The organism is Pseudoalteromonas sp. 5Ae-yellow (assembly GCF_014077565.1).
In the GTDB taxonomy this organism is placed as follows: Bacteria; Pseudomonadota; Gammaproteobacteria; order Enterobacterales; family Alteromonadaceae; genus Pseudoalteromonas.
Genome location: NZ_JACGWD010000005.1, coordinates 1 through 57,671 on the forward strand (window position 1 = coordinate 1; position 57,671 = coordinate 57,671).

45 protein-coding genes (1 of these 45 running past the window's edge) are annotated in these 57,671 nt (G+C 39.5%); 19 read left to right on the forward strand and 26 right to left on the reverse strand.

Features of this window, described 5'->3' with window-relative positions; genetic code table 11:
* Both H4J63_RS02290 and H4J63_RS02295 read left to right on the forward strand, forming a co-directional pair.
* On the forward strand, positions 1 to 953 hold a 953-nt coding region (locus tag H4J63_RS02290), incomplete at its 5' end, for an OprD family porin (protein WP_259365566.1).
* Positions 954 to 1,060: 107 nt separating this feature from the next.
* Positions 1,061 to 1,930 carry an alpha/beta fold hydrolase gene (locus H4J63_RS02295; protein ID WP_182194287.1) on the forward strand — a complete coding sequence of 290 codons (870 nt, stop codon included), beginning with the start codon at positions 1,061 to 1,063 and terminating at the stop codon, positions 1,928 to 1,930.
* 68 nt (positions 1,931 to 1,998) lie between these two features.
* Here H4J63_RS02295 and H4J63_RS02300 read toward each other — a convergent pair whose 3' ends face one another.
* Entirely contained in the window at positions 1,999 to 2,388 is a 390-nt protein-coding gene (locus H4J63_RS02300) for a DUF2750 domain-containing protein (RefSeq protein ID WP_138585855.1), read from the reverse strand.
* Positions 2,389 to 2,612: 224 nt separating this feature from the next.
* On the opposite strand from H4J63_RS02300, the gene H4J63_RS02305 reads away from it, so the two are divergent.
* From H4J63_RS02305 to H4J63_RS02350, 10 genes are all read left to right on the forward strand, one after another.
* Positions 2,613 to 3,656 carry an alkene reductase gene (locus H4J63_RS02305; protein ID WP_182194290.1) on the forward strand — a complete coding sequence of 348 codons (1,044 nt, stop codon included), beginning with the start codon at positions 2,613 to 2,615 and terminating at the stop codon, positions 3,654 to 3,656.
* A 202-nt stretch (positions 3,657 to 3,858) separates the two neighbouring features.
* Positions 3,859 to 6,228: a TonB-dependent receptor domain-containing protein gene (locus H4J63_RS02310; protein WP_182194293.1), complete on the forward strand. Its 2,370-nt coding sequence runs from the start codon at positions 3,859 to 3,861 to the stop codon at positions 6,226 to 6,228.
* 74 nt (positions 6,229 to 6,302) lie between these two features.
* Positions 6,303 to 7,430, forward strand: a complete 1,128-nt coding sequence (locus H4J63_RS02315) for an alkaline phosphatase family protein (RefSeq protein WP_182194296.1) — start codon at positions 6,303 to 6,305, stop codon at positions 7,428 to 7,430.
* Positions 7,427 to 8,488 (forward strand): alkaline phosphatase D family protein, encoded by a 1,062-nt coding sequence (locus H4J63_RS02320; protein ID WP_182194299.1) that lies wholly within the window; start codon positions 7,427 to 7,429, stop codon positions 8,486 to 8,488. Before H4J63_RS02315 ends, H4J63_RS02320 begins: the two co-directional genes overlap by 4 nt.
* 160 nt (positions 8,489 to 8,648) lie before the next feature.
* Positions 8,649 to 11,948: an exodeoxyribonuclease V subunit gamma gene (gene recC, locus H4J63_RS02325; protein WP_182194302.1), complete on the forward strand. Its 3,300-nt coding sequence runs from the start codon at positions 8,649 to 8,651 to the stop codon at positions 11,946 to 11,948.
* A complete protein-coding gene (recB, locus tag H4J63_RS02330; protein WP_182194305.1) occupies positions 11,935 to 15,513 on the forward strand; it encodes an exodeoxyribonuclease V subunit beta in 3,579 nt (1,192 codons plus the stop codon). The genes recC and recB overlap by 14 nt, the downstream gene beginning before the upstream one ends.
* Entirely contained in the window at positions 15,510 to 17,558 is a 2,049-nt protein-coding gene (gene recD, locus H4J63_RS02335; protein ID WP_182194308.1) for an exodeoxyribonuclease V subunit alpha, read from the forward strand. Before recB ends, recD begins: the two co-directional genes overlap by 4 nt.
* Before the next feature lie 479 nt (positions 17,559 to 18,037).
* On the forward strand, positions 18,038 to 19,363 hold the full coding sequence (locus H4J63_RS02340; RefSeq protein WP_024596440.1) for a PAS domain-containing methyl-accepting chemotaxis protein: 1,326 nt from the start codon (positions 18,038 to 18,040) through the stop codon (positions 19,361 to 19,363).
* Positions 19,364 to 19,649: 286 nt separating this feature from the next.
* On the forward strand, positions 19,650 to 20,720 hold the full coding sequence (locus H4J63_RS02345) for a hypothetical protein (RefSeq protein ID WP_182194311.1): 1,071 nt from the start codon (positions 19,650 to 19,652) through the stop codon (positions 20,718 to 20,720).
* Positions 20,721 to 20,937: 217 nt separating this feature from the next.
* Positions 20,938 to 21,999, forward strand: a complete 1,062-nt coding sequence (locus H4J63_RS02350; protein ID WP_024606032.1) for a hypothetical protein — start codon at positions 20,938 to 20,940, stop codon at positions 21,997 to 21,999.
* 91 nt (positions 22,000 to 22,090) lie between these two features.
* Here the strand turns inward: H4J63_RS02350 and ttcA are convergent, their stop codons facing one another.
* The 11 genes from ttcA to ccoN form a co-directional block, all read right to left on the reverse strand.
* Complete coding sequence (gene ttcA / locus H4J63_RS02355) at positions 22,091 to 23,005, reverse strand: tRNA 2-thiocytidine(32) synthetase TtcA (protein WP_024606033.1); 915 nt, start codon at positions 23,003 to 23,005, stop codon at positions 22,091 to 22,093.
* 172 nt (positions 23,006 to 23,177) lie between these two features.
* Entirely contained in the window at positions 23,178 to 24,104 is a 927-nt protein-coding gene (uspE, locus tag H4J63_RS02360; protein ID WP_024606034.1) for a universal stress protein UspE, read from the reverse strand.
* A 94-nt stretch (positions 24,105 to 24,198) separates the two neighbouring features.
* Positions 24,199 to 24,945, reverse strand: a complete 747-nt coding sequence (locus tag H4J63_RS02365; RefSeq protein ID WP_024596435.1) for an FNR family transcription factor — start codon at positions 24,943 to 24,945, stop codon at positions 24,199 to 24,201.
* Between the two features lie 41 nt (positions 24,946 to 24,986).
* Complete coding sequence (locus tag H4J63_RS02370; protein ID WP_024596434.1) at positions 24,987 to 25,658, reverse strand: sulfite exporter TauE/SafE family protein; 672 nt, start codon at positions 25,656 to 25,658, stop codon at positions 24,987 to 24,989.
* Positions 25,651 to 25,818 (reverse strand): cbb3-type cytochrome oxidase assembly protein CcoS, encoded by a 168-nt coding sequence (gene ccoS / locus H4J63_RS02375; protein WP_002963071.1) that lies wholly within the window; start codon positions 25,816 to 25,818, stop codon positions 25,651 to 25,653. The genes H4J63_RS02370 and ccoS overlap by 8 nt, the downstream gene beginning before the upstream one ends.
* Complete coding sequence (locus tag H4J63_RS02380) at positions 25,815 to 28,190, reverse strand: heavy metal translocating P-type ATPase (RefSeq protein ID WP_182194314.1); 2,376 nt, start codon at positions 28,188 to 28,190, stop codon at positions 25,815 to 25,817. The genes ccoS and H4J63_RS02380 overlap by 4 nt, the downstream gene beginning before the upstream one ends.
* 7 nt (positions 28,191 to 28,197) lie before the next feature.
* The gene (locus H4J63_RS02385) at positions 28,198 to 28,689 is read right to left on the reverse strand and encodes a FixH family protein (RefSeq protein ID WP_076923819.1); all 492 of its coding nucleotides are present in this window, start codon (positions 28,687 to 28,689) and stop codon (positions 28,198 to 28,200) included.
* A 148-nt stretch (positions 28,690 to 28,837) separates the two neighbouring features.
* On the reverse strand, positions 28,838 to 29,872 hold the full coding sequence (locus H4J63_RS02390) for a c-type cytochrome (protein WP_182194317.1): 1,035 nt from the start codon (positions 29,870 to 29,872) through the stop codon (positions 28,838 to 28,840).
* Positions 29,869 to 30,054 (reverse strand): cbb3-type cytochrome c oxidase subunit 3, encoded by a 186-nt coding sequence (locus tag H4J63_RS02395; RefSeq protein WP_010554061.1) that lies wholly within the window; start codon positions 30,052 to 30,054, stop codon positions 29,869 to 29,871. The genes H4J63_RS02390 and H4J63_RS02395 overlap by 4 nt, the downstream gene beginning before the upstream one ends.
* Before the next feature lie 5 nt (positions 30,055 to 30,059).
* Positions 30,060 to 30,734 (reverse strand): cytochrome-c oxidase, cbb3-type subunit II, encoded by a 675-nt coding sequence (gene ccoO / locus H4J63_RS02400; RefSeq protein ID WP_024599141.1) that lies wholly within the window; start codon positions 30,732 to 30,734, stop codon positions 30,060 to 30,062.
* Positions 30,735 to 30,746: 12 nt separating this feature from the next.
* Positions 30,747 to 32,180: a cytochrome-c oxidase, cbb3-type subunit I gene (gene ccoN, locus H4J63_RS02405; RefSeq protein ID WP_007585649.1), complete on the reverse strand. Its 1,434-nt coding sequence runs from the start codon at positions 32,178 to 32,180 to the stop codon at positions 30,747 to 30,749.
* Positions 32,181 to 32,519: 339 nt separating this feature from the next.
* Here ccoN and H4J63_RS02410 point away from each other — a divergent pair, with 339 nt between their 5' ends.
* The 3 genes from H4J63_RS02410 to H4J63_RS02420 all read left to right on the forward strand — a co-directional run bounded on the left by H4J63_RS02410 (position 32,520) and on the right by H4J63_RS02420 (position 37,468).
* The gene (locus H4J63_RS02410; protein WP_182194319.1) at positions 32,520 to 32,945 is read left to right on the forward strand and encodes a hypothetical protein; all 426 of its coding nucleotides are present in this window, start codon (positions 32,520 to 32,522) and stop codon (positions 32,943 to 32,945) included.
* Positions 32,946 to 33,566: 621 nt separating this feature from the next.
* Complete coding sequence (locus H4J63_RS02415; RefSeq protein ID WP_182194322.1) at positions 33,567 to 36,011, forward strand: TonB-dependent siderophore receptor; 2,445 nt, start codon at positions 33,567 to 33,569, stop codon at positions 36,009 to 36,011.
* 104 nt (positions 36,012 to 36,115) lie between these two features.
* On the forward strand, positions 36,116 to 37,468 hold the full coding sequence (locus H4J63_RS02420; RefSeq protein ID WP_024599138.1) for a hypothetical protein: 1,353 nt from the start codon (positions 36,116 to 36,118) through the stop codon (positions 37,466 to 37,468).
* Between the two features lie 46 nt (positions 37,469 to 37,514).
* Here the strand turns inward: H4J63_RS02420 and H4J63_RS02425 are convergent, their stop codons facing one another.
* The 8 genes from H4J63_RS02425 to H4J63_RS02460 all read right to left on the reverse strand — a co-directional run bounded on the left by H4J63_RS02425 (position 37,515) and on the right by H4J63_RS02460 (position 46,406).
* On the reverse strand, positions 37,515 to 37,769 hold the full coding sequence (locus tag H4J63_RS02425) for a hypothetical protein (RefSeq protein ID WP_010554066.1): 255 nt from the start codon (positions 37,767 to 37,769) through the stop codon (positions 37,515 to 37,517).
* A gap of 19 nt (positions 37,770 to 37,788) precedes the next feature.
* A complete protein-coding gene (locus H4J63_RS02430) occupies positions 37,789 to 38,625 on the reverse strand; it encodes a peptidoglycan binding protein CsiV (protein WP_182194325.1) in 837 nt (278 codons plus the stop codon).
* Positions 38,625 to 42,098: a transcription-repair coupling factor gene (gene mfd / locus H4J63_RS02435; RefSeq protein WP_182194327.1), complete on the reverse strand. Its 3,474-nt coding sequence runs from the start codon at positions 42,096 to 42,098 to the stop codon at positions 38,625 to 38,627. Before mfd ends, H4J63_RS02430 begins: the two co-directional genes overlap by 1 nt.
* 59 nt (positions 42,099 to 42,157) lie before the next feature.
* Positions 42,158 to 43,051 (reverse strand): carbon-nitrogen hydrolase, encoded by an 894-nt coding sequence (locus H4J63_RS02440; protein WP_182194330.1) that lies wholly within the window; start codon positions 43,049 to 43,051, stop codon positions 42,158 to 42,160.
* Positions 43,048 to 44,103: an agmatine/peptidylarginine deiminase gene (locus tag H4J63_RS02445; protein ID WP_182194333.1), complete on the reverse strand. Its 1,056-nt coding sequence runs from the start codon at positions 44,101 to 44,103 to the stop codon at positions 43,048 to 43,050. Before H4J63_RS02445 ends, H4J63_RS02440 begins: the two co-directional genes overlap by 4 nt.
* A gap of 57 nt (positions 44,104 to 44,160) precedes the next feature.
* Positions 44,161 to 44,769 (reverse strand): PilZ domain-containing protein, encoded by a 609-nt coding sequence (locus H4J63_RS02450; protein WP_182194336.1) that lies wholly within the window; start codon positions 44,767 to 44,769, stop codon positions 44,161 to 44,163.
* A 219-nt stretch (positions 44,770 to 44,988) separates the two neighbouring features.
* The gene (locus tag H4J63_RS02455; RefSeq protein WP_182194339.1) at positions 44,989 to 45,756 is read right to left on the reverse strand and encodes a haloacid dehalogenase type II; all 768 of its coding nucleotides are present in this window, start codon (positions 45,754 to 45,756) and stop codon (positions 44,989 to 44,991) included.
* On the reverse strand, positions 45,756 to 46,406 hold the full coding sequence (locus H4J63_RS02460) for a peroxiredoxin-like family protein (RefSeq protein WP_024597236.1): 651 nt from the start codon (positions 46,404 to 46,406) through the stop codon (positions 45,756 to 45,758). The genes H4J63_RS02455 and H4J63_RS02460 overlap by 1 nt, the downstream gene beginning before the upstream one ends.
* A 122-nt stretch (positions 46,407 to 46,528) precedes the next feature.
* Between H4J63_RS02460 and H4J63_RS02465 the strand changes: the two genes are divergently transcribed.
* Positions 46,529 to 47,416 (forward strand): LysR family transcriptional regulator, encoded by an 888-nt coding sequence (locus tag H4J63_RS02465; protein WP_182194341.1) that lies wholly within the window; start codon positions 46,529 to 46,531, stop codon positions 47,414 to 47,416.
* On the opposite strand, the gene H4J63_RS02470 is transcribed toward H4J63_RS02465, so the two are convergent.
* A complete protein-coding gene (locus tag H4J63_RS02470; RefSeq protein WP_165723945.1) occupies positions 47,396 to 47,911 on the reverse strand; it encodes a DUF2937 family protein in 516 nt (171 codons plus the stop codon). The genes H4J63_RS02465 and H4J63_RS02470 overlap by 21 nt on opposite strands.
* Positions 47,912 to 48,184: 273 nt before the next feature.
* Between H4J63_RS02470 and H4J63_RS02475 the strand changes: the two genes are divergently transcribed.
* Genes H4J63_RS02475 through H4J63_RS02485 form a run of 3 tightly spaced genes read left to right on the forward strand, consistent with a single transcriptional unit; the run spans position 48,185 to position 52,872 of the window.
* On the forward strand, positions 48,185 to 48,751 hold the full coding sequence (locus H4J63_RS02475; protein WP_024597233.1) for an RNA polymerase sigma factor: 567 nt from the start codon (positions 48,185 to 48,187) through the stop codon (positions 48,749 to 48,751).
* Positions 48,748 to 49,827, forward strand: coding sequence for a FecR family protein (locus H4J63_RS02480; protein ID WP_024603563.1), 1,080 nt, complete (start codon positions 48,748 to 48,750; stop codon positions 49,825 to 49,827). Before H4J63_RS02475 ends, H4J63_RS02480 begins: the two co-directional genes overlap by 4 nt.
* 9 nt (positions 49,828 to 49,836) lie before the next feature.
* The gene (locus H4J63_RS02485; protein ID WP_182194344.1) at positions 49,837 to 52,872 is read left to right on the forward strand and encodes a TonB-dependent siderophore receptor; all 3,036 of its coding nucleotides are present in this window, start codon (positions 49,837 to 49,839) and stop codon (positions 52,870 to 52,872) included.
* A gap of 372 nt (positions 52,873 to 53,244) precedes the next feature.
* Here the strand turns inward: H4J63_RS02485 and H4J63_RS02490 are convergent, their stop codons facing one another.
* From H4J63_RS02490 to H4J63_RS02510, 5 genes are all read right to left on the reverse strand, one after another.
* On the reverse strand, positions 53,245 to 53,688 hold the full coding sequence (locus tag H4J63_RS02490) for a PA2169 family four-helix-bundle protein (protein WP_182194347.1): 444 nt from the start codon (positions 53,686 to 53,688) through the stop codon (positions 53,245 to 53,247).
* 177 nt (positions 53,689 to 53,865) lie between these two features.
* A complete protein-coding gene (locus H4J63_RS02495; protein ID WP_076923831.1) occupies positions 53,866 to 54,804 on the reverse strand; it encodes a LysR family transcriptional regulator in 939 nt (312 codons plus the stop codon).
* Positions 54,805 to 54,823: 19 nt separating this feature from the next.
* Positions 54,824 to 56,542 (reverse strand): bifunctional isocitrate dehydrogenase kinase/phosphatase, encoded by a 1,719-nt coding sequence (gene aceK, locus H4J63_RS02500; RefSeq protein ID WP_182194349.1) that lies wholly within the window; start codon positions 56,540 to 56,542, stop codon positions 54,824 to 54,826.
* 103 nt (positions 56,543 to 56,645) lie between these two features.
* Entirely contained in the window at positions 56,646 to 57,125 is a 480-nt protein-coding gene (locus tag H4J63_RS02505; protein ID WP_182194352.1) for a DUF4124 domain-containing protein, read from the reverse strand.
* 86 nt (positions 57,126 to 57,211) lie between these two features.
* Positions 57,212 to 57,671 carry the final stretch of a DUF3413 domain-containing protein gene (locus tag H4J63_RS02510; protein ID WP_182194355.1) on the reverse strand. Its footprint extends 1,037 nt past the window's final position, so 460 of the gene's 1,497 nt are visible here — the last part of the coding sequence; its start codon lies beyond the right edge, outside the window; the stop codon is at positions 57,212 to 57,214.

Sequence of the window (57,671 nt, forward strand, 5' to 3'; positions counted from 1 at the left end):
ATTCCATGTCCCGTCTGTTAACATTAATCTTGGCATGTAGGTTCGGTGTAAAGTTTTCTGGCGAATTCAATTATACCTTATCTTCATGCTGTTTGTTTTTCATACCACAAAGATCAACACGCCCTAAATTATACGGTTACGTTTACGATAAATGGAGCCGTCGACACGATGATAGATGGGAAGACTTTTCTACCGATCAATCGGCAACTGGTGCTATTAGCGTAATTTGGGGCGTAGGTGCTACGCATAAAAAAGACAATCTAATATTAGAGGCTGAATATTTAAATTCGCACAATTATTTAAGTAAAATCGGGTTAAAAATCAGTTACGACATTAAGCTTGAGCAAAGTAAGTTAACCCTTTCAACTGGCATATTTACCTCACAAGATGATGGTGATTTATTTGTAACAGGCGCAGAGGGTGGTGATTTAGATGATGAAGATGCACCTGGTGCATTAACAGGTTTAACCAAAAGTGAAAACGATGGGTTTGCCTATTACCTAGATGCCGATTGGAAAAAAGATATTTGGAGTGTAGGTGCGGCATTTACTAAAGTAAGTGATGCTTGGATTGAAGATAATTTCAGTGGCGACCATGGTACAAACCCATTTCCAACTCGCTCATTAATTGGTGCCGATTTAACAAACCAAAATGAAACATCATGGCAAGCTCGTTTAGGAATTGATTTGAAAGCAGTATCGCCTGGCTTAACAACTAAATTTTACTACACAGACGGCAGCGATGCTGAAAATTCTGCATTGGGTAAGTTAGGTGGTACAGCCGACGAAAAATATTGGGCTGTAGATACTCGCTATAAAGTTGAGAAAATAAAAGGCTTAAGCTTACGTTGGTTATTTGTAGATTATACAACCGAAAAATCAGGCAGTGTTGATGGTGTTAAAGGCGACAGAGCCGACCACCGAGTTTATGTAGATTACACTATTAAATTTTAACATGACTTTTAATAAGCCAATGCAAATTTTATGCATTGGTTTTGTTTCCTTTTTTCATTATCTTTATGATAAAACTAACAAATCAATAATAAAAATTAAGCTAATATATGTTTTCTCTTCAACAGTGGCAATCACAGGGTCAATTTACTCAAATTAGTGGCCATCAAATTTTTACTAAAACAGCTGGTGATATAACTAAGCCTGCGCTGCTTTTAATACATGGCTTTCCAAGTGCTAGTTGGGACTGGGAAGGTATGTGGCAAACCCTTAGTGAACATTATTTTGTAATTACACTCGATATGCTAGGTTTTGGTTTGTCAGATAAACCTAAAAATGCAGGCTATAAAATTACTGAACAAGCCGACTTATATACTCAATTTTTAAAAACGTTAAATATTAATGATATACATATTTTAGCTCATGACTATGGCGATACTGTGGCTCAAGAGTTATTAGCAAGGCAAGTCGTTAGCCAAAGTGACTTTAAAATAAACAGTGTGTGCTTTTTAAATGGTGGGTTATTTCCTGAGGTGCATAAACCCTTATTTATACAAAAGCTTTTACTTTCAAAGCTAGGTTGGATAGTGCCAAAATTAATGAATAAACAAAAATTTGCCAATAATCTACTTACTATTTTTGGTAAAAGTACACCGCCTTCAAAACAAGTGGTAGACACACTTTGGGAGCTGCTAATTTATAAAGATGGCTTAGCCATAATGCCCAAACTTATTAGTTATATAAAGCAGAGGCAGCAAAACCGAGCACGCTGGGTTGGTGCCACCATAAATAGCAATATACCACTTACGTTTATAGCAGGCGCAGAAGACCCCATCTCTGGTAAGCATATGATTGAGCATTATAAAAAGCTTATTCCCAATGCGCGCGTACAAGAGTTTGTAGAGCTTGGGCATTATCCGCAAGTAGAAAATCCAGATGCAATTACACAGGCTTATTTGAATTTTAGATATTGCCAATAAAAACGCGGCTACTAAATTGAGTGCCGCGTTTATAAATTTTAGAACTCTGAGTATTTAGGCTTTGAACCTTAATATTTTTGCTTTGGCGCTTTTAATTGTTTTTCAAACTCATCTGAAAACAATATCGTGCCATCATCTTCCTCTGTAGGGAAGGCAGCAATAAGTAAGTCATCTTCCTCAAGACCCGGTGTCCAGCGACTAAACCAGTCAGCAAGTGGGATTGCTTTAGCGCTGCAGCCAGCCCATTCGCCAGTTGCCCATGCTTCTGCAAATTCACGAGTTGGCCAAACTGGCACACAGTCGTCATCTTCGTTGGCAAGCATAACGCAGCCATCATCATCGTTTAAAATCCATACTTGCTTGAACTGTTGTACGGTTTCGAACATATAGGCTAGGCGTTTTTTTGCTCCAAGCCCTAAAATTACTGCTTGTTCTTCGCTTAAATTTGGCGTTGTCATAATTAGCTCACTCTTAATTACTATATCTAAATTATATGCACACAAGTATATCGAGTTATATGACAGAGTGTTGAAAAGTTGCTATTTAATTTCAGCAATGCAGATCTAATTTGTATATTGAACAGTATAAGTCAAAACTAATTTGAGCGATCATTCAAAATAAGCTTGAATGTTTGTAAAAAGGCCACATTGTAGTAAGCATATACTTAATGAAGGATTGAAAAATGACTACTGATCTACTTGCTCCGTTTAAACTAAATAATACGATTGAGCTTAAAAACCGCGTACTTATGGCACCATTAACGCGTTGTATGGCTGACGATAACTTAGTGCCAACACAAGATATGGTTGAATATTATGCTCGCCGTGCCGAAACCGGTTTAATTATTAGCGAAGCAACTATTATTCGTCCAGATGCGCAAGGTTACCCAAATACACCGGGTTTATTTACCAGTGAGCAAATTCAAGGTTGGAAAAAAGTAACAGACGCAGTGCACGCTAATGGCGGCAAAATGTTTGCACAGCTTTGGCATGTTGGCCGTGTTGCACATCCTCACTTTTTTGATGGCGATGTACTGGCACCATCGGCAATTGGCGTTGAAGGCTCTGTACCTCGTATGCGTGAGCTTACTTACATTACGCCAAAAGCAGCCACAACCGATGATATTAAAGGTCTAGTAGCTGATTACGCAAAAGCGGCAGAAAATGCGATTGAAGCGGGTTTTGACGGGGTAGAAATTCACAGTGCTAACGGGTATTTGATTGACCAGTTTTTACATTACGCTGCAAATACACGCAGCGACGAATACGGTCAAACGCCTGAAAATATGTCGCGTTTTGCACTAGAAGTAACCGATGCAGTTATCGCCGCTGTAAGTAATGAGCGTACTGCTTTACGTGTTACACCGGGTGCTTATTTTAATATGAGCGAAGATAACCGTGATAAAGCGGTATTTGATTACTTATTACCAGAGCTTGAGAAGAGAGATTTAGCATACTTACACGGCGGTATTTTTGACGACAGTACAGCGTTTGAGTCGCTTGAAGGTAAAACGACGTCTGAATTTTTACGTGCAGGCTACAAAGGTACATTAGTAGGCGTAGGCAGCTATACTTTTGAGTCAGCAAAAGAAGCAATTAACGATGCTAAGTTTGATTTAATCGCGATTGGTCGCCCACTTATCGCAAACCCAGATTACATTAGCAAAATTGCAAACGGTGAAGAGTTAGTACCTTACAGCGATGAAATGCTAGCTGAATTAAAATAAATTACTATTTGTAATAAGTTCTAGAAAATAATTAAGGCACCCAAAGCTAAACCTTTGGGTGTCTTTTTTTGTACATATTCTCGCCATAAATCTTCCATATTTGTTTAACCTTTATGTAAATAAAGTTCATCCTCGTTGTCATATTTAAAATTCATACTGTGCTCGTTTTCATATTACATAATTAAAACTAAACGGGACAACAATGTACGCTTTAAAAAACAAATCGCTATTGAGCATGGCTATTGCCATGACTGTATCAACATCTACTTATGCTAACGACAGCACCATAGAAGAAGTAACCGTTGTAGCTAAACCAACGAGCTACGCTAACAATGTTATTGAGCCTGCAATGCTTGAGCAGCAAAGTTCGGTATCGAGCATATTATCGGTTATTGATAACTTACCAGGTATTAGCATAAACGAAGGTGATGCATTTGGTGGCGACGATTGGTCTACTACAATCACTATGCGTGGTTTTAGTATTGACTCAAACCAACAACAATTAGGTATGACTGTTGATGGTATTCCCAATGGTGGTTCTAATTATGGTGGCGGTGCTAAAGCTAATCGTTACTTGGAGAGCGAAAATTTAGCAACGGTAGAGGTTGGTCAAGGGACGTCTGACATTAAATCGGCTTCACTAGAAGCGCTTGGCGGTACATTTAATTTTGTAAGTAAAGCACCAAGTTTAGATAAAAGCACCACTTTTGCTTATACCTCAGGCAGTCACGATGCCACACGCTATTACGTTAAGCACGAAACAGGTACGATTTTTAATAACACACAAGCGTATGTAAGTTACTCGCAAACCGATACAAGCCGCTGGATTGGTTCAGGCAGTAATGGGGGCAAAGACAACCAACACGCAGAGCTTAAGTTTGTATCTAATTTTGACGATTTAACACTTACTGGTCGTTTATCTTACGATGATGTAAGCGAGACAAACTATAACAGCGTAAGCCTTGAGCAGTTTGAACAAACACCCGATTGGGATCAGCTAACATGGAATTGGACAGGAGTTCCGCATTTTGACCAAATGTTTGCAGAAGGTTGGGGAACGCTTCGTGAAAATACCTTAGGCTATTTAAAATTTGAATACGCTATTTCGCCAACTTCATTATTAACTGTTAGCCCTTATTATCATAAAAATTCAGGTCGCGGCGATTGGATCCCACCTTATTTAACAACGCCGGTTGATGAAAATGGCAACCCAACAACCGAGGGTGGCACTAATGCAGGCTCTTATGGTTTTGCTGATAGTGAAGGCAACCCGCTTGCACCCAATGCCGATTGTACGCAAAGTTTGAGCTGGCCATGGGAGTCGGGTCCTGGTTTAAATCCTGCGTGTTACGATGCAACAGCAACGCCTGTTATGTCTTACCGCCACACGCATTACAACAAAGATCGTTTAGGTGTAACGGCAAATTACCAAGCTACATTTGGTGATCACGATATCGAAGCGGGCTTTTGGTATGAGCAAAGCGAACGTGATGAATCGCGTGATTGGCACAAAGTAATTGATGCGCGTATTTATCATCACTTTGATAGCACGCCTTACTGGACACAATACAAAAACACTTTTGATACCGATACATTCAAATGGTACCTACAAGACTCGATTAATTTTGGCGACTTAACATTAAATATTGGTGCAAAACAATATTTAGTTGAATTACAAAAATACGACCACTTTGCTAACGAAAGATCAGATAAAGTAGATAGCGACTCAGACGTGTTATTTAGTGGTGGTGTATTGTATCAGCTAAATAACAGCACAGAATTATTTGCTAGTTACAGCGAGAATTTTTCAGCAATAAAAGACGGTGTACTTGAGCGAGATAGCTCAACACTTATAAACATAGAGCCAGAAACTGCCGACAACATCGACTTTGGTGTACGTTACCAAGCCGACAGATTAACCCTTACAGCAACGGCTTACAGTGTTAAGTTTGATAACCGCATTACCTTTATTGCCCCTGGTAGTGGCACAGATGGGATTGATTACACCATTGGTACAAATGGCTCGTACGTAAATGTAGGGGGTATTGACTCAAATGGGCTTGAGCTTGCAGCAAGCTATATGTTAACACCAAGCTGGAGCGTGTACTCGTCGTATACTAATAGCAGTTCTGAGTATTCATCCGATGATCCAAATGCATACGATTCACAGGGTGTAATATTAAGAGATGAAAGTGGTAATGAGGTAGCACCGAGCTTTAGAAAAGGCGACAGCATAATAGATTCATCAGAAGATTTATTTGTGGTATCTACCGATTACTTTAGCGATGGCTTTCGTGTTGGTTTATCGGCTAAATACACTGGTGAGCGCTTAGGTGCATGGCAAGACGAAGATACTCGCACGCGTAATAAAGTAGACGGCTACACCGTACTTGATTTTAATGCAGGTTATTCAACTGACGTAGATGCAGGCCCGTTTAAAGCCATTGACGTATCGTTTGTTGTTTATAACGTTACTGACAAAAGCTACTTAGCAGGTGGTACTGGTAACGGCGCTACTTATTACATTGGCGCGCCACGCACCGCAGCAGTTACATTTACCGCTGACTTTTAATTAAGTTTTAGTAATTGAATTAAAATAAAGCCCATCATTGATGGGCTTTATTATATGAAAGGGCGCAAAACGCGATGAAAACGATTTTAAAAGTAACACTATTTAGCTTAAGTGTATTAGCGAGTAACTTTGCAGCAGCAGCGCAAAATGTAGTGCTGGTAACGCTTGATGGAGTACGCTGGCAAGAAGTATTTAATGGGGCTGATAATAGCTTAATTAATAATACTGATTTTGTTAAAAAGCCAGAGCAATTAAAGACCCAGTTTTGGGCAAAAACAGCAAATGAGCGCCAGCAATTACTAATGCCTTTTTTAACGCAAGTAGTGGCTAAACAAGGCGTAATTATTGGCGATAGAGCTAACGGCTCTACTATGTCGGTAAGTAACCCGTGGTATTTTTCATACCCTGGTTACAACGAAATACTCACCGGTGAAGTTGACGAAAGTATAAATAGTAACAACAAAGTGCTCAACCCAAATAAAACTATTTTAGAGCGTTTAGATAAGTTACCTGAGTTTAAAGGTAGCACAGCCTTATTTGGTAGTTGGGATGTATTCCCATACATTGTAAATACTAAGCGCAGTAACGTGTATGTAAATGCAGGTTTTATGTCAATTGAAGAGAGTTTATTCACCGATGCGCCGCTGTTAAATGCGCTACAAAGTGAAATCCCCAGTCCTTGGTATAACGTACGACTAGACAGTTTTACATATCGCTTTGCTAAAGCGTATATGTTGGCTAAAAAGCCTAAGTTGTTAGTGATAAGTTTAGGCGAAACCGATGACTTTGCGCATGATGGTCATTACGATCAATACCTTAAATCGGCAAGGCAAAGTGACGCTTTTATAAAAGACTTATGGGCAACTATTCAAACTACAGCGGGTTATAAAAATAACACCACACTAATTATTACTACTGATCACGGCCGTGGCAATAATGCCAATGATTGGCAACATCACAGCTCTAAACGTGCACTTGCTGAGCTAGAGTTAGGTGAAAATACCTACCCAGAAGGAATTGTCGGCTCTGAACATATTTGGCTTGCAGCCATTGGCCCCGCAATAAAAGGTAGTGGCTTAATTAAAACTAAAAATGAGCTTAAACAAGCGCAAATAGCGGCGACCGTTTTAAAGGCGCTTGGGCAGAATCCAAATGAAATAAATTCAAATATGGCGCCTGCTATTAGCGAGATTTTAAAATGAAGAACCTATTAAAACCATTAACCCTATTTGCCTTGGTGTTGAGTTTGGTTATTAGTACAGGTGTTACTGCCGCGCCATCTAAAATTCTATTTGGTTCGTGTGGGCATCAAGATAAAAAGATACCCATATTTAATGCAATTAACAAAGAGAAAGGCGATTTGTTTATATTTTTGGGTGACAATATTTACGGCGATACCAACGATATGGATGTACTTGCCGATAAGTACCAACGTTTAGGGGCAAAGCCTGGTTTTAAAACGTTAAAAGCGCAAACGCCTATCATTGCTATGTGGGATGACCACGATTATGGCCAAAACGATGCAGGTAAAGAGTATCCGCATAAAGAGCAATCACGCCAAATTATGCTTAATTTTTGGGATGAACCTGTAAACTCAGCGCGTCGCACTCGTCCTGATGGAATTTATACCTCGTACATGTATGGTGAAAATGAGCAAACCATACAAGTAATAATGCCTGATTTACGTTGGAACCGTGATGCGCTAAACCATGTAGGTGAGCTTGAATACTACACTAAGCGCAAACTTAATAACCAAGGCCCGTATAGTCCTAGTGAAGTGAAGGGCGCATCAATGCTAGGTGAAGCCCAGTGGCAATGGCTTGAACAAGAGCTTAAAAAGCCTGCTGCAATAAAATTGATTGCCTCAAGCTTACAGCTTTTACCCGATTTTACAGGTTGGGAGTCATGGGCAAACTTTCCTGAAGATAGAAACCGTTTATTTGCATTGATTAAAAAGCATAAGGTAAATGGGGTAGTGATCATCAGCGGCGATACGCACTGGGGTGAAATATCAAAGTATCAGCAAAACCTTGATTACCCATTAATTGAGATGACCAGCTCTGGCTTAACTGAAAAGTGGAAAGATGTAAGCCCTAACAAACACCGAGTAGGGAATTTTACTCATAACGTAAATTATGGTGATTTAAGCATAGACTGGCAGCAAATTGACCCCACTATTTCACTTAAATTAAAAGGCATTGATGGCGAAGTAATAATGCAAAGTGACTTTAGTTTATCAAGTATTAGCCCTTATAAATAAACTCACTACTACGCACAGTATATAAAATAGATGCTGTGCGTATAAAATCTGTAAGTTAGTTCTTAACTCTCTGATTTATTAAAGCCAATTACCCGTTTGCGCTACCCCTAATATTGAAAATATCTTACACTGGTTTTATCTCAAGCAAGGTCAGTGTTATATGCTAAATATTATTCAATCAAACCGGATGGAAGCCCTGCAAGCGCAGTTCCACCAGCTGTTAAAAGTAAACCCATTGCAAAGCCCGTTCGACAAAGAAGTAGTGCTAGTGCAATCGCCGGGTATGTCGCAGTGGTTAAAAATAGGTTTAAGCGAAAACTTAGGGGTTGCAGCGCAGGTCGATTTTCCGCTGCCATCGAGCTTTATTTGGCAGTTGTATCAGCAATTGCTGCCAAATGTCCCTAAAGAGTCGGCGTTTAATAAACCTAATCTTGCTTGGAAACTGTTTGCAATTTTACCAAACTGTATTGACGAGCCATTATATTTATCGCTAAAAACCTATTTAGAGGGCGATGTTGACGGGCAAAAAACCTTTGCGTTATGCGAAAAAATAGCCGATGTGTACGACCAATATTTAATGTACCGACCGCACTGGATAGCCACATGGGATAGCGGCAAAGATGAGCTTGATGACGTAGATGTAACCATTGCCCCATGGCAGCCTGACTTATGGCGACGCATTGTAAAACTAAGCCAAGAACTTGGGCAAAGCCAATTTCATCGCGCTAATATGCAAGGGCAGTTACTTGCAGCACTTGAGACTATGGACAATAGCATACTGCCACAACGCATTAGCTTATTTGGTATATCGGCGATTGCCAGCTCCCAGCTAGACGTATTTGAAGCGCTGAGTAAAAAAACAGAGGTTATATTATTCTTTTTTAACCCGAGTGAGCATTACTGGGGCGATATTATAGATGAAAAAACAGCAGCTAAAATAAGCGCTAAATACGCTAAAATGCCGCTGGTGGAAGCGCAACAAAAAAAACACACCAACCCAGATGAAGAATACTACTTTATAGGTAATCCGTTGTTATCGTCGTGGGGTAAATTAGGTCGCGACTATTTTGAGCAACTCGTACAGCTAGATGCTCGTTGGATTGATGGCTTTATTGATGTGTTTGACGACACCTTACTAGGGCAAGTACAAAGCGAGATTTATCAGCTTGCATTTAAAGGCGAATCACTGACCGATAATAAAGAGTGGTTTATAAACGACGAAGGTAAGTTACCAATCAGCGCAACCGACACCAGCATTACGCTCAGCGATTGCCATACACCGCTCAGAGAAGTTGAGCGCTTGCACGACTACTTACTTAACTTATTTAATCAAAACCCAACGCTTACCCCCAAAGACATAATTGTCATGATGCCCGATGTAGGCACTTACAGCCCCTACATTGAAGCCGTATTTGGCGGGGCACAAGGCAGCCGCTTTATTCCTTATGCATTGGCCGATTTAGCCATAGAGCAAGAAAAGCCCGTCCTTAGCTCATTTACGAGTTTAGCTAACTTACCGTTTTCGCGCTTTGGTGTGTCGGATATTCTCGATTTATTACAAGTGACGCAAATAGCCGAAAAATTTGGGCTTGAAGCGCACGAATACGAGCAAATTCAATACTGGCTTGAACGTGTAGGCGTTAAATGGGGTATAAACGCAGCGCATAAAAGCAGCTTTGATTTACCCGCTATCGATTTAAATACCTGGCAACATGGGCTCAACCGTTTACTGCTTGGTATAGCCATGCGCGACGAACAATGCCCGTTTAACGGTATTTACAGCGCTGATGAAGTAGAAGGCATGGCGCTTGATACACTCAACAAGCTCGTGCACTTTATTGATGTACTGCAAAGCTTTAAAGAGCAGCTAACGCCTGATGACACGCTCACTAATAAAGCGCATATTTTAAGCGAGCTATTAAACGCCATATACGAAAGTGAAAGCGACGACAGCTGGGATTTATTAGTACTTCAAAACGTGCTCGAAGAGTTACAAAAACACCACGACAACGGCGATTACAGTAAAGCGGTTTCGCAGCGTATTGTTAGTTACTTAGTTAAACAAGGCATTCAAGAAAAAGGCGTAGGGCAGCGGTTTTTGGTTGGGCAAGTAAACTTTTGTACGCTTATGCCCATGCGCGCCGTGCCATTTAAAGTAGTGTGTATGCTGGGCTTAAACGATGCCGACTACCCGCGTAACGTACAACCCATTGGTTTTGACTTGGTGCCTTATTCTAAAAAGCAAAAAGGTGACCGATCACGTAAATTAGATGACCGCTACTTATTTTTAGAAGCACTACTGAGTGCCCGCGACAACTTATACATGAGTTACATTGGTCGCTCGTGTTTTGATAACCAACCGCGCATGCCATCAACGCTTGTAAGTGAGCTTTTAGAATATATTGGGCGTAGTTTTGTATTAAGCGAAAAGAGTGAAAAAACGCTGCCCGCATGTCTAATTAATCAGCAGCATTTACAGCCCTTTAATAGCCATTACTATTTAGCCGATGAGCAAGCAAATACTGTGCTGAGCAACCACAGTTACAATCCAATTTGGCTGCCAAGTGAGTCAATTAAACCAGAGCCAGTTATTGCGCTTGATGTGACTGTGCCAGATCAGCTAGATCTTGATGTGTTTATTAGAAGTGTGTGCAGCGCACAAGAGAGCTTTTATCAACAAACATTGGGCTTACGCCTGCCACAATTTAACGAAGTAGCAAAAGACGAAGAACCCTTTAGCCTAGATGCGCTGCGCCGTTATTTTTACCTTGATGAAATACTTAAAGCCAATATAAACGAGCAACCCCTAAGTACCGAGCAAATACTGCAGCGGGGTGAGTTACCTCAAGCCAATGTAGGCAGCCTCATATTTGAGAGTATGGAGCACCGAGTTGACGCGCTTGCAGGGCAAGTAAGAGAGCACATTAAAGGCGGAAAAAGTGAGCCGATAGAAGTTTTGCTTACCATTGAAGGCACCAAAGTAGAGGGCTGGCTCAATCATGTTTATTTGCAAAAACAAGTGTTTTACCGCAGTGCGAGTATTAAAGCGAAAGATTTAATTAAAGGCTTTATTTATCACCTCGCAGCGCAAAGTATGGATCAACAAGTAGAAACATTGTTACTTGGACTCGATAAGCAAATTACCTTTGCGCCAATTAATAAAGCTGATGCCGATGCATTGTTACTTGATTGGTTTGAATTATACAAAGCGCTGCGCGCAGAGCCTGTGCCATTTTTTCCGGTAAGTGGTTATGAATACGTTAAAAGCGGCGGCGATATAACAAAAGCAATGAGCAAATTTAGCCCGCAATACATAGGGCGAGGCGAGGGCGAAAACCCGTATATTCGCTTAACGGTGCAATCGCTAAACGACTGCCAAGAAGAATTTATAAAATGGAGTGATAAATTGCTCACGCCTTTATTTGAACACGCAAAGGAGAGTGACCATGCAAGCGCTTAATCCTCTTACTATGCCGCTCATTGGTCAAAGTTTAATAGAAGCCAGTGCGGGTACTGGTAAAACTTATACAATTACGGGGCTGTATTTACGTTACTTACTAGGTATGCAAATAGAAGGTGAGTTAAATACGCCGCTCAGTGTTGAGCAAATTTTGGTAGTAACCTTTACCGACGCTGCCACTCAAGAAATTAAAGACCGCGTACGTAGCCGAATTATTGCTGCGCGCGACGCATTGCTTGGGCAAGACCCAAACGACGAACTCATTGAAGGCGTAATTGCCAAAATTGATGATAAGCACCGCGCGTTTGATTTGCTCGATGCAGCTGCTAAATCAATGGACGAAGCCGCTATTTTTACTATTCATGGCTTTTGTCAGCGGATGCTAAAACAACATGCGTTTGAGTCGGGAGTGGCGTTTAATCTCGAATTTATTTTAGATGAGCGCGACATATTACTTGAAACTATTAAAGATTTTTGGCGTGCGTTTGTATACCCACTTAATAAAGAACGCACCGATGCTATTTTAGATGTATTTGCCGCACCAGAGTCTTTATTCGCTCAAGTGGCGAGTATTTTAAACAAAGCTAATGCGCACATTACGCCACAAATAAATTTAGACGATGTGTGGAAAGCCCGTGACGAGTACATAACCCGTGTGCCTGCATTTAAAAAAGCGGTGTTAGAGCAAGAGTTTATCGGTGCTATTAAAGGCTCGGGTTTAAGCGGGTCTAAAACGCCAGCACGAAAAGGCAGCCTTGGTGCGCTTGAAGCATTTTGTTTAGGCGGCGATTTGTTTTTTGAATTTGGCACTAACAAGTATTCGTTTGAAGTGTGGAGTACAGAAAACCTAAGCGATGCAGGCAATTATAAAAAAAATCAGCCATTATTTGTGCATCCATTACTGAGTCAATTTGACGAGCTTGCCGCACTTAATAACAGCATAAACCAAGGGCTCAAAATAGCGGTTGTACAACATGCAGCGCGCTGGGTAAAAGCCGCAATAGTTAAGCGCAAGCAAGAGCAAAGCGTGATCACCCCAGATGATTTACTGACCAATTTACACAGTGCGCTTAATAACGAGCAAGGCGACGTACTGGCGCAAAAAATTGCGCAGTTGTTTCCGGTTGCTATGATTGATGAATTCCAAGATACCGATCCGATTCAGTACGGTATTTTTAGTAAAATTTATGGGCAACAAAATACCACACTTGCCATGATAGGCGACCCCAAGCAGGCTATTTATGGCTTTAGGGGCGCAGATATTTTTACGTATATTGGCGCAAAAGAAGCTGTACAGACTGATCAGCAATTTACGCTGGGTACTAACTTTCGCTCAAGCACCGATATAGTAAATAGTGTTAATAGTTTATTTGGCAAACACGCTAACAGCTTTATTTATAACGACGCCATACCGTTTAACGCAGTGGCTGCTAAAGGTAAAAAAGCGGAAGACTCTTTTTTAATTGATGGCAAACCCGCGACCGCATTCGAATTTAATGTATTTGTGGATGAAGCCGCCGATGAAAAAAACAAACCAACCAACAAAGGTGTAGGGCAAGCACATTTAGCCGCTCACTTTGCTAATAAAATAGTGACCCTGCTTGAAAAAGCAAAACAGGGGGATGCGTGTATTGGCAGTAATCCTGTAAGTGCTGCCGATATTTGTATATTAGTGCGCGACCGTGTTGAAGCGCAAATAATGAAAAAAGCGCTAAGCGAAGCCAAAATAGCGAGTGTGTATTTATCGCGCGAGAGCGTTTTTAGCCAAGAGCTTAGCCATCACCTGCTTAACTTTTTAACGGCGCTGCATGGGCAATATGACGAGTCACTGCTGCGCGGTGTTTTAGCTGGTCCGCTATTTTGTCTAAGTTATAACGAAATACATGCACTCGCCGATGATGAAAATAAATGGCAAGACTACTTAAACTTTTTTGCACAACTTAGTCATATTTGGAACAAGCAAGGCGCTATGGCAATGCTTGAGCGTTTAATGAGCCATAATCAGCTTAGCGCTAGATGGCAAGGTTTAGGGTATAACGTTGAGCGTTGGCTGACTGACTTTAGGCATTTGGGCGAAATACTTCAACAAAAACAAATAGAGCTTGAAGGCACGCTGCGTTTACTGCGCTGGTTTGCACAAAAGGTAAGCCAACAAGATGGTGAAACAGTACAAGTACGCCTAGAAAGTGACGCCAACTTAGTTAAAATTGTTACTATGCATGCCTCAAAAGGGCTAGAATACCCACTGGTATTTATGCCATTTGCCAGTGGCTATCGCGAAACTAAAGAAGCGCTTTATCACAATAATGGCAAGCTGATTTACGATTTAAGTAAAGACGAAGATGCCCTGCAAAAAGCAGAGCAAGAGCGTCTAGCTGAAGATTTACGCCTGCTGTATGTAGCACTTACTCGCGCCGTGCACTTTTGTGCGCTGGGTGTTTATAATATTGGGCAAGGGCAAAGTAGCCGCTTAGCTATGCAAAGTAGTGCACTAGGGCATGTGTTATTTGCAGGGCTTGAACTTGCCAGTAGCCAAACATGGCGTACGCATTTAAGTGAGTTTTGCGACGCTAATAGCGCGATGAGCTATCAGCAATTTACCTCACACACATTATTAGAGCAGGGAACACTTAGTTTTAATAATAGTAAAATTGCGCAGCAAACATTAAGTGTTAATAAAGTAACGGCAACTATTGAGCGTAACTGGCGAGCAACCAGCTTTAGCGCGTTGAGCTTTAAAAAGCACAGCGACCAATTAGCCCCAGGGCGAAGCGATGAAGATCATGAAAAAGACGAGTTTGCAGTGCAAGAGGACGAACTGCCATCACCTTATAGTTTTCCTAAAGGGCCAAAGCCCGGTAGTTGTTTGCACGAAATATTTGAACAAATAGATTTTACTAGCCCAATAGTCCACCCAACTAATACTGAGCAAAACTTATCGGAAGTTGTTAAGCGCTGCCTTGAAAAATACCACATAGGTGAGCAATGGCGAGAAGTGGCTGAAAAGTGGGTGCTCGATGTTCTTGCGTGCCCCCTAGATAACAGCTCTCTAGATAAGAGCCTTCTTTCATTGGGTGTACTTACACCAAGCGACTGCCTAGTCGAAATGGAGTTTAATTTACCACTTGAGAGCTTAAGTGCACCTAAGCTAAACGAAATGTTGGTTAAACATTTTGGTTTTACGCAAAGTAAGCTTGAATTTTCACAAGTAAAAGGCTTGTTAAAAGGCTTTGTCGATTTAATATTTTGCTACCAAGGCAAATATTATATTTTAGATTATAAGTCTAATTATTTAGGCAGTACGCCAGCTGATTACGAAGGCGATATGCTTGAGCAAGCGATGAGCAGTCATCAGTATCATTTACAGTATTTAATCTACACGGTAGCGCTGCATCGTTTATTAAAACAACGTATAGCTGATTACTCGATAGAAACCCATTTAGGCGGCGTGTATTACACGTTTTTACGTGGAATGCCGACAGGGCAAGGCGTGTACTTTAAAAAGCTAACTGAAGAACAAGTGATTATTTTAGATGGCTTATTTAGCCAAGGAGCTATGCTATGAGCGATTTAAATGAGCAACCTGGCTTGTTTGACGATATAGACGAGACACTTAATAATGAAGCCGCAGAGCCTCTTACTTCAAAAAATGTAGCACAAGATGCCCCATTAGAGGACATTGTGTTAAATAATACGATTACCGAAGTCCCGTTACTTGAGTATTTATTAGCGCAAAACCGACTGCGTGTAGTTGATGTGAAGCTCGCTGAATTACTGTGTGCTAATGACATTGAGCAAACTCACAATGAACTATTTTATATTATTTTATTGCTGTGCTTATCACAGCAAAGCCAGCATAGCTGCCTAACCTTAAATGAGGTTGACTGGAGCAATCCTTTTAACTTGCGCAAAAGTGACTTTAATAAACTCGATGGCAATGTACCCAGTACGCTAAGCCCGTTTAGTGATGATTTTAATGTACACACAGCGCTTAATTATTTACAAAGCCATGAAAGCGTGGGCGAAAATAAACCACTGCAGCTGTTTAACGAGCGACTTTATTTTGCGCGCCTTGCCGGTTATGAGCAAACACTCGCGGATAGACTATTAAGCATGAGCGAGCGAAAGCTCAATATTAATAATGAAGTATTGGCTGAACTTTTAAATACCTATTTTCCTGCTGATTCGACAATTGAAACTGATTGGCAAAAAGTGGCGTGTGCGATTGCGGCCACCAAAGGCTTTAGTGTGATCACGGGTGGCCCAGGTACAGGTAAAACTACCACAGTGACTAAGTTGCTGGCTATTTTGCAGTCACTTTATGAAACAGCACCCCTTAGTATTAAGCTGGTGGCCCCTACAGGTAAAGCCGCTGCAAGATTAAGTGAATCTATTTTAGGTGCCAAAAATAAGCTCACAACGATTCCTGATGATATAAAAACGCTGATCCCGCAAAGCGCTCAAACTATTCATCGCTTATTGGGTGTAAAACCGTTTACTAATAAATTTAGGCATAACAAAAGTAATCCGCTGCATTTAGATGTACTAATTATTGATGAAGCCAGTATGGTCGATTTATCGCTGATGGCTAAATTAATAGAAGCACTTCCTGCGCACGCGCGATTAATACTCCTAGGTGACAAAGATCAGCTTGCCTCGGTAGATACCGGCAGCGTAATGAGCGATTTATGCCAAGGTTTAACACTTGGGCAAACGCCAAGCTACTCGCAAGCACGTTGTGATGAGCTAAATAGCTTATGTTTTAATAATGAGCATAAGCTCGTAGCGCAAAGCGTGAGTGAATTTAAACTCGCAGATTGCATTGCCTTTTTACAACACAGTTATCGATTTGATGCACAAAGCGGCATTGGTCAACTCGCACTTGCGGTAAACACCAATAACACCGGTATTTTAAATTACGTAGAGCAAGAAAGTAGTGAAGGGCGCTTTAACGATGTAATTTTAGATTACGACTTTGTAGCAAAACCAATTGAAAAGCTTGTTAAAAGTGCAGCAAGTCATTATGCAAAATACCTTAACTTAATTGCCCAAGGTGCAGATGTTGCACAGGTGCATGCTGCTTTTGCTAGTTATCAGCTTTTAGCTGCGGTACGAGAGGGCGATTACGGCGTGCATAGCTTAAATCAGCGAATAGAGCGCGTATTGCAACAGCAAGGTTTAATAACAGTTAGCCCTAATACTCATCATTATACAGGCATGCCCATTATGGTGAGCCAAAACGATTACCAGCTTAAGTTATTTAACGGCGATATTGGTATTTTAATGCCCGATGAAAGCAATCAGCTCAAAGCCATATTTATTGACGAGCAAGGTAATCAACGAGCATTTTCGCCAGCACGACTCCCTGCACACGATAAAGTATACGTAATGACTATTCATAAATCACAAGGTTCAGAGTTTAGTTACACCGCTATGGTACTGCCACCGCTAAAACAAGCGCGCATGGGTATTAACAGGCAATTAGTGTATACGGGAATAACCCGCGCTAAAAATAAGTTTGAGCTGGTGGCTGACAAAAAAGTACTGCAACTAGCAATGAATAAAAGCGTATCAAGAGCATCTGGTTTATATGAAAGGTTACAATTTTAAGCTTAATTTGAATTTTTTATTAATAATTTAGCTTCAAACTGCTTGTTATTTATCGCGTTATTATAAATGTCTTCTATACTAAAGTTAATTTTATACTGAATGTATTCGGGCGTGTTGATCTTTGGTGGGTGAATTTGCAGTAGTGTGTTTGGTTTTTAGTCAAGGCAGAGCCTATGTAGTGTGGTATTCCCCATAAATAGGCGATAACGTAGTATAAATACCAAACATACGCTGCCCTTTGGGTTCTTTCTAGGGACGATTAACTCTTTGTTGCCTACATGGATGTAGGTAAGGGGCGTGAGCAGGACGCGGAAGCTTTGCTCGGTTTTTACTTATTCTTACATGGATGTAAGCCATTAGAATAACGCAGGAGCAGTTATCGAGCCCACTAGGTTACAAACCTCGCGCCGTGATTTAATCGCCCCTAGATTGAACAAATTTCAATCCACAAAGGTCAACACGCCCTAGTAAGGATATTAATGTTTTTTTCTAAAAATAAGCAAAATGAAATAGCCTCTTTAAAAGCAGAACTCTATCCGTTACAACAAGTGTGGGAAGGGCTTTACCGAGAGATGTTAGTACTGAACATTCTCTATGATGGCAGAATTTCGCACGCCAATGATAGGTTTTTAGAAAACTTAGGCTACAACGAAGACGATCTTACTAATAACTCTTTTGATGATTTTATTACTGAGTCATCTCGTCAATCTTCAGAATTTAAAAGCCTACAGCAAGCTATAAAAAAAGAAGGACATTGGGGCGGTGCATTACAAATTGCGCGCGGTGATGGTAAAGCTGAATGGTTACGTTTAATAGTACATCCTGTAAAAGGGGAGCAAGATCAGTTGCTCTATTTTTCTATATTCGGGAGTGTGCTTACAAAAACAATTACGGCTTCCCGCGAGCAAAGCGACACTATCAAAGCGATATATCGCTCTATGGCAGTAATTGAATTTGATTTAGAAGGCCATGTTTTAAAAGCAAATGAGCAGTTTTTATCAGCAATGGGTTATCAAGAAAGTGAATTAATAGGAAAACACCATCGCACATTTTGTGAAGCTTCAGAGTATAATTCCCAAGAGTATCAACAGTTTTGGGCTAAATTAAGAGAAGGACAGTTTATAGCGGAGCGCTTTAAGCGTGTTGATAAATACGGCAATGTTGTATGGTTAGAAGCGTCATATAACCCAATCTCAAATGACGTGAATGAGCTTTATAAAGTAATGAAGTTTGCAACAGTTATTACAGAGCAAGTAAATCAAGAAATTGCGATATCTAAGGCTGCCGAAATTGCTTATAGCACCTCAACCCAAACGGATAAAAAAGCAGAGCAAGGCGCGAGCGTTATACAAGATACGGTTGCAGTAATGACCGAGCTGGCTATTAACATGGAGCAAGCGGCAAGTGAAATTTCAGCGCTTGATCAGCAGTCGCAACAAATATCGAGTATTGTACAAAGTATTAGTAGTATTGCAGAGCAAACCAATTTGTTAGCATTAAATGCCGCAATTGAAGCGGCTAGAGCTGGCGAGCAAGGTCGAGGCTTTGCTGTGGTTGCAGACGAGGTTCGACTGCTTGCATCTCGTACATCAAAAGCAACAGAAGAAATAGTAGAAGTAGTACAGCGTAACCAATCACAAACCCAAAATACGGTGGCTGTAATAGAAAAAGGTAAAGAAAAAGCAGAGCAAGGTTTAGCACTATCTAAAGAGTCGGGTGATGTGATGCAGGAAATTCAGCAAGGCGCACAAGAAGTTGTAAATGCGATTGGGCAATTTACCAGTGAACTCAAAGCTAACGGCTAGATTAGTTACGTCCTTATTCTAAAGCGGGCACCTTTACCGGTACCCGCTCAACCTAACCCCCCTCAATATTACTCTCGAAACATCCCTGATAATTTTAAATTTAACAACTATTCTTTATTAACCCATTAAATAACAAGTAATAAGTTTCTTCATCCCTATAAATGATAATAAATTGTTGCATCTTTGTTATTTGTTCCTGATGCTGATGAACGCCAAGGCTGACAAGCCCTAGTATGAATACCTTAAATGATAATAAAATATTACGTACACAACATTAAGGAATTGTATGAACAACACTAAGCGCACACACACATTAATTAAACCAAGTCACCTAATTGGTGCTGGGCTTGCTATGCTAATGAGCTTTTCTGCTGCGAGTAAAGACTACAAAATTATATTAATTCACGGGTTACAAACTTCGCAAATAACCAATAAGTCGGGTAGTGATGTAATTAATGACGGTGAAACATATTGGCAATCGTACTGGAATAATCGTGCAGATGAGCGAATTGATTGGCCTGCTTATGAGCGAATTGAAGGTAAAATTGCTACCGATTGGGTGTGGCCAAAGTTAAAGCAAATTTCACGCTCTAATTTATGCAGTGATGGCTGTGTATTTGTAACACATTCAACAGGCGACTTAGTTGCACGCCATATTATTGATAACCAAGAAAACTGGTTAGAAAACGCAGGCTTACAGCCGCTTAATATTGTTGCGACGTTTGATTTAGCAGGCGCGGGCGGTGGAAGTGAGCTGGCTGATGTAGCAGTTAGTGCTTTAACTGGCGCATCATGGAACTTTGCGGTCGATGCAGCACTCAAATGGTGGCTAGGGAGCGATGTAACCGAAGCTGTTGGTGTATTACACGATTTAAAAGTGAATAATGCCCGTAAAATATCGCCATTTCCTGATGCACGTACACCTAGATTACGCTTTGTGGCAGATGGTAATGCGTATTTAGGTTTAACAGGTGGATTTTTAAAAGGTAATGATGATTCGGTTGTAGCATCGCACTCTTCATGTGGTGTAAGTTCGGCTGGCTCGTTTGGAAGTTGTAGCAGCAGTATTGATACAGATGGCCATTTAAAATCGCAAGGTGATGCTGTTAGTAGCTTTATGCCAAATCATTATCCAATGATGATGAGTGACAGTTATAGCCATAACGAAATACATAACGCGCAGCGTAAAGGTAATGTCACAATAGCCATGAATAACGTAAATGTTGAAGGTAATAACGTAGGGTTTAATACGTTTGATAAAACTACAGGTAGTTGGTTTTGGAAAAAACAATATCGTTATATTAAGGATTCAAATAATTTAAGTGCATCAGCACTTATTTATAATGTGATTCCATAACATAGAAGGCGTGTAGTTATACCAATCTGCATAAATCTTTGATCAATTTAACGAATTAAATTGCACTATAACGTTGTTAAAAATTTTTTATTTAGAACAACTAGATACAAAAATTTTTGCCTAGTTCTAGCGTAATTTTCTTAACGTTAAATAGACCCCATATATAAGCAGATTAGTATTAAAAACTATACGCCTTATAAAAGATTGAAATATAAAAATGAAAAAATTTTATGTCGTTGCTTTAATTATTAGCACTATTTTATTTTCGCTATGGTTTACTGGTAAAAATGATGCTCATAAAGCTGCTGAGCCAATAAAACCACAGATTAAACACAGTGCGAACGCAGCTGATTTATCACCTGTAAAAGTGATTCCCATAGATGTACCTAAAAAAAATAAAACACAATCAAAAAAGCAAGTCGCGTTTAATGAAGACTTAACAAAAGCGGCGCAGCAAGTGTTTATGCAATACCAAAGCGCACTCAAATTTCCTCCTTATTCTCAACCATTAAGCCCACTAGATGAAGACCGATTAAAACCAAACCAGTTTTACCCTGTGTCGAGCCCTATTGACGAAAGTGGTGATGCTTTAACGTTAAGTATTAAGCAGTATCGTTTTGTATACCCAGAAGAAATAATAATAAGAGTAAGTGCTCAAGGACTTGGTAAAGTAGTCGTTGAGCTTGCCAATACAGATACAAAAGAAGTATTAAATACTCATATAGGTAATGCACGTGAAGGTGAGGCAACTATCACCTTTAAAGGAGAGGATGATTACCCTCGTAGTTTGCAAGTGTTTGTAGAGGGTGATGTTGCTGGTAAAAAAGTCCCTGTAGTTGCACAAATTCAATATATGGCGCCGAGTGCGACTTTAACAGGTTTTGAAACTGCATATGCACAAGATGAAAACATGGTCGTGCCAGCTAATTTAACAGTGATAAAAAGCGGTTTGTATCGTGTTAGGGCTAACTTATACAGTGGCGATACACCACTTGCTCATTTAGTATCTAAAGAGCGGTTAGCACAGGGAAGCCAAACACTTAATTTGAAAGCTCACTGGTCGGTATTACCACAAGGTATTACAGATATGCGTTTAAGTGATTTTGTAATTGAGAAAATGTCCCCAAGCCCCGGTGAGCGTAACAGCTTTGGGAATAGTGAAATAAGTCACTTTGATATTAACGATTTTTCGTACGATAGCTTGCAACAGTTGCCATACCAGGCCAATGCACAAGAAAAGTTAAGTTTAGAGTTTTTACAAGGTTTAGCTGAGAGTTAAAGTAAAGCTTAAGATTAAATTGGTAAATTAAAGGGTTTGTATATAAATACAAACCCTTAATCCTTTACTCTTAGCTAACTATAACTAAAAGTTAGCTAAGATTTATAGTAACTACACTTGGCACTTCTTGTTCATCAATTTCACTACTTACTGGTACTTTAGGTATGTCAGGTTTATCAAGGGCGATATCGCCACCATCAATTACTTCACCTGTTTGTAAGTTTTTAAAATCAAATAAGTCAGCATCAGCTAAATGTGAAGGCACTATGTTTTGCATTGCTGTAAAAATACTTTCGATACGCCCAGGATGCTCCGCATCCCATTTTGCAAGCATTGCTTTTGTATGTTTACGCTGTAGGTTTTCTTGTGAGCCACAAAGATTACAAGGGATTATAGGGTAGCCTTGTGCAAATGCGTATTGGGCTATATCGGTTTCTTTGCAGTATGCAAGTGGGCGAATAACCATGTGCTCGCCATTATCACTCATTAATTTAGCCGGCATACTTTTTAGTTTACCGCCATAAAACATGTTCAAAAATAAGGTTTCAATCATGTCATCACGGTGATGCCCAAGGGCTATTTTAGTAGCGCCTATCTCATTTGCTGTGCGGTATAAAATACCACGACGTAAGCGTGAGCAAAGTGAACACGTTGTTTTACCTTCAGGGATAATATCGGTAACAATGCTGTAGGTATCTTCTTCTACAATTTTGTACTCAACATTTAGTTTATCAAGGTACTGGGGTAGTACATGTTCAGGGAAATCCGGTTGTTTTTGATCAAGATTTACAACAACTAGGTCAAACTTTATAGGTGCTACACGTTTTAAATGTTGAAGCATTTCAAGCATGGTGTAGCTATCTTTGCCGCCTGATAAACACACCATAATACGGTCGCCTTCTTCAATCATATTGAAGTCCATAACAGCTTGACCAGTTTGGCGACGTAAACGCTTTTGCAGCTTATTTAAGTTAAATTGAGCTTTAGCTTGATCTGAGTGTGACAATTACGCCCCCTAGTAAAACAATACAGCAAAGTTATTTGCTAAAAATAAAGGGGCGTATTATACCCAAACCACCTGAATATGCGAGTTTAGGATGTAATTAAAAGCAATTTAAACACGGTATTTTTAGCAAGTAGTATATGAGCTGTTACTTGCTAAAAATCTTTTGGTTAATCTAGTTTTTTGCAAGTGGGCTCACGTAACCATCGGGTTTGAGTGCCAGTACATCACAGTCTAGGCTATCAATTACATGCTCTGCTGTGTTACCTACAAGAGCAGCACTTAAGCCGGTACGCCCAACGGTACCAATAACAACTAATTCGCTATTTAACCGCTTCGCTACATCAGGGATTACATCCTCTGGCAGGCCTTCTTCAATAAAACATTGCTCTGGGTTTAAATTAAACTCTGCAGCAAGTGCATTGGTTGATTCATGATGATGTTTTTTAACTGATTCGTTATAAAGCCCCGGGTTAAACTCAGGAATTTCGATTGCGATATTTATGGGCGTTGCAGGATAAGCATTAACTAAATTAAGTTTTGCGTTGGCAAGTTCACATAAAAATTGTGCGTCTTTAATAACGCGTTTATTAAGTGCTACATGCTCTTCATTTTCGCTAACTGCATTTACAGCAGCTAAAATATTACCGTGAGCAGGCCACGCCATTTCTTTTACAAATAAAACCGGAGCTGGGCATTTGCGTACTAAGTGCCAATCGGTCGGGGTAAAAATAACGGATTTAAGTGCACCATGTTGATGTGTGCCTTTAATTACTAGATCGTACTTTTCATCAATTACAGTATCGATTATGGCTTCGTAAGGGCGATTATGCCAAACCACTTGGGTTTCAATATTTATATCTTTGTAAGGAGAGACTAAATCGTTTAGCCATAGCTCACGATCTTTTAGTACAGCGTCACGCATTGCTTCGCGCTCATCGCCTGATAGCATGGTTGTCATTTCGTAAGAGAAGTCGTAAACCGTCATAAAAGCGGTAATACTTGCGCCAGACTTTTTAGCTAAATCTATTGAACGTGCTAAGCCGTGTTGATCGTCTTTGGTAGGGTCAATAACCGCAATAATTCGTTTAATAGTGTTCATATGCTACTCCATTTACATAACGGGTGTACATTTAGTGTAACGTAAATATAAAACAGTTAAAGGGGTAGCATATAAATTGTTGTTCTAAATCAAACTATTTAATTTGACGAGGCTTAACAATTGCCGCTGTTTTTGCCAAGGCATCATTATCTAAAATTGTAATAAATTTACCTTCTACTTTAATTAAGTCTGCTTTTTGAAAACGACTTAATAAACGACTAATAGTTTCTACAGTAAGGCCTAGATAGTTGCCTATTTCACCGCGAGTCATCGTAAATCTAAATTCCTTACGCGAAAAACCGCGCTCACCAAAGCGCTCAGATAAGTTATAAATAAAACTAGCTAGGCGCTCTTCTGCTGATTTTTTATTGAGTAGTAACAGCATTTCTTGATCGTAAGTAATTTCGCTACTCATTAAGCGCATTATTTGTTGGCGAAGTTTAGGTAATTTCCCTGATAGTTCGTCAAGAGTATCGAATGGGATTTCGCAAACCATTGACGTTTCAAGTGCTTGTGAGAAACTTGGATGAGTCATTTTATTTATCGCATCAAAACCAACTAGATCGCCAGCTAAATGAAAGCCAGTAATTTGCTCATCACCTCGCTCTGATAATGTGTACGATTTAAATGAGCCTGAACGTACCGCATAAATAGCCTGTAAAGGTGCACCTGATTCAAATAGATAGTCGCCTTTATGGAGAGGTTTTTTTCGCTCAATAATTTCGTCTAGCTTGTCCATTTCTTGGCCATTAAGTGAAAATGGCAAACACAATTGACTGATACTGCAGTTATTACAGCTAATAGCACAATTACCTTTAGTACGGCTTTGAGAGAAATCCATAATTTAATCCGTTTAAATTTTTATTCACGACATTGTGTAGATTAATGTACCAACTTGTCGGTTGCAATAATCAATAAGTAGATACCATACCAAATTATAACACTGCCTAATACAATTCGGGTCCATGGATGGTTAATAATAGTATTTAGTTTTTGCGCTGCAACGCCTAACGTGATCATCGCGGGAAAAGTACCCAGAGCAAAGCAAAGCATAACTAAAGCACCATCTAAAGCACTAGGACTAGTCATCGCCCATGTAAGCGCTGAATATACTAAACCACAAGGCAGCCAGCCCCACAAAGCACCGTAACCTAGGGCTTTAAAAGGAGAGTTGATAGGCATTAAATATTTATTTAGTTTAACAATGTGTTGCCACACCAAGGTTTTGCCAATTCTTTCTAACCACTGCAAAGTAGGGCCCAAGCGCATTATATACACGCCAACGAGGAGCATAAAAATAGCAGCAATGAATGAAAGGGCTAAAGAAAAGGACGTATTTTGCCTTGCAAATTGACTACTAATTCCTGCAACAAGTGCGCCTGCTGCCATGTAGCTCAAGGCACGTCCAACATTATAGGCAAATGAATAGGTAAATGTTTTGCGTTTGTCACTAGCCAGTTGTAATGAGCTTGCAATACCGCCACACATAGCAATGCAATGACCGCTACCGATTAGGCCCATTAAAAATGCGCTGGTATAAAGAGGGTCAATCATTACTTTTATTATGTTGCTCTTTGTCGTCTTCAAACAAAATACTATGACCTTGCTTGTTTAAATCTGAAAACTGCTCACTTTTTACGGCCCAAAAAAATACGCCAATAGCAATAATGACAAATAAAATGGCAATAGGGATCAAAATGTAAATTATGCTCATAACTTTAATAGCCTTAGTGAATTACTAATCACAATAATTGAGCTGGCAGACATGCCAATAACAGCCATCCATGGGGCTACTAAGCCCAGCGCTGCCAATGGTAATATGGAAGCATTATACAATAAAGACAGCGCAAGATTTTGTTTAATAATACGTCTGGTTTGTTTGGCAACATTAAGTAAATGACCAATGGAGGCTAAATCGCTATTAAGAAGCACTACATCAGCACTATTTTTTGATATGTCAGCACCGGTTTCCATAGCAATTGATAAATGCGCACTGGCAAATACTGGGCTGTCGTTTATGCCATCACCGACCATAGCAACCACTTCGCTTTGTGAAGACCATTGCTCAACTGCGGTTTGTTTATCCTGTGGGGAACATCCTGATTGTACGCTTTCAAGTTTAAGCTGTTTAGCTACTTTTTGCCCTGCATCTGACGCGTCACCGGTTAACATATGACACGTTAAGTTTTGCGATTGAAGAGACTCTATAAGCTTTTTCGCATCGTTTTTTACTTTATCAACAAAGTAAAAACGTGCAACAACTTGTTTATTTATATATAAGCTTGCTTGTGCATTCGATTTTTTGCTATCAAACCAGCCACTTTTACCAATTGCGTAATGATGAGTTGTATCTTGTGCGCTAATTCCTAGCCCTGGATGTACTTCAACGTTATCAAGAGTGTTATGAACGGGCGTGATTTCATCAAAAGCGCTGGCAATAGGATGCTCAGAATAACGCTCTAGCATGGCTGCCATATCTAGCACTTGCGTTTTTGTATATTGTTTATCGATTATATCTACTTCATCAAGGCTAAATTTACCTTGCGTAAGTGTGCCTGTTTTATCAAATGCAAATAAAGTGATTTGTGAGAGTGTTTCGAGCACATGTGCTTGTTTTATTAATACGCCTTTTCGAGTAAGTGTTGCCACTGCACATGTAAGCGCGGTGGGTATAGCTAAACTCAGCGCACACGGGCAGGTAGCAACTAAAACCGAAATGGTGATCCAAAATGCGTGCTCAGGATCAATTTGGTACCAGCCGATCGCTGTAAGTGAAGCAAATACAAGCAAACAAGCTATGAACCACTGTGCGACTTTATCAGTAATTTCAACTAGTTTAGGGCGCTTGGTTAATGCGTTGTGTTGCAAACGGATAATTTGATTTAAAAGGGTATTTTGGCCAATTTTATTAATTTTTATTTCAATAACGCCGTCGTGGTTAACGCAACCGGCGTAGACATTGTGGCCGATAAATTTTGTAACGGGTTGGTGTTCACCCGTCATCATTGATTCATCAACCGTAGTTTTACCCTTTATAAGCTCGCCGTCGGCAGGAATTGTTTCACCCGCTTTAATGAGTACTACGTCATTAAGTTTTAGTTTTTTGGCTGCAATTATAAGTTCTTCACCACTGTCGTTAATGGTGCGGGCTGTTAATGGCAATAATTTTTGTAAGTTAGCAGTAAATTCGCTCGCTTTTAAACGCGCTCTAAATTCAAGATACTTACCTAATAAAAGTAAAAAGGTAAACATGCATACAGATTCAAAATATACTTCGCCGACTTGCATAAATGTGGCGTAGCAACTTGCGCCAAACGCACCAAAAATAGCCAGCGATACGGGTAAATCCATATTGAGCTGTTTTGCTTTTAAGCCATTTATGGCGTTGGTTAAAAAGGGCAGTGCGCTATATAAAATAACCGGAGAGGCAAGTACTAAGCTGATCCATCTAAAATACTGCTCAAAATTGCTGTCCATACCTGAAAACATGCCAAAGTACATGGCAAACGCAAACATCATAACTTGCATGGTCATTAAGCCTGCAACACCTAAGCGGCGAATATAGGCTTTGGCAGTTTGTTGCTTTTGTTGAGCTTCAGTATCTGATTGAAATGGGTAGGCTTTATAACCAATTTTGGCTAAGGAAGTAATAATTTCGCTTAATGGGGTGCTGGTTTTATCCCATTGGATCATCGCGCGGTTGGTGGAAGTATTTACATCAACCCGTTTTACAGTATTTAAGTTTAAGAGTTGTTTTTCGATAAGCCACGCACACGCTGCGCAGGTTATACCTTCAACACTCAACAATACCTCTGAGATATTGTCGTTAGTGGCTATAAATTCGTCTTGAATGTCTTCGTTGTCATAACTTTTTATAAATGCGAGTTGCTCAGGTACCAGTTGCTCAACCTTGCCTGCGCGAACAGTTCGGTATTTATAATAATCAGTCATACCTTGATCAACAATATTTTGCGCAACTGCTTGGCAGCCAATGCAACACATTGGCTGGGCTTTATCGTCAATTATAACGCTTGCACTAAATCCGTTTGGCACATTTTCAAGGCAATGAAAACAAGAGTTAGACATAGTTATACTACTTATAATTAGGAGTAACTAAAACAGTTTGTACAGTTGGTAACGTTATATTTTCTTTCATTTTCCAACTGCCATCTATAGGCTCAATAAATACTGAGTAGGCACCTGGTGTGTACATATCAAGTAGTGCTGTAAACTCTTGATTGGCATTAGGGGTTAGAGTAGCGGTAAAGTCATGTGCTTTAATTGTGCGGTGGTAAAAAGAGAGTTTTAATACATGCACATTGCTGCTGTCGCCTTTTGTAAATTTAAAGCTTACGCGCTCATTGGTTACATTTAATCCGCCATGCAGATAAAGCGCTTTTGCTTTTTCAAACTTAGTAAGTTCTAAGTTGATTGCTTTACCTTTTTTGTAGTAGTCGTCAACAACCATATCTGGACCGTTACCTATTGCCGTAATAAATAGGCTAATACAGCCAATAATGGCTACTAACGGAAAAAAGATTAAAAACCAAGGCCAAAAATTCTTATACCACGGAGTAGGTTGCATAGTTGCTCTAAATTAGTTTAGGGAGGTTTATTTTATAGGATTTATACGTAAAAGACTAAAAAAAAGCCTCACAGTGGAGGCTTTTTTGATCTGGATTAATCTATTGAATTAAATAAATTAATTTATAAACATTTTATTAACCGCATGCTTATTTATCTTGCGATAAACTGTAAACATAGGCTGTTAATAAGTGAATTTTTTCTTCACCTAAAATGTCTTTCCATGCAGGCATTACACCAGCACGACCATGGTTAAGTGTTTCTTCAACTGCACGTTTGGAGCCATTGTATAACCAAATGTTATCTGTCAGGTTAGGCGCGCCAAATGGTAGGTTGTGTGCAACCGACCCTTTACCGTCAGCACCGTGACATGCGGCACACATTGCAAACTTAGCTGCACCTGCTGCTGCATCTTTTTGGTTAACAGTACGACCAGAAAGACTCAGCACATGTGCTGTCATTTCTTTAACGCCTTGCTCACCAAGAGCATCACCCCAAGCTGGCATTGCAGCTATACGACCATTAAGGAGTGTTTCTCTAATTTTGTCTGGTGTTCCGCCATATAACCAATCTTTATCAGTTAGGTTAGGAAAGCCGGTACCACCACGCGCATCAGAGCCATGACATTGCGCACAGTTTTGTGAGAACAAACGCTGACCAATTTCGATGGCTAATTGACCATCTGTTTGCTCGTGTTTGTCGCCATTTTCTAGAGCAACTTGCTGCGCTGCATCACCTTCAAACTTAGAATTAACTAAATCTAAAACCGGTACCTGTGCCAACTTATTAAAAATAGGACCGAAGCGTTCTTCTGCAGCTTCATACTCTTTATCAAGTTTAACAAAGCGACCTTCTGCTTTGGCCTCTGCAACTGCTTTTTTAGATTCAGCTAAAGACGTAATACCTTGGTTAGAACTAGTCCATTTACCTAAACCTTCCCAGTTGCCTAAACCTGGGTAAGCTGCAAGGTAATATACTGACCAAATAAAAGTTGCGAAAAACATGTAAGTCCACCATTTTGGTAGTGGATTATTTAGCTCTTCAATGCCGTCAAATTCATGTCCACAGCTTTCACCTTCTTTTACGCCAGCATAGTTTTTTAAGTTCCAAACTAATAGGCCAAAGATGATGCATAAGCATGCAAGGGTTAATACAATAACCCAAATACTCCAAAAGCTAGTCATTTTTCAGACTCCTTTTCCTCGTTAGAGAGTGTGTTGTCATGTTTTTTTTCATCTTCGAAAATGGCATTAGCTGCGCTATCAAAACGGGTTTTGCTTCGCTTACTATATGCCCATGCAACAATCACAATAAACAATACTAAAATTACCAGAGTCAAAATGCCTCTGTATGTTCCGTAATCCATAATTTTTACTTCAAGTGGGTGCCAAGTTGCTGTAAATACGCGATTAGAGCTTGTATTTCTGTTGCGCCTTTGCCGTCATTCATAGCATTAACTTTATCAACATCAGCTTGAAGCTCTTCGTCGCTGCCATAACCTAAACCCGGATGTTTTGGGTTTTCTGGGTTAATAGCAAAAGTATCACGGAAAATTTGTAGTTTTTTCAGAGTAAGGCTGGTATCAACCGTATTCTCTGCTAACCAAGGAAAGCCTGGCATGTTTGACTCAGGAACCACAGCGCGTGGGTCAACTAAGTGAGCATAGTGCCAGTCGTCCGAGTAGCGCTTACCAACACGAGCCAAATCAGGACCAGTACGTTTAGAACCCCATAAGAACGGGTGATCCCAAACAGATTCACCGGCTACAGAGTAATGACCATAACGCTCAACTTCATCACGAAAAGGACGAATCATTTGTGAGTGACAGTTAGAACAACCTTCACGCACGTAAAGATCACGGCCTTCCATTTCTAAAGCATTAAGAGGGCGTAGGCCTTCTACTGGTTTAGTTGTATCGTCTTGGAACATTAGCGGAGTGATCTCAACTAGTGCGCCAAAGCTAATAGCAAAAACAGTCAGAATAGCCATAAGGCCAACGTTCTTTTCTACTATTTCATGTTTGTTTTGCGAATTTTTCTTGCTCATCATCTCACTCCGTTATGCTAATTGTGCTTGCGCGTCTAATTTCAGAGATTCTTTCTCAGCTGAAATAGTGCGGTAAACGTTATAAGCCATAACTAACATACCTGTTACGATGAATACACCGCCTACAAAGCGCATGATATAGAAAGGATGCGACGCTTCTAAAGACTGCACAAAGCTGTACATTAATGTACCGTCAGCATTCACTGCACGCCACATTAGACCTTGCATTACACCAGAGATCCACATTGCAACAATGTATAAAACAACACCTACAGTGTGTAACCAGAAGTGGGTATTAACCAATTTAACGCTGTACATACGACCTTGCGCGAATAACGCAGGAATTAAGTGGTAGATAGCACCAATTGAAATCATAGCAACCCAACCTAGTGCACCTGAGTGTACGTGGCCGATTGTCCAATCTGTATAGTGAGATAACGCATTTACAGATTTAATTGCCATCATAGGACCTTCAAACGTAGACATACCGTAGAAAGATAATGAAACAACTAAGAAACGAAGTACTGGATCGGTACGTAGTTTATGCCACGCGCCAGATAGCGTCATAATACCGTTGATCATACCACCCCAAGACGGTACGAATAGGATAATAGACATAACCATACCTAAACTTTGCGTCCAATCAGGAAGCGCAGTGTAGTGAAGGTGATGAGGACCAGCCCAGATATATAATGAAATTAGAGCCCAAAAGTGAACTACCGATAAACGGTATGAGTAAACTGGGCGACCTGCTTGTTTTGGTACAAAGTAATACATCATACCCAAGAAACCAGCAGTTAATAGGAAACCTACAGCGTTGTGACCGTACCACCACTGAACCATAGCATCTACCGCACCTGCGTAGATTGAGTATGATTTAGTTAACGACACAGGCACTGCCATACTGTTTACAATATGAAGTACTGCAACAGTGATAATAAAGCCAGCGTAGAACCAGTTAGCAACATAAATATGCGACACTTTACGCTTAATTAAAGTACCAAAGAATACAATAGCGTAAACAATCCAAACCACAGCGATTAAAATATCGATTGGCCATTCAAGTTCTGCGTATTCTTTTGAGCTAGTAATACCAAGTGGTAATGTAATTACTGCTAATACAATAACTAGCTGCCAGCCCCAAAATGAAAAGGCGGCGAGTTTGTCTGAGAAAAGACGCGTTTGACAAGTACGTTGTACGACGTAATAAGACGTCGCAAAAAGTGCACTGGTACCAAATGCGAAAATTACTGCGTTCGTGTGTAACGGACGTAGTCGAGAGTAAGTTAACCATGGTGTATCAAAGTTAAGTGCTGGCCAAGCTAATTGGGCAGCAATCAGAACCCCAATACTCATGCCAACGATGCCCCAAATCACTGTCATAATAGCGAATTGGCGTACAACCTTATAGTTATACTCAGTTTGTGATGCTACTGTTTGGCTCATTTTCTGGCTTCCGCTGCAATAAATGCGTTTAGAAATGAATTACCCACCTTTAAAAGTGGGGCCTACTATTTTCTCAAGCGTGTTATCTAAAACTTTCAATACATGAAAGCTTCAGAAAAAAAACTTGAGAAACCCTTATTTTTTGCAGGTGAAATGATAAATTTTTTGGCCTAAAAAAGATAGGTCAATTACATAAAATTATGACATCAATCAATGTTTGTGAGCTTGTTGTTTATTTTTTGATACAGTTTGTGCCTAATTTGGCTTAATAGTAACACCCGCACTTGTTATTTGCAGTCGCGATTATTAGTATTTGCTTTTCTTTAGTGCGAAATTGTTATGCTTATATATAGGTTAAGTTTATTCACCGCGGTATTTCTTTTATTAACAGCGTGTGATTTTTCCAAAAATACAGATGAAAAATTTCTAAAAAATGCCACATGCACAGCCAATTTGCCTTGTACTTTTTCAAATGATGTTAAAGTATGGTTAAGCGAGAAAACTATTTCTCCCGAAACCCCATTTACTATTTTTAGTGATTTACCAACAAATATTACAATTGAAGATGCCAAGCTCAAAGGCATTACTATGTATATGGGTTACATTCCTCAGCAATTTAATAAACATAATGGCCTGTGGCAGAGCAATACCATGGTTGGCATTTGTTCTGAGCAAAATATGCTCTGGAATTTAGAGCTAACCGTTAAAGATAATGCCACTTCTGTAGTACAAACTCTCAATTATTCTTTTTACGTAACTTATTAAAGTTGCGGCTACAAACTATTGTATACAGCTTTGCATTTTTGATGTGAGTTCGCTTTCTTATACATACGATTATTTGAGTGACAAGATCAATAAAATTGCCTTTTTAGGTTTTTATACCGATAAAACTTCAATGGTGAATAAGTGCTCTCAAAAAGTTCAATTTTAATTGTGAATGAATAAAAAATCTAATCAAAAAACCTTCTAAAATGGCTAAATAAGACTATTTAAGCGCCAAGTATGCATAAATATGGTTATTAATTAATATTTAGTTTTGCGGTTTTAATAATGTGTTGTGATTAAGTTGTTAATTTGTCTGTTTTTGGTACACGGTTCAGTTAATTACATTTAATTACAAAGTGATGTACTTTGATTTCACCTGTATTGATTAAGGGCTAAGTTTAATTCAAGGTGTTGATATAAAGGTGTATTTGTTTGTTAACAATGAAACAAGTTGTAACGTATGTTCCTATTAAAGTTGTTCTATTTTGTTGTGGTATATAAAACAAGCAGTTATTAAGTTTTCGTTCAGTTAAAGGCGCCTAAGTTGCCCGCTTAACTCACTATTCTTATAACAAGTGAGCATTACCAATAAAGGTAAATTTCAACAAGTAGGGTTCTTTCATGAAAAAATCAACTCTTGGTTTAGCTGTCATTGCAGCGATCCCAATGTTCTCTAGTGTGCAAGTTTTAGCGGCAGACGAAGCTGCAAAATCAATCGAAAAAATTCAAGTGACGGGTTCTCGTATTAATCGCACTGATATGGAAACGTCAAGCCCTATTACCGTCATTGGTGATGATTTTATTACCAAAAGTGGTTATACATCAGTTGCTGATGTACTTTCAAATCAACCTTCAGTTGCAGGTACAAGCTTAGGTGGTACTAGTAATAACGGTTCAGGTGGTTCTGCAACAGTAAACTTACGTGGTATGAGCTCTCAACGTACCTTAGTTTTATTGAACGGTCGCAGAATGGTGTCATCTGGTACTGGCGCTGATTCTTCTGTCGATTTGAATACCATTCCAGTTGCGATGATCAAGTCTATTGAGATATTAAAAGATGGTGCGTCTGCAGTATATGGTTCTGATGCCATAGCTGGTGTTGTAAATATCATCACTAAAAAAGATTTTGAAGGCACTGAACTCAATATTGATGGTAGTAGAACAACAAAGAATGACGGCAATAATTACGGTTTTAGTATACTCCACGGTATGCAGGTAGCGGATGGTAACTTTGTCGTTGGCGCTCAGTACTCTGGTCGGGGAGAAATAATTCAATCTGATCGGCGCTTTGTGGATGCAGGGCAGTCATCTTGGATACCACAAGGTACATTAGGTGGTAAAACTGCAGATGGTAATGGTGGTTTTAAAGATCGAACGACTTCTTATGATTTCACTACATCTAGTTATGCGCAAACACCCAATGACTTGTATAGTCTTTTTACAAGCTACGATACTGAACTTGATTCAGATACAACTTTAAATATCGATTTAATGTATACGCGTCGTGAATCATCGCAGCAATTAGCGCCGCAACCGACAAGTATCGATTTAAAAACCAATAGACTTAATGCTAAATATACCAATTCATTTTCTGAAAATGGTACGCTAGCTGATACATTAGAATATAAAAGAAGAATGGCTGATGCTGGTCCTCGTCTCTATGAACAAGAAACTGACACTTACAGAGCTTCAGTATCTTTACAAGGTCTTTTGGATAATGATGCTAGTTGGGATATAAGTGCAACTTATGGGCGAAATGACTCTAAGGATAGCGTAAAAAATTCAATTAACGCTGTCAGAGTAGAAGAAAGTATTTATGCTAATCAGGATATTTGGTTTAGTGGCGAACCTCTAGAACGCAACTTCTTAACAGCTAATAATTCAATATTTATGGCCAATAATGAGGGCGGCAATGAGCAGTTCGTTCTTTCTGCTGGATACAGCAATGTAACAGAAAGTGATATTGGTTATGCTATAGGTATTGAAAACCGTTTTGAAAGTGGTTTTTATACCCCTGATTTAATTACTCAATTAGGCGAAAGTTCTTCAGCACAGCAGGATTCTACAGATGGCGACTATTCTGTACAGTCAGTCTACTTTGAGACATCAATACCAGTTTTGGAGTCTGTATCATTAGAAGGTGCGGCTCGTTACGATAATTATTCTACCTTTGGTGGTGAAATTACCTGGAAACTAGGTGCCACTTGGAATGTCACTGATGAATTTATGGTGCGCTCTGTATTAGCTACTGGCTTTAGAGCACCAAATGTTGCTGAATTATTTGGCGGAAATTCAGGTTCTTATGATTACTTATCAGATCCATGGGAAAATGCTACAGATGCTCAAATACTTGTAAACCGTGCAAGTGATGATGACCTACAAGCAGAGGAAAGCCGTTCATTCACTTTTGGTATGGTTTGGGAAGTTACTGATGGCTTATCAAGTACTTTAGATTACTGGAAGTTTGATATTACTAATGCAATTACCCGCTTGGATGTTCAGAATGAATTGAACTCTTGTTTTGAAGGCGATACAGATTCATGTTCATCAATTAGAGTGACTCAAGCTGGCGATTTATCTAACTTAACTTCTGTACTAACTAATGTTGGCTCTCAAAAAACATCTGGGGTTGATTGGAATGTTAGTTACACGGGTGATAGATACCGTATAAACCTTGATACTACTTATCTAATTAAGTTTGAAGAAGATGACATTAATTATACAGGTACTATCGATGGCAACTTTGGTGGCTATTCTAAAATAAAGTCGAACCTTTCAGTTAATTACGATCTTACTGATTCATTAAACATCCTCTATAACGCACGATTCATTCGTGGAATGGATGGTGAATACTACGGCGAAAATTTTAGTACTGACAACATTATTTACCACGATATTTCAATGAGCTATAACTTGAATGATGCATTGAGATTTACTGGTGGTATGAACAACATTTTCGATAAAGAGCCTGAGAAAGTATTAGGCGGTAACGATATGGGTACAGTTCCTGAGGTTTACGATGTAATTGGTTCACGTATTTTTGCAAGTGTAAACTACAAGTTTTAACTAGCACATTAATCGTATTAAGGCTCAGTATTTACTGGGCCTTTTTTATTGAACAAAACAAAGGAGACAAGTACACTAAAACGATATTTTAGAAGGAGAACTGATTGTTAAAACAAGATGAAAACTTATCTTTTGTCATTGAGCCAGAACTAACTCCTCGTTCTGAGCAGCGCATAGATCTGTATTTTTCTATCCCTAATGAAATGGGGATTAATCCGCAAACGCTTACCGAAGAATCTTACTTTAATAACCACTTCAAATCCCATTTAGCGTATAACGCGAATAATATACACCTGCCTTTAGTGCGAAGCCGCTTTGTGAGTAAAAATAAAGGTGAGCAACAAGATTATCGTCAAAATCTTAACTTATTTTGTTATCAAGTGCGTTTAGCCCTTGATGCCGATATAAAAGACGCGTTAAAAATTGACGAAGCCGAAGATTTTTATAAACGTGCTAACGAAGTATATGAACAAAGTGAAGGGCTTTTAAAAAAGCTGCGCCGTTATACGCCAGATGACGAAAAGCTACTGCCATTTTTTACCAATGCTGATAACTATTTAAGTTGGCATGTTGAGCAATCTTTTTTAAAGCTTTTAGATGAAGGCCCCCGTAGTAGCGATTATGCAAAAGAACGTAACGATTTAATGCAGTTTTGTAAAAACGAAAATGCGTACCGGGCTGACAAAAACTATAATTCTGAAACCACAATGCAAGACGCTAATCGAATAACAAATAAAATGCGCTTGCTACAACGCTTAATTGAGCATGGCGTTATATTACAACGCCAAACGCGGTTTCTTAATAGCTACCTTAAGCGATTAGTTAAGGGCACGGTAACAGCCGTTATAATGGCATTTGTGATGGTTGTGATACTTAATGCTCGCTCAACGTTTACTGAAGTCACCGCGACGCTTATTTTAATTTTGGGGGTTATTTACGGTCTGCGTGAGATATTTAAAGAAGATATTACGCGTATGATTTGGCGAGCTATTGTACAAGGGCGACCCAAGTGGCGATTTAGTTTTAAAAATAGTATTACCAAAGACAAAATAGCGAGTCAGCTAATTTGGCTTGAATACACACGCTTTAAAAAAATCCCTAAAGAAGTAAAATCTATATTTTCAAAACGTCGACAGCAAAATAAACAAGCTGCGCAGTGGTTACATTTTGCGAGTGAAACGCGTGTAAGTGCAAAAGAATTTTTACCTGGTTACGATACCTTGCAACAAACTCTGCAATTTAGTCTTGCGCCATTTGCGCGTTATTTAAAACGTGGTGAAGGGAAGTTATATCATTTAGACAGTAATAAAATATCTAAACAGGCGGTTGAGCGGCGCTACCAACTTAACATGGTGCTTGTGCTGACTGAGGAAGATAGAACACTTTACCAACGCTATAAAATAACGTTAAATCGCAGTAAAATCGTCAATATTGAGCTCATTTACTCGAAAAAGTAAGCTTAAGAATAAAAAAGGGACTGATAAAATCAGTCCTTTTTTAAATTTATTTATTAGCTAAACCATGTTTACTATATAAAGTTACTTTGTCTGACACTAGCGTGATCTCGATATTTTTCGCTTCATCGCCCCACACACAATTAGTATGCAGTGTTTTTTCAACACAGTTATCAGCACTGCCTAAAATGGTTTCCACTTCAGTCTTATCCATACCTACTTTAATTTTTTCGTAGCTTTCAAGGCTTACTTTAGAACAAGCCGCAAGGCTTAATGTAGCTGCGATGATAAGGAGTTTTTTCATTGTTATATCCTACTTAGTATTAATGTTTGAATTTTCTGATTTGGACAATCATGCCCATTCGTGGGTGGTCAAAGTAATGTACTTCACCACTTATTACACGTCTAAACTGAGAAAAGCGGGCTGACTCTATATCGCCATTTTTTAGCTTTTGGCTAATATCAAAATTAGCTGTAATGTATAAATAATGTCGTAAGTGTATTTTAAATAAACCGTCTAGTTCCCATTCTGCCTTTGATTGCTCCGGGTCGTTAAATAGTTCAGGTTGTGAATTTAATAAACTTACAAAATCAGGGTTTGAATAGCTAGGGGTTAAGTTAGAGTCACTTTTAAGGTGTTTACCTGCGATTAAATGCATGCTTGGTGCACGCGACTTACTTGCGCCTTCAAAGCGCCAGCCTGTATGTAGAATAGGTGTTAATCCTTTGCGATCTAGCTGTCGGTACTGCGCTTTAAATTGCAGCTGTTCTGGCGCTAATAAATAAGTTTGCTGCATATCATCTTTAGCGGGCGCTAGAGGTGTAACAGGTAGCTCATCATAGCTTTGTAGGTAGTTTGTACTGTCACCACATACACCCGATTGCGGGTTTGAATTTACTAATGAATCTGTAAAAGAGCGTTTTTGAAAACGCTCATCACCATCTATACAGGCTTGCATTGCTTGCTCTGTATAAAGAGGGGTCATTAAATCTAGAGAGTTTTTATCCTCAATAGCTTTGTGCTTAAGTGTAAAATCTTCTTGCAAATACGGAGCTGGGCGCTGTTTAAATACAAGCACCTCAACCTCAAACCAGCGTTCTGCAAATGCAGTGCTGCTAAACAAGCAGCATAAAATAACCAGCGATTTTTTTAGCAACATTAATGGCTAACCTTTTTTTCGAAATCTGCAATCATTGCAGTGACCATTTTTAAGCGTTCGCGAGCGTTAGCTTCACTAATTGCAAAGCGCAATTTATTTGCGCCATCCATTTTGTACACCTTAGGCGCACTTTGTATCAAACCAATGATGAAGCTAGGGTTAACCTTGGTATCTTGGCTAAATTCAAAATAACCACCTTTTGGGTTTGCCTCAATTTTTGTTATACCCAAATTACTGGCCTGCATTTTAAGCTGCTGCAAGCTGAACAAGTTTTTGGCTGCATCTGGCAGTAAACCAAAACGGTCTATAAGTTCTACCTGTAATTCGTCCATGTCGTCAAGGTTAGCACAACTTGCAACGCGCTTGTACATGCCTAAACGTGCATTTACATCGTGTATGTAGTCATCAGGTAATAGGGCAGCTAGTTTTAAATCTACTTCGGTTTGTTTTTGAAGTAGGTTTTCAAGCGTTGGCTCTTTACCTTCACGTAGTGCATTTACGGCCTGCTCGAGCATTTCCATATACAAACTAAAGCCTATAGTTTGCATTTGACCTGATTGATCGTCGCCAAGTAACTCACCGGCGCCACGAATTTCTAAATCGTGTGTAGCGAGGGCAAAACCCGCGCCTAAATCTTCCAATGATTCGATTGCTTGTAAGCGTTTACTCGCATCTTTAGAAAGTGCTTTGGGGTCACCTGTGAGTAAATAGGCATACGCTTGATGATGGCTTCGGCCAACTCGTCCACGTAATTGGTGTAATTGCGCAAGGCCAAGTTTATCAGCTCTATCCATAATAATGGTGTTGGCTGTAGGTACATCGATACCGGTCTCGATAATCGTAGTACATACAAGCACGTTGTATTTTTGATGATAAAAGTCAGTCATTATTTGCTCAAGCTCTTGCTCGCGCATTTGGCCATGGGCTGAGGTTACGCTTGCTTCTGGCACCCATTCACTAATTTCTTGTGCAACACGCTCAATAGTTTCTACATTGTTATGCAAAAAGTACACTTGGCCACCGCGTTTAATTTCTCGCAGTACGGCTTCGCGTATTAGTTCTACATCGCGTTGCCGTACAAAGGTTTTAACCGCTAAACGTTTAGCCGGTGGCGTTGCAATAATTGATAAATCGCGCATTCCGCTCATGGCCATGTTAAGTGTACGCGGTATTGGCGTTGCAGTTAGTGTGAGTATGTCTACATCAGCGCGCAGTGCTTTAATTTTCTCTTTTTGGCGAACACCAAAGCGATGTTCTTCATCGACAATGAGTAAGCCTAAATCGTTAAACTTAATATCTTGCTGAATAAGTTTATGTGTACCAATAACTATATCGAGCTTACCGTTTGCCATTTTTTCAAGCGTATCTTTTTGCTCTTTAGTGGAGTTAAAGCGCGAAAGTACACCTACTTCAATAGGAAAATCAGCAAAACGGTCTTTAAAGTTTTCATAGTGCTGCTGAGCCAGCAAGGTGGTAGGCACTAAAATTGCCACTTGTTTATCATCGTTAACCGCTACAAAAGCAGCGCGCATGGCCACTTCTGTTTTACCAAAGCCTACGTCACCACATACTAAGCGGTCCATGGCTTGCTTTGATTGCATATCACCTAATACCGCTTCTATGGCGTTGCGCTGATCGTCAGTTTCTTCAAACGGGAAGCTATCGCTAAATTGGCGATATGCAGGGGCGTCTAGCGTAAACTTATTACCGGGTTTTGCTTGGCGCTGTGCATAAATGTCGAGTAATTCTGCTGCTACGTCGCGAACTTTTTCAGCCGCACGTTTTTTTGCTTTTTCCCATGCATCTGAGCCAAGCTTGTGCAGCGGGGCGCTAGCTTCTTCGCCACCAGAGTAACGACTCAGCATATGCAGCGCCGACACTGGCACGTATAGTTTAGCTTCACTTGCGTAAGTAATCGTAACAAACTCAGTAATTACACCTGCAGCATCAATTGTTTGCAAACCTTGGTAACGCCCAACACCGTGATCGAGATGCACAACAGGTTGGCCCTCTTTAAGCTCGGTTAAGTTACGTATTAGTGCATCTTGGCTGGCTTCGTACTTGTGCTTACGGCGTCTGCGCTGAGATACTTTTATGCCTAGCAGTTCTTGCTCGGTAATAATAGATAGGCTTGGTTTAGTGCCAAGTACGACACTTTGTTCAAGCGGGCTTACTATTAAACCTACATCACTCGCGCTTTTTGTGAATTGTTCGAGTGTTTCAAATTCTTTAAATTTTAAACCGCTTGGTTTTAAAATGCTCAGTAATGATTCGCGACGACCATCGGATTCAACACTGAGTAATATGCGGCCTTTTTTCTTTTTTTGCTCTGCTACATAATTTATAAACGCGCCATAAGGTTCATGCTGCTTATGATCAATTCGAATAGCAGGCAGCTCGCTAACGCTTAAGTTCTTATTGCCCGCTTTAGTACCAAGCTTTGCAAGCGATAAACGAATACGTGCAAAATTGCCTAAATTAGAAAACAGCTCTTCAATAGGCTGATAAAGCGCATTGGGTTCTAGTAATGGGCGAAGTGGGTCAACTCTGCGGTTCTCATAGCGTACATTTACATCGTGCCAAAAGTTATCTGCCGCGTGCTCTAAATCGCCCAGTTGCATAACGGTAGTTGTTTCTGGCAGGTAGTCAAAAATAGTCGCGAGCTTTTCAAAAAACAACGGCATGTAGTATTCAATACCGGCAGGCCAGTTACCTTTGCTTACTTGCATGTATACAGAGTCTTGCTGCGAGCTTGCACCAAATTTTTCACGGTAGCTTATTCTGAAACGTTCAATATCAGCGTCGTTAGTAGGAAATTCATGTGCTGGAAGTAGCTCAATTTTATCTACTTTTTCATCAGAACGCTGCGTTTCTACATCAAATAAGCGAATAGTATCGAGTTCGTCATCAAAAAAGTCGAGTCTAAATGGATGCGGGCTACCCATTGGGTATAAGTCGACGATAGAGCCGCGTATAGCGTATTCGCCGTGCTCCATTACTTGTTGAACATTTAGATAACCGGCTTGCTCTAAATTGTCACGAAAGTTATGTGTGTCTAGCTTGTCGCCCACTTTAAAGTTTATTGTTGAACCGTAAATAAACGAGGCCGGGGCTGTTCGCAACATTAAGGTAGATACAGGTACAATTAACACACTTTGTTGTTCTTTTTTTAAGGTGTTTAAAGTGGCCAAACGGGCTGAAATAATATCTTGATGGGGAGAAAAATGATCGTATGGCAGAGTTTCCCAATCAGGAAATACCATGACTGGGTTATCGGGTAATAAATATTCTAGCTCTGTTTCAAGGCGCAGTGCGCTTGGTGTATCAGGCGTAACAATTAAGACTAAGTTATCTTGTTGTTTAACGCCTTCAGCAATAGCAATACTTAAACCACTTCCGCTTAGCTGGCCCCATTGAATTTTATCTTTATGAGATTTTACCCAAGGCAAGGCTGCCCATTGCTCAAACGCCATTTATTACTCCATTTATAGTTGGCTCTTAGCAAGTAAGAGCCATCTTGAGTTAAGGTTACTTAGTCTCGGTATATTTTTGTTAGGTCTTTATAGTGATCAATTCGTCGATCACGCAAGAACGGCCAAATACGTCTTACGTTTTCTGAGCGTTTTTGATCAATTTCTACTACTAAAATTTGCTCATCAGTATTATTAGCCTCTGCTAATAGTTCACCTTGTGGGCCTGCAATAAACGAATTGCCCCAAAACGAAATACCATCGCTTTGCTCACTAGGGTCACTTTCATGGCCAACGCGGTTACAGCTAATTACCGGCACGCCATTGGCAACAGCATGGGCACGTTGGCTAATAACCCACGCATCTTTTTGACGAGTTTGCTCAGCCGAATCGTCGTTAGGATCCCAACCGATAGCGGTTGGATAAATTAATACCTCAGCGCCAGCCATTGCCATTAAACGTGCAGCTTCCGGAAACCATTGATCCCAACATACTAGCACGCCTAATTTACCCACCGAGGTTTGAATAGGCTCAAAACCGATATCACCTGGGGTAAAGTAAAATTTTTCGTAAAAACCAGGATCATCAGGAATATGCATTTTGCGGTATTTACCTGCAATACTGCCGTCTTGCTCTAATACAACTGCAGTATTGTGATAAAGGCCCGTAGCGCGCTTTTCAAATAAAGACGCGACAATAACAATGCTTAGCTCTTTAGCAAGCTCACCTAAGGCATTACTGCTAGGGCCTGGAATGGTTTCGGCTAAATCAAATACGTCAACATTTTCGGTTTGGCAAAAATAGAGGCTTCGGTGTAGCTCTTGGAGTACAACCAGTTTTGCACCTTTTTGAGCGGCTTCACGAATGGCACTTATTGATTTTGCCATATTGTCCTGAGCGTTATCGGTATTGCTTTGTTGCACTAACGCAACGGTTAATTTTGCAGGGCTTGTCATTGTGCTGCTCCAGCTAAAAATCCACGAGGTAATTGCATTGTAATACAGTGCAGGCTGCCAAATTGTTCAATAATTGGTTGGCAATTTACGCCAATAATAGTGTGTTGTGGGTATGCTTTTTGAACTTGCGCAAGAGCACGCTTATCATTGGCATCATTATACGTTGGCACAAGCACAGCATTATTAATAATTAAGTAGTTAGCGTAGGTAGCCGGTAAGCGTGTTTGCTCATCGTCATAAGCGGCTTTTGGCCACGGTAACTCAATTAAGTTATATGGGGTGTTATCGGCAGTTTTAAAGGTTTTTAGTTGTTTTTCCATCGCATCAAGTGCGCTAAAGTGCTCATCAGTTTTATCGTCACACTGCACATATACAAGGGTATTATTTGGTGCAAAACGCACTAAGGTATCAATGTGGCTGTCGGTGTCATCGCCCGCTAAATAGCCATGTTCAACCCATAAAAAACTCGTCGCGCCTAAGTGCTCTTTTAAAAGTGCTTCAATATCATTTGGGTTTAAATCAGGGTTACGGTTTTTATTAAGCAAACACTCACTGGTTGTTAGCAACACACCGTGCTCGTTTATTTCAATACCGCCACCTTCAAGTACCATATCGAGCGCTTGATATTGGTTGTTTGTGCTACTTAGCTCTTTTACCAAAGTACAATTAATTTGATTGTCTAATGCGCTTTCAAACTTATTGCCCCAACCATTAAAAGTAAAATCATATACTTTTAATGGCTTTGGTGAATCAATAGCGGCGCAAGTAAGCGGACCATGATCGCGCGCCCAGGTATCGTTAGTAGGCGTTACTACAAAATGGACACGATTAAGAGAGACGTTAGCACTATTTAGTAATGCTGTAATATGCACTTTTAAGGCACTGTTATGCGCCACAATAACAAGCTGTTGCTGCGTTGTTATGTGTTTAGCAAGTTCAATATATACAGGTTCTACACGCGCTAAGTTGTCGGCCCAATCGGTGTCTTTGTGAGGCCATGTAAGCATAACAGCGTCTTGCTCGGCCCATTCTGGTAAAAGTCTAAAGTTCATGAATTTTATATACTAATTAAGATGGCGCTAGTTTAGCATTTTACATAAAGATGTCAGCTAATTATCACTGTTTAGGTCGCCTTGGTTTTGATCAAGTTCTTGACGTTTTTTAAGTTGGCGGGTTTGAGCATGTAAACTCGCTCTAACAATAAGTTCTTGGTCAGTGGTTCTAATTGCGGTAAAGAGCATAGTGTATTGGTAGTGTTCGCTATCTTGTTTTTCTACTGCCACAACTTCGGTGTAACAATAAACCGCAGAGGCCTCGTGGTGAAAAAACAGTTTGGTTCTAAATGCTTGGCCAATTGAGTGTACTTCAGGTGATGTAAAACGAATACCGCCACCGCCGTAGCTATCACATTGTATTGCGTTATCTTGGGCTTGTTCTGAGGCCAAAATATGGCTCATTATTAAATCTATTTTACGTGACTGCGCTTGTAAAAAAGTAGCTAGCTCTTGTGCTATATCGCCTAAGTTACGCAGTGGGCGTAACGAGCTTTGCTCAAGCTCACTTACTTCATTTGCTAATCTAAATAGTGGGGGAATGTCGTCTTCAAGCTCAAGCTGCGATTTAGGAACTTGTCCGTTTGATACGGGGAATAAATTTACTCTTATACTTTCATTAATTTGAAAGTACTGCTCAAACTCACCTAATCTTTCACTATTCATTATGTTCTCCACCACGTATTTATTTAATAGTAGCGTTGTGAGTACTAAATTGCTAGCAGATAAAATAACGCATAGCGGGCTAAATGCTTTGTTTACATTCAATTTTTAACATACAGATTATGAAAATAAATACACTAAGACATATTTAGGGTTAGTTATAAAAAGCGGCCAATGTCATCCTAACATTGGCCGCTTGGATATTGATTCATCAGCGTGTACTTATTTAAGTAGAGCGGCTAATTCATGTAAATCTTTCACAACGTGATCTGGTTTTTTAGCTAATGGGTAAAGTGCTTTACCTGGGCGTGCTATAAAAGTGGTTTGTAAGCCAGCTTCTTTTGCACCAGCAACATCCCAGCCATGGGCTGCAACCATCATTGCTTCATTTGGTGCTACGTTTAGCTTTTTAAGTACCCACTCATACGCACGTAAGTCTGGTTTGTAAATTTTAATATCTTCAATGCTGTAACGCGCATCAAAGTAAGACATTAAATCAGCGCTTTCAAACTGTGCCTTTACACCTTTGTTTGAAGAATTTGTAAGGCTTACTAACTTATAGCCCTGTGCTTTGAGTTTTGCCAGTCCTTCTTTAACATCGCTGTGGGGAGGAAGCGTTAAAAGAGGCGTAACAATAGCTGTTTTAGCTTGTTCACTTGTAATATTAATGTTGTTGTTTTGGGCAACCATAAGGAGTGATGCCACACCGATCTGCCCAAAGTCGTGATAACTACCGCTTACTGTATCTACTAATGAATGATGCAGCATAGTTGAAAACCACAGTGGTAATAAATCTTCACGTCCGCCTAGCGCTTTACCAATAGAGGTACGCATTGACGTTAAATCAAGTAGGGTTTCATTTACATCAAAAATAAGCACTTTAGGTTTTGCTTGTTCTTTTGGTTCATCAGCGACTGCATAACCAGATACAAGGCTTGTGCCCACAAGTAGTGAAAGAGTAAGTGTTTTTAACGATTTTAAAATAGACATTAATTATTCTCCGATTCAAGTGCTGTCATAACATCAATAGGTTCTGCGCGTAGGGTGTAATCTTCGCTTAAAAATGCGTATGTAATTACACCTTCTTGGTTTATCACATAGGTGGCCGGTAGCGGTAATTTAAAGCTTTTATCGCCGTAGTAGTGTTCAAAATCAATACCAAATTGTGTGTATAACGCTTGAATACGCTCATCAAGTGTAAACAATAAACCAAATTGCTCAGCTACTTTATTGCTCACATCGCAAAGCACGTCAAATTCAAGGTCGTTTTTTTGTGCAGTTGAGAGAGTTTCATCAGGTAGTTGTGGTGATATTGCGATTAACTGAGCACTTTGAGTTTTAAATTGTGGTAAGTAGTCGTTAAGTGCTTTTAGTTCTAAATTACAATATGGGCACCAGCCACCACGGTAAAAACTAATAATTACCGGGCCTTTTTTTAGTAAATCTGCAAGCTCGATGTTTTCGCCGTTATGGTTGGCTAAGCTAAAGTTTTCTACTTTTTGACCAATCTGCAATGCATTGTCTTTAATATGCTGTGCAATTAGCTCTTCGTTTGTAGTGTTCATTAGTGCCAAAACGTCAGCCGGTAATTTGGCATCTTTTTGTACGTTATAGGCATCTATTTGCGCTTTTAAACTCATGATTGAACCTCAATAATTAGACTATTTGCAATTATAGTGTTTTAGATATTTAAATAAACATTGCAATACTGAAAGCTTCATTCGAAAATATTAAACATTGAAAAGTGCACAATGGCATCTTTATGTATAATTTAAGCGACCTAGAAACATTTATAGCTGTAGTTGAAAATAAGGGCGTGCTTGCTGCTGCCCGCGAGCAGCATTTATCGCCTGCAACGGTGAGCCATCGCTTAAGTAAACTAGAGCGTGAGCTTGCTACAGTACTTGTTTTTAGAGATAGCAGGCGAGTACGGTTATCTCCCGCAGGTGAAATATTTTATACGCGTGTGGGGGCTATAATAGAAGCTCTACACGATGCTGAACATAGTATTGGCGCGCGTAGCTCATCGGTGAGTGGTTTACTACGCGTGACCATGCCGCCTTGGGTTTTTTCAAAATACGTAATGCCTAAACTCAATGAGTTTGAGCAAGCTTACCCTGAACTAAAGCTTGATTTTTTAATAACGGATCATTTTGTAAATGTAGTTGATGACGCGCAAGATGTTGCAATTAGGGTGGGAAAGTTAAATGACTCAGGATTACTTTCTCGTAAAATCGTAAACAATAGTCGCATACTTTGTGCAGCCCCTAGCTATATAGAAAAGTACGGCATGCCTGAAAATTTAACGCAATTGAGTGAGCATTATTGGGTTTGCCTGCCGTGGCAACGCCAGTTAAAGCTTTATGACGAACACAAAAAAATACATACCTTTAATGCTAAAACCCGTTTTACTATTTCAAACTCCGATAATATGACACAAGCTGCTATTGCAGGTCATGGTATTGCTATTAAATCAAAAATAGCGATTAATGAAGATCTTAAAAACGGTATTTTGGTTGAAGTTATGCCAGGGGTAATGGCACAAGATGATGCACCGGTTTGGTTTTTACGTCCGCAAAATAGTTTAACAACCCGCAAAACCGATGTATTTTATGATTTTATGAAATCACTATTTTTGAGCTGCGAATAAGCGTTTAAATGAGCGTTTTACTCCAATTAAAAACAAATAACCAGTAAGCTCTGCAAGCAAGGCAACAATTATGGCTGCAACAATGGCGGCTATAATAGAGTCTTTTTTCAAAATGATTTGACCTTCAAAGCGTTGCCATACTTGTTGCTTTATATCGCTCATGCCACTGATCATAGTAAATATATACGGAGATTTCTCAAACCTATTTACGGCTATCTGTAAATCTTGCTGTCGCTCGTAAAGAGTACTGATATTACTTGCCCCTTTGTTCACAATTTCATCATCAATATTTTGATAGTGTTTTATTAGCTTAGTTAAATCATTATTGAAATACTTAGCTGCATCGCTTTTAAAAGGCGCAACGGCATTATTAGCTTCAATTAACTGGGCTGATAATGCTTGGCCAAAGTCACTTACAAATGCAGGTATTTGCACTCCAAGTAGTAAACCGAATGCAAAGAAACTAAGTCGTATATAATCTAAAAGTTTACTCATTTATCTTCCTATGCATTTAAATAACCCAGAATTAACATTTGAGCTTGTTTTTATGTCAAAAACTCGTAATCTATTGGGGCGTGTTAACCTTTGTGGATTGAACCCAAAGGGCAGCGCATGTTTGGCATTTATGCTGCGTTATCACTTATTTATGGGGAGTAACCACACTACATAGGCTCTGCCTTGCCTAAATACCAAACGTACTGCTGCAAATTCAACCACGAAAGGCCAACACGCCCTAATAATAAAAATAACAACAGGTGGATGTTAAGGATGACGAAAAAAGTAAAGTTCACGTCAACATTTGTTGATATTTCTAAACAGCTCAAACGTTTTGTATCGCGCATTGTTCAACCCGACGATGTAGAAGACATTGTGCAAGAAACTTTTGTAAAAAGCTATGAAGCTGATTTAAAACAAGACATCCAGTTTACCCGCAGTTATATGCTAAAAACAGCAAAACATCTAGCACTCAACCATATAGCTAAGTGGGACAATAAATTTAATGATTCGTTAGAAAACGATAACGAATTGCCCGTATTACTCAAATCAATGAAGCTCGAAGACGAATACACATCTAAAGAGCGTTTTTTACTTTTTTGTAGAGCTACTGAGCAACTAAGCTCATCGATTCGTAAATGCTTTATATTAAAAAAAGTTTACGGTATGAGCCAAAAAGAGATAGCAGACCAAATGCAGTTAAGCCAAAGCACTGTTGAAAAACACATTGCCAAAGGATTGTTACAAACCATGTTATACATGCGTGAACATGAGCAAAGCCCTCAAACGAACCTTAAAGCTCAAGCACATCCTATATCAGTTAAGAGGGTCGCAGAATGAGTAATGTTCATCAATTTAATTCAAAAGATTTAATCTTAGAAAAGTCATGTGATTGGATAAGCGCGATTGATCGTGGTTTAACTGATGATGAAAAAGAGCAATTTAAATTATGGATGATGCAAAGCACCGCACATCAAGACTCTATATACGAGCTTGCTCAGCTTTGGGATGAGCTTTCAGTATTAAACGAATTAAGTCATTTATTTCCTCAGCGCAACAATACTAAAACATCAAAAAACAAGTGGATGTTTTCTTACTCAATTGCAGCGAGTTTGTTTGCAGCGTTAATGGTATGCAGCTACTTATTAATTAACTTAGAAAATGGCTACAACCAAGAGCTTGCTAAAGTTAATTACACTAAAATTTACAAAACAAAAGTAGGCGAGCAAGCAACGTATGTATTGCCAGACGGCACCATAGTGCAGCTTAATACTAATAGCTTACTAGAAGTTGCTTATAGTAAAGGCCGCAGGCAGTTATTACTTAGTCGTGGAGAAGGGCGCTTTAATGTAGCAAAAGATGCCACGCGTCCGTTTAGTGTTATGGCTGGTGATAAAAGTTTTACCGCGTTAGGCACGGTATTTAATGTACAACGCAATACTTCATCAGATTTAGAACTGGTGGTTACTGAAGGCAAAGTGATGATCACCGATCCAAGTGTAGCGGTTGATGCAAATGACTTTAAAGATTATCAACTTGCAGATAATAGCACGAAAAAAATTCGTCAAATTAATGCCAATATTGTTACCTCAGGCGAAAAAGCAGTTATTGAGCAAAGTGTTACAAAACCAATTACGCAGCTTTCAATGAACGACGTACAACGCGATTTGGCATGGCAAAACGGGATGCTTATTTTTAATGGAGAAGAGCTAAGCGATGCTTTAAATGAAGTAAGCCGCTATACAGCCACACGTTTTGAGCTTTCATCAGCTGAGCTTGCCAGTATTAAAGTCGCTGGAGTATTTAAAGCCGGTGACGTTGAAGGTTTACTAGAAAGTTTACAAACTAACTTTTCGATTGATCATGAGCGTTTAGGTGAGCATGTAGTAACGCTAAAACACCATACAGAATCATAAGTAGACGTTATGCAAATCAAACTAATGTTAGGTAAAGTTACATCAATAAAGATTGAACGTAAAAAAAACATTAAAAAAAAGAAACAAACCCATAGAGGATTTTTGTTTGTCAGCTGTTTATATAAGTTGCGCAGTAACCAAACGCATTTATTGAGTGGATTTAGTGTGCTTGCACCGGCTATTTTTAGTTTAAGTGTACAAGCAGCAACACAAACCACTGGGCAAATGGTGCAATTTGATATAAAAGCGCAGCGAGCAGACAAAGCCTTAATTGAATATGCTAAACAAACAGAGCAAACCGTGGTGTTTTCTTATGAGTTGGCAAAGCAGTATGACGCAAATTCAGTTTATGGATTTTACACTCAGCTAGATGCTCTAGAGGCATTATTAGGTGGGACTGAGCTCGATGCGGTTGTTGATCAAAATGGTTTACTGAGTATAAAACTCAAACAAATCAACAGGAATGATAACAACATGATGAAGCTTTCAGCGGTCAGTGCAGCAGTATTACCAGCTTTACTTGCAGTAAATTCGCAAGGTGTAAACGCAGCAGAAGAAGTCGCTCAAGAAAAAATTGAAAAAATTGCTATTGTCGGTAGCCGTGTAGCAGGACGTTCAGTTGAAGATTTACCCGTTCCAGTAGATATCTTAAGTGCAGAAGCGCTTGAAAATACGGGCCAAACAGAAGTTGGTCGTATGCTACAGTCTATCGCCCCTTCATTTAACTTTTCAAGCTCTGCAATTAGTGACGGTACTGATGCTTTAAGACCTGCGACACTTCGCGGTTTAGGTCCCGATCAAACATTGGTGTTAATTAACGGCAAACGTCGTCATCAAGCAAGTATTATTCATATTAATGGCTCTGTTGGGCGTGGTACCGCAGGTACTGACATGAATGCAATTCCAGCTTCTGCAATTAAACGCATTGAAGTATTACGTGATGGCGCTGCTGCTCAGTATGGTTCTGATGCCATTGCTGGTGTTATTAATATTGTGCTCAAAGATGGTAGCGAAGGTGGCAAAGCGGCTATTAACTACGGTCAATATTCTGAAGGCGATGGCGAAACCATTAACCTTGATTTTAATAAAGGCTTTGCGCTAGGTGATGACGGTTATTTAAATACAACTATCAATTACCGTGACCGTGCACCGACTAACCGTGCCGGTTTACATGGCTCTTGTCAGTTTTATGGTTGTACAGAACTAAGTGACGGCACTTTACTTGCTGGTGATCCGCGTGAGCTGACAGCCGATCGTGATACCTTTAGAATTGGTGATGCTGATTCTCAGCAGTTTGGTTTAACAATTAATACCGGTTACGAGTTAGGTGATGGCGAGCTTTACGGCTTTATTACTTACTCAACACGCGAAAATGAGTCGGCTGCATTTTTCCGTCATAATGCAAATGCAGGCGGTAACCCAGTACTACAAGATAACGATGCAACGATTCCGCTAGGTTTCTTACCAAAAATCAACACAACTATCGACGATATCTCGTACAACTTTGGTTATAAAACTGAATTTGATAACGATGCAAGCCTTGATTTATCTTACACCTATGGTGAGAACAGCATTGATTACACTACAAGTGACACTATCAATGCCTCATACGCTAACTTTTTACGTTATGACCAAGGCTTAAGTGCAGCTGATATTCGTACAACTATTCCACGTGAAGCGTACGCTTACGGCATGGAATTATCACTGCAAACAATCAATATTGATTTTACGCAAAACTTTGATGATTATTCGTTAGCAATGGGTGCTGAAATACGTACTGATGAATACCGTATTTTAGAAGGTAATGAATATGCGTACCGCGATTACGACACATTAAATGGTGTAAGTATTTACAGCGGTTTAAGTGGCGGTGTTGGCTCTGAAGATGCATCGGGTGGTTCACAAGGTTTTGGTGGTTCATCACCTGCGTCTTCAGTGGATGAGTCACGTGATGTAATTTCATTTTACGTAGATGCAGAATCTTATGTAATTGAAGATGTGATTTTATCTGGTGCACTTCGCTACGATAACTACAAAGGTTTTGGCGATACAGTAAACTTTAAACTTGCTGGTAACTGGTCTATTACCGACGATATTTCATTACGTGGTGCATTAAGCTCAGGATTTAGAGCGCCTTCAATGCAGCAGCTTTACTTTAATAACGTAAGCACACAATTTGTTGTTGATACTAATGGGAATTTAGTTGCAGAAGAAGTTGGTACATTTAGAAATGATTCAACACTTGCGCAAAGTTTAGGTATTCCAAAACTTAAAGAAGAAAAATCACAAAACCGTAGTTTAGGTATTGTGTATAACGTTACCGATAATATTAATGTAACCGTTGATTACTACTCGATTGATATTGACGACCGTATTGTAATTAGTGATCGCTTAGGTAAAGGGTTATCTACAAGCCTTGATGCTGCATTAAATAGTGCGGGGGCTGGCGTAGGGCAGTTTTTCTTAAATGGTGCTGATACTGAAACTCGTGGTGTTGATTTTGTAGCAACGTGGAACACTGAAGGTTTAGGCGGTACGCTTGATTTTACACTTGCAGCTAACTTCACTAAAACAGATGTTGTATCGTTATTTTCTCCTGCTGGCTCAAGCCTTGAGACAGTAAGTGTAGACGATATATTTTCAGCGGAAGATATCTCTATTATAGAAGAGTGGCAACCAGAGGATCGTATTAACTTAAGTGCACTTTATCAACGTGATGATTGGACAGTTAACCTGTCACTTAATCGCTTTGGTGAGTACACAGTAGAAGATGGCGGACGTCAAACGTATGGCGCAGAAATTTTAACTGACGTTAAAGTTAACTACTTCGTTACTGAAGATTTGTCGGTAAACATTGGTGCAAATAACTTGTTTGACGTTTACCCAGATAAAAACGAAATAGGTAACTCTCGCTCAGGTACTATTGTGGATGCTAGTGGCAACACAGTAATAAGTAGCTCAGGTGTGTTTGACTACTCACGTCGCTCGGCTCCATTTGGATTTAACGGTGCTTACTACTACGTAGGTGCAGAATACCGTTTTTAATTAATAACCTCCCTTTCGTTATTTAACTCAAAGGGCCGTAAGGCCCTTTTTTTGGTTTTATACCAACCTGCATAAATCTTTGATCAATTTAACGAATTAAATTGCACTATAACGTCGTTAAAAGTTTTTTATTTAGAACAACTAGATATAAAAACTTTTGCCTAGTTCTAGCGTAATTTTCTTAACGTTAAATAGACCCCATATATAAGCAGATTGGTATTAGCTTGGGCTGATTTTATTGATGATCATCAAGCCCATTCAAAATGAATTTCTTAAACAATATACTTTAAATACGATGTGAAGCGAGGCGTTGTATTAGAGGCAATAAAAAACCCAGCTCGAGGCTGGGTTCTAGTTGTGAGCTATGTAAGCTTAATGCTTTTGCATACGGCTCATTTCTGCATGGCAGCTTTGCATTGTTAATAATGTTTTAGCCAGTGCAGCTTCGCAGTCAGCTGGTTGCGGTTTATTCATTGCTGCTTTAATTTCTTCAAGGGTTTTATCTTCTACTTCTTCAAGCTCTTTTACATACGTGCTGTCGTTGTGTGAGGTGAAAGTAGTCAATAGGGCTGTGTACGCACGTCGTGCTTCAACTGCGAAAGATGAGCCATCTTCGCGTTCGCCTTTTTCATTAATTGCATATGGCTGCAAGCGCTCAACACTCACTTTTCGGGCATCTATCATACGCTGAAAAAGTGCGCCAATAGCAGGGTCTTCAACTTTTTCCTGTGCTTTTTGATAAAAATCGATGCCGCTGTTCATAACTTGAATGATGTCAGTAATATGATTTACTTCTGATCCTTGATGGGTGTTCATAATGACCTCTTTTATTAAATGAATGTATAGTTCAATTTAATAAAAGCAATGTACGTTCCACGTTTTTGTTTTTATGTAGTCATTTGATTTTATTGGTTTAATTTTATTACAGGAAGGGGCTAAGTTAATGAGGAAAGTATTAACCTAGCAATTTTTACATTATATTGTGTAATAAAGTTATTTTAGCTCTTCAGCTACCTCAGCTACTTTTTGGCGTAACCAGATATGGCTCGCATCGCGATGCAGCAGTGGGCTCCAAATCATATCAAGCTCAAAAGGAGGAATTGGAAACGGTGGCTCTAAAATTTTAAGCCCCGGATCATCTAAGTATATATTTGCGGCTTTTGAAGGAAGGGTCGCAATCAAGTTTTTCTCTTTAGCTAAATGAATCGCTACATGATAGTTACGCGTAAAAGTGGCAATGTTACGATGTTTACCAAAGTGGGCAAGTGCTTCGTCTACCCAGCCGAGTTTTTGCACATCTTTAGGGTCCATGCCCACACCTACACCAAAACCTGTTTTACTCACCCATATATGGCGTGCTTTTAAGTAGCTGTCGAGGCTAAAGCTCTCAATAATAGGGTTGTCGGCCTTAACTAAGCAGCAAAAACTGTCTTTCCAAATACGTTTATGATGAAAAGACTGAGGTAAGTTTTCAAAGCGGTTGATTGCCATATCTACTTTACCGTTTTCTACGTCATGAAAGGTTACGTCACTTGGTGTGAGTATATCTAAAGTAGTATCGGGGGCTTCTTCGTGTAGTTTACTTAAAAGCTTTGGCGCTAACGTACTTGCAGCGTAATCACTGGCCATTATTCTAAATACACGTTTACTCTGGCTTGCCTCAAATTCTCTATTAGGTGCTAGAGTTTCTTCAAGCGTCATTAATATGCCACGAATAACGGGTTGTAACTCTAAAGCACGCTCGGTAGGCACCATACCATCGCTGGTACGAACTAAAATAGGGTCGTTAAATAGGTTACGAAGTCGTTTAAGGCCATTACTCATTGCGGGTTGCGTAATACTCAATTGATTAGCAGCGCGTGTTACGTTGCATTCTCGGAGCAATGTATCGAGATAAACGAGTAAATTTAAATCTATTTTACTTATATTCATTGTGTGTGTCCTTTAGCGCTTACCAGTGGTGAATAAATCGCTGTGCTGTCGGGTATGGGTAAATATGACTTACCTGACCATTTTTTATATTTTGTTGTGCCTGCTTCCAAAAGCTAACATCTATAAGCTCTGGATGAGTGCTGAGGAAAAACTTTTTATACATAGGATTAGGCATTACAAAGGTACATAACTGCTCTGGAAATACGTCTTGTGGTGCAACAGAGTAACTTTGCTCATCCATTAAATAATCATCGTAACTCTTTGCTTTTGGTAATGCTCTAAAGTTCATATCGGTTAGGTATTGAACTTCATCGTAATCGTAAAAAATAATACGTTTGTGCTTACTTACACCAAAGTTTTTTAAGAGCATATCGCCAGGAAATATATTAACGGCAATCATTTCTTTTAGGGCTTGCCCGTACTCTTCAATTGCGTCAGCGGCACTTTCTTCATCAGCATTCTCTAAAAATAAATTGAGTGGTGTCATGCGCCGTTCAATATACAAATGCTTGATGATCAACCATTCGCCTTCAATTACCATTGATGAGCCAATTGTTTTATGCAATTGCGCAAGTAAATTACTATCAAAACGTGCCAAAGGAAATACGACGTTAGAATACTCTATGGTGTCGGCCATTCTGCCAACGCGATCATGGTTTTTTACTAGTTGATAGCGCTTTAATACGGTATCACGGCCAAAGGGCTTACTTTCACCAAATTTGTCTTTTATTATTTTAAAAACATAACCAAATGAGGGGAGGGTAAATACCATCATCACCATACCTGGTGTACCCGGAGCAATTGTAAACTCATCACTTGAGTGAGATAAGTGATTTAAAAACTCTCGATAAAACTCAGTTTTCCCCTGCTTATGAAAACCCACTGCATTATAGAGCTCAGCAAGTGTTTTGTTTGGCATAAGCTGATTCAAAAACCGGACAAGTGCTGAAGGCGCATGAGTCTCTACCATAAAGTAGGCGCGGGCAAAGCCAAAAATAACACGCATTTGAGATGACTTAGTTAAAAGTGCATCTAAATACAATCCGTTATCTTCATCGTGTAATACGGCGATTATAAAAGGCTGAACACCACTTTTTGAAACAACACGACCTACTATATAAGCTGCTTTATTACGATAAAAAGGCGTGTGCAAAATATCAAAGCGCATTTGCCAAGGTTGGTGATGTGTATCGGGTGCTTGTTTATAAAATGCTTTAACAAGAAGGCGAATATCACGCTCTAAATTTACAAATGAGGCTTTAAAATCAAAATGATTAATAATGCGCTTTATTGTTGGCTTTAGGCCATCAACTACTGGAAAGTATGTCCTATATTCGGCCTCAACAGGTACTGAAGGAGCATCTTTCAAAGTTGCTTCTACAAATATAAAGTCATTATGAAAATAGCGCCTATGGTACAGCCGGCAAAATACAGAGTTATAAAAGGTTTCGGCGAGTTCAGCTTGGGGATGAAAACATAAAAAATGCTGGTATATCTTTTTAACTTCAAGCCATAGGCTTTCATCAAGTTGCTCTGTTGGGGTTTCTTTTTTTAGCGCTTGCGTGGTTTCGTTAACACGATCATCATAATAGCTGATACGCAAACGGCTTATATCATTAATTGCTTGCCAATCTTTTTTTGCAAAGGCGAGGGGGGCTTTGGCCGTTGTTTTTTGAAATAGCTGATAATGCCTTTTAAAACCCGTTAAAATTAATTCAGCAATATGGCGAGGCTGCATTTGCACTCCTTAATAGTCCCTAGAGCTTATACTCTATTGTGTTAAGGGTATGTTATTTTAAGTTTAAAACCAAGATAAATATCATTCACTAATTTGGGGTGATTTATTGGTATTGATCTATCTTTTTTTCGAGTATTTTAATTTGTTTAGTAATAACAGATACATCTTTTTTATACTCTTTATTAATTACTTTTAGTTTTTTAGTAATGTCTTTGGTAATACGGTTTTTGTCTTCAACGGCTAGAATATGATTTAACCGTTCTTGTTGTTTATATTCAGCACGCTGCTTATTACGATCAAGTATAGTTAGTTTGTGGTTATTACTACGTAACTCAGCCTGCAAACCTGACAGGAGTTTTTCACGTTCAAGTTCGTTCAGTTGTTTAGTGTAATCAACTTTGGGGCCTGAATACTGATTACCTGTTGTGTTAACTTTATAAGTCGTTGCTTCGTCGTCACACGGCAGTTGAGAAAAGATTGTGCCTTTCTCTGTTACACATTTATAGTAAGTGGTATCGCTAAAGCTAAAAAAACTAATAAGTAAAAAGCTAGAGTGGAGAATATAACGAGAAGTTTTAAACATACATGTCATCCTTGGTTTTTATATCTAACAACAATATAAAACTATAACCTAGCTTGGTGGTATAGCAAGCTAGGTTAGGATAACGGCTATTGGGTGAAGGTTTTAAGCTTTTTAATACTCTGCACTAAAAATGGTATATCTAAACCTTGTTCAATAGAAAACCCCTCAGCGGCAGAGATATTTTTAAAGTTACCATCTGAATCTATTAAGGTAATCCTATCTTTTTTATAGGCTATAACGACACCCTGAGAGTAGTTAACGCCCATATCATCTTTTTTCTTGTATAAATTAACGCCCAGCATTGTTTGCTTGGCAATGGCTTTACAATTTAAATATTGGCCAACACTTGTGGCAATTAAATCGCTAGGTTGAATAAGTCCATCTACTTTAGAAATACGTTTGTCGGAGCTATATAAAGTTGATGTTGTTACTACTTCTTGCTTGTTATTGGCAAGACTAAAAGCAAAAACCTGGGTTTTATCATCTCGTACAACGGCATTATCGCTACTTTTAATAACTCTAATTGCGCTAGAGCTGTGGGCTTGA

What these genes read in the sequence shown, in the direction of transcription:
- recD (WP_182194308.1), top strand. Translation starts at nt 15,510, where the DNA reads ATGAGCGATTTAAATGAGCAACCTGGCTTGTTTGACGATATAGACGAG.
- H4J63_RS02485 (WP_182194344.1), top strand. Translation starts at nt 49,837, where the DNA reads ATGCAAATCAAACTAATGTTAGGTAAAGTTACATCAATAAAGATTGAA.
- H4J63_RS02380 (WP_182194314.1), bottom strand. Translation starts at nt 28,190, where the DNA reads ATGTCTAACTCTTGTTTTCATTGCCTTGAAAATGTGCCAAACGGATTT.
- H4J63_RS02365 (WP_024596435.1), bottom strand. Translation starts at nt 24,945, where the DNA reads ATGGATTTCTCTCAAAGCCGTACTAAAGGTAATTGTGCTATTAGCTGT.
- H4J63_RS02445 (WP_182194333.1), bottom strand. Translation starts at nt 44,103, where the DNA reads ATGAACTTTAGACTTTTACCAGAATGGGCCGAGCAAGACGCTGTTATG.
- H4J63_RS02395 (WP_010554061.1), bottom strand. Translation starts at nt 30,054, where the DNA reads ATGGATTACGGAACATACAGAGGCATTTTGACTCTGGTAATTTTAGTA.
- mfd (WP_182194327.1), bottom strand. Translation starts at nt 42,098, where the DNA reads ATGGCGTTTGAGCAATGGGCAGCCTTGCCTTGGGTAAAATCTCATAAA.
- H4J63_RS02415 (WP_182194322.1), top strand. Translation starts at nt 33,567, where the DNA reads ATGAAAAAATCAACTCTTGGTTTAGCTGTCATTGCAGCGATCCCAATG.
- H4J63_RS02350 (WP_024606032.1), top strand. Translation starts at nt 20,938, where the DNA reads ATGAAAAAATTTTATGTCGTTGCTTTAATTATTAGCACTATTTTATTT.
- H4J63_RS02295 (WP_182194287.1), top strand. Translation starts at nt 1,061, where the DNA reads ATGTTTTCTCTTCAACAGTGGCAATCACAGGGTCAATTTACTCAAATT.
- H4J63_RS02425 (WP_010554066.1), bottom strand. Translation starts at nt 37,769, where the DNA reads ATGAAAAAACTCCTTATCATCGCAGCTACATTAAGCCTTGCGGCTTGT.
- H4J63_RS02385 (WP_076923819.1), bottom strand. Translation starts at nt 28,689, where the DNA reads ATGCAACCTACTCCGTGGTATAAGAATTTTTGGCCTTGGTTTTTAATC.
- H4J63_RS02310 (WP_182194293.1), top strand. Translation starts at nt 3,859, where the DNA reads ATGTACGCTTTAAAAAACAAATCGCTATTGAGCATGGCTATTGCCATG.
- H4J63_RS02480 (WP_024603563.1), top strand. Translation starts at nt 48,748, where the DNA reads ATGAGTAATGTTCATCAATTTAATTCAAAAGATTTAATCTTAGAAAAG.
- H4J63_RS02300 (WP_138585855.1), bottom strand. Translation starts at nt 2,388, where the DNA reads ATGACAACGCCAAATTTAAGCGAAGAACAAGCAGTAATTTTAGGGCTT.
- H4J63_RS02475 (WP_024597233.1), top strand. Translation starts at nt 48,185, where the DNA reads ATGACGAAAAAAGTAAAGTTCACGTCAACATTTGTTGATATTTCTAAA.
- H4J63_RS02430 (WP_182194325.1), bottom strand. Translation starts at nt 38,625, where the DNA reads ATGTTGCTAAAAAAATCGCTGGTTATTTTATGCTGCTTGTTTAGCAGC.
- H4J63_RS02390 (WP_182194317.1), bottom strand. Translation starts at nt 29,872, where the DNA reads ATGACTAGCTTTTGGAGTATTTGGGTTATTGTATTAACCCTTGCATGC.
- ccoO (WP_024599141.1), bottom strand. Translation starts at nt 30,734, where the DNA reads ATGAGCAAGAAAAATTCGCAAAACAAACATGAAATAGTAGAAAAGAAC.
- H4J63_RS02320 (WP_182194299.1), top strand. Translation starts at nt 7,427, where the DNA reads ATGAAGAACCTATTAAAACCATTAACCCTATTTGCCTTGGTGTTGAGT.
- H4J63_RS02410 (WP_182194319.1), top strand. Translation starts at nt 32,520, where the DNA reads ATGCTTATATATAGGTTAAGTTTATTCACCGCGGTATTTCTTTTATTA.
- H4J63_RS02470 (WP_165723945.1), bottom strand. Translation starts at nt 47,911, where the DNA reads ATGAGTAAACTTTTAGATTATATACGACTTAGTTTCTTTGCATTCGGT.
- H4J63_RS02440 (WP_182194330.1), bottom strand. Translation starts at nt 43,051, where the DNA reads ATGACAAGCCCTGCAAAATTAACCGTTGCGTTAGTGCAACAAAGCAAT.
- H4J63_RS02340 (WP_024596440.1), top strand. Translation starts at nt 18,038, where the DNA reads ATGTTTTTTTCTAAAAATAAGCAAAATGAAATAGCCTCTTTAAAAGCA.
- H4J63_RS02490 (WP_182194347.1), bottom strand. Translation starts at nt 53,688, where the DNA reads ATGAACACCCATCAAGGATCAGAAGTAAATCATATTACTGACATCATT.
- H4J63_RS02455 (WP_182194339.1), bottom strand. Translation starts at nt 45,756, where the DNA reads ATGTCTATTTTAAAATCGTTAAAAACACTTACTCTTTCACTACTTGTG.
- recC (WP_182194302.1), top strand. Translation starts at nt 8,649, where the DNA reads ATGCTAAATATTATTCAATCAAACCGGATGGAAGCCCTGCAAGCGCAG.
- ccoS (WP_002963071.1), bottom strand. Translation starts at nt 25,818, where the DNA reads ATGAGCATAATTTACATTTTGATCCCTATTGCCATTTTATTTGTCATT.
- H4J63_RS02370 (WP_024596434.1), bottom strand. Translation starts at nt 25,658, where the DNA reads ATGATTGACCCTCTTTATACCAGCGCATTTTTAATGGGCCTAATCGGT.
- H4J63_RS02305 (WP_182194290.1), top strand. Translation starts at nt 2,613, where the DNA reads ATGACTACTGATCTACTTGCTCCGTTTAAACTAAATAATACGATTGAG.
- H4J63_RS02465 (WP_182194341.1), top strand. Translation starts at nt 46,529, where the DNA reads ATGTATAATTTAAGCGACCTAGAAACATTTATAGCTGTAGTTGAAAAT.
- H4J63_RS02345 (WP_182194311.1), top strand. Translation starts at nt 19,650, where the DNA reads ATGAACAACACTAAGCGCACACACACATTAATTAAACCAAGTCACCTA.
- H4J63_RS02315 (WP_182194296.1), top strand. Translation starts at nt 6,303, where the DNA reads ATGAAAACGATTTTAAAAGTAACACTATTTAGCTTAAGTGTATTAGCG.
- H4J63_RS02460 (WP_024597236.1), bottom strand. Translation starts at nt 46,406, where the DNA reads ATGAGTTTAAAAGCGCAAATAGATGCCTATAACGTACAAAAAGATGCC.
- H4J63_RS02450 (WP_182194336.1), bottom strand. Translation starts at nt 44,769, where the DNA reads ATGAATAGTGAAAGATTAGGTGAGTTTGAGCAGTACTTTCAAATTAAT.
- H4J63_RS02495 (WP_076923831.1), bottom strand. Translation starts at nt 54,804, where the DNA reads ATGAATATAAGTAAAATAGATTTAAATTTACTCGTTTATCTCGATACA.
- uspE (WP_024606034.1), bottom strand. Translation starts at nt 24,104, where the DNA reads ATGAACACTATTAAACGAATTATTGCGGTTATTGACCCTACCAAAGAC.
- aceK (WP_182194349.1), bottom strand. Translation starts at nt 56,542, where the DNA reads ATGCAGCCTCGCCATATTGCTGAATTAATTTTAACGGGTTTTAAAAGG.
- recB (WP_182194305.1), top strand. Translation starts at nt 11,935, where the DNA reads ATGCAAGCGCTTAATCCTCTTACTATGCCGCTCATTGGTCAAAGTTTA.
- ccoN (WP_007585649.1), bottom strand. Translation starts at nt 32,180, where the DNA reads ATGAGCCAAACAGTAGCATCACAAACTGAGTATAACTATAAGGTTGTA.
- H4J63_RS02505 (WP_182194352.1), bottom strand. Translation starts at nt 57,125, where the DNA reads ATGTTTAAAACTTCTCGTTATATTCTCCACTCTAGCTTTTTACTTATT.